The following is a 56,890-nucleotide window of genomic DNA, read 5'->3' as shown; positions in this document are numbered from 1 at the left end:
CCGGAAGAAACTGCCGCCGGCGGCTCCGCCAACAAGTCGCTTAACGAAACGCATGAACGCGTTCTCTTCTCCGAGAAGTTCGCCTGCCCGGTATCGGGCTTCACCATTCCCGAGATCGAGCCGCGGCTTTTTTCCTTCAACAATCCAGCCGGCGCCTGCCCGACCTGCGACGGTCTCGGAGCGCAGCAGAAGATCGACGCCAACCTGATCGTGCCGGAGCCTGAGCGCACGCTGCGCGATGGCGCCATTGCGCCGTGGGCGAAGTCGACCTCTCCCTATTACAATCAGACGCTCGAAGCTCTCGGTAAGCACTATGGCTTCAAGCTCGGCGCCCGTTGGAACGATCTTTCGGACCAGGCGAAGGATGTCATCCTGAATGGTACCGACGAAAAGATCGAGTTCCACTATGCCGATGGCGCGCGGTCCTATACCACGCACAAGAATTTCGAGGGCATCATCACCAATCTCGAGCGTCGCTGGAAGGAGACGGATTCCGCCTGGGCGCGAGAGGAAATCGAGCGCTATATGTCGGCAGCCCCCTGCCCGTCTTGTGGCGGTTTCCGCCTGAAGCCGGAGGCGCTTGCCGTCAAGATCAATACGCTGCATATCGGCCAGGTGACCGACATGTCGATCCGCGTCGCCCGAGACTGGTTCGAGGTCCTGCCGCAGTCGCTGAGCGCCAAGCAGAACGAGATTGCCGTTCGCATTCTCAAGGAGATCCGCGACCGCCTGCGCTTCCTCAATGACGTAGGCCTGGATTATCTCAGCCTGTCGCGAAACTCCGGCACCTTGTCGGGCGGCGAGAGCCAGCGCATCCGGTTGGCGTCGCAGATCGGTTCCGGCTTGACCGGCGTATTGTATGTCCTCGACGAGCCATCGATCGGTTTGCATCAGCGCGACAACGCCCGGCTGCTTGATACGCTGAAGCACCTTCGCGATATCGGCAACACCGTGATCGTGGTCGAGCATGACGAGGACGCGATCTTGACCGCCGACGATGTCGTCGACATCGGTCCCGCCGCCGGCATTCATGGTGGCCAGGTGATCGCCCATGGCACGCCACAGGAGATCATGGCGAACCCTAAGTCGCTGACCGGCAAATATCTGTCCGGTGAACTCGGCGTTCCGGTTCCCGACGAGCGCCGTAAGCCCAAGAAGGGCAAGGAAATCAAGGTCGTCGGCGCCCGCGGCAACAATCTGAAGAATGTCACCGCCTCCATCCCGCTCGGCGTCTTTACGGCGGTCACTGGCGTATCAGGGGGCGGTAAGTCCACGTTCCTGATCGAGACGCTGTATAAATCGGCTGCCCGGCGCGTCATGGGCGCCCGCGAAATCCCGGCTGATCACGATCGCATCGACGGCTTCGAACACATCGACAAGGTCATCGATATCGACCAGTCGCCGATCGGCCGCACGCCGCGTTCCAACCCAGCGACCTACACGGGCGCGTTTACCCCGATCCGTGACTGGTTTGCCGGTCTGCCGGAAGCGAAGGCGCGCGGCTACCAACCGGGACGCTTCTCGTTCAACGTCAAGGGCGGACGCTGCGAAGCCTGCCAAGGCGACGGCGTCATTAAGATCGAGATGCACTTCCTGCCTGATGTGTACGTCACCTGCGACGTCTGCCATGGCAAGCGCTACAACAGGGAGACGCTCGACGTTACGTTCAAGCACAAGTCGATTGCCGACGTGCTCGACATGACCGTCGAGGAAGGCGTCGATTTCTTCGCTGCCGTCCCGGCTGTGCGCGACAAGTTGCAGGCCCTGAAGGATGTCGGCCTCGGCTACATCAAGGTCGGACAGCAGGCGAATACGCTGTCCGGTGGCGAGGCGCAGCGCGTCAAGCTGGCAAAGGAACTGTCGAAGCGATCGACGGGCCGCACCCTCTACATCCTCGACGAGCCTACGACCGGCCTGCATTTCCACGACGTCGCCAAGCTCCTGGAGATGCTGCAGGAGCTGGTCAACCAGGGGAATTCGGTCGTCGTCATCGAGCACAATCTCGAAGTCATCAAGACGGCGGACTGGATTCTCGATTTCGGTCCGGAAGGTGGCGATGGCGGCGGGGAGATCGTCGCCGTCGGCACGCCGGAAGCGATCGTCAAGGAGAAGCGGTCCTATACCGGGCAGTTCCTGAAGGAGCTGCTTGAGCGGCGTCCCACACGAAAAACTGTTGTGGCAGCCGAGTGATGCTGAGAGCGGCGTCGCTCGATGACCTGCAGGCGGTCGAGGCGCTGACCGCCGAAGCCTATGCTCCATACCCGCTTCTCCTTGGCCGCCCGCCGATTCCCGTTACCGAAGACTACACACCGCGCATCGGTCGCGGTGAGGTCTGGTTGCGGGAGGTGCAAGGAGAGCTTGCCGGCCTGGCCGTCGTTGAACGGCACCCAGACCATGTGATGCTCTTCAGCATTGCTGTCTCCCCGAAATTTCAGGGCGCCCAGTACGGCCTTGCCATTCTGAGATGGGTGGAAGAGACGGCGCGGGAATGGGGGCTTCCGGAAGTTCGTCTCTACACGAATGCTCGCATGGAACGGAATATTGCGCTCTACCGGGCGTTTGGCTTTCAGGAAACGGGTCGCCGCGAGAATCGGCATAGGCCAGGATGGGTGATTGTCGATATGGCAAAGCAAGTCGGCGGACTGAGATAATCAGAGGAGGAAGGAATGACGAAATCCGGCAACATTCGCGTCGGCATCGGCGGCTGGACCTTCGAGGCATGGCGGGACCACTTCTACCCTGGGGATCTGAAGCAGAAGGACGAACTGAACTATGCAAGCCGCAAGCTAAAGGTCATTGAGATCAACGGCACCTATTACAGTTCGCAGAAGCCGGAAACCTTCGCCAAATGGGCCGCGGATGTGCCTGAGGGCTTCATCTTTTCGCTCAAGGCCAGCCGTTTTGTCACCAATCGTCGTGTGCTCGCGGAGGCTGGCGAGTCGATGGAGCGCTTTCTCACTCAGGGCCTGACGGAGCTCGGCCCCCACCTGGGCCCAATCCTCTGGCAGTTCGCCCCGACGAAGAAGTTCGATCCGGATGATTTCGAAGCCTTCCTCAAGCTGCTGCCGAACAAGCAGGATGGCTTGCCTCTGAAGCACGTCGTCGAGGTACGCCATGACTCGTTCAAGGTGCCGGAATTCGTGGCGTTGCTTTCGAAATACGGCGTTGCGCCTGTCTGCGCGGAACACTTCGATTACCCGATGATCGCGGATGTAACTGCCGACTTCGTCTATGCGCGCCTTCAGAAAGGTTCGGACGATATCAGGACCTGCTACTCGCCGGGCGACTTGAAAGACTGGGCTACGCGCCTCGAAACCTGGGCGGATGGCAAGGTACCCGGCGATCTGCCTCTCATCGATGGCGATCGCAAGGTTGCAACCGAACCGCGGGATGTCTTTGCCTTCATGATCCATGAAGGCAAGGTCAATGCGCCCTTTGGGGCGATGGCGCTACAGGAAGCGGTGTTGCGATAGGCTTGTCGTCAGAGCGGACGAACCTCAGTCGCCAGCTCTTCCGCGGTCAGTCCTTTGCCAGCGCGCATGCCGGCCTCTCCATGCATGTAGACGCCGGCCGCGGCCGCCTCGAACGCAGGAACGCCCTGGGCCATCAGCGCTCCAATGACGCCTGCGAGAACATCGCCGGAGCCGGCGGTTGCGAGCCAAACCGGTGCGTTGGTGTTGATGCAGGCTCTGCCGTCAGGCGAGGCGATGACGGTATCGGCGCCCTTGTAGACGATGGCGGCATTCGCCCGTGCCGCGGCAGCCTGCGCTTTTTCGACCTTTCCCATGGCTGTGTCAGCGGCGATATCGGGAAACAGCCGGCCGAACTCCCCCTCATGTGGCGTTAGCACCAGCCGCGGCTCGCCGGAGAACTGTGAAAATAGTTCATCCGGGGCATCCTTAAACGACGAAAGCCCGTCTGCGTCGAGCACGAGATGGCGGTCGGAAAGTGCGGCGACGAAGCGCCGCGCCTTGTCGCCGACTCCGAAGCCTGGGCCGAGAACGAACGTCTGCAGCCGCTCGTCGTGCAGCCAGTTGCCGAGCGCGGCCTCCTCTTCGATCGGATGCAGCATGATCGCCGTAAGGTGCGCCGCATTCTCTGCGACTGCATCTCCCGGCGCGGCGATTGTCACGAGTCCTGCCCCGGCCTTCAGCCCCGCCATCGCCGACATTCGGGCGGCGCCGGTCTTGCCTGTTTCGCCGGAGAAGACGACGAGGTGACCGCGTTTGTATTTATGTGTTTCCAGTCCGCTTGAAGGCAGCACCTGGCGCCAACATTCCGGCTGGTTCTCGGCGATTTGCAGTTTTTTCTCGGCGCGAACGATACGGGCGGGTATGCCAATGTCGAAGACTTCCAGTTCGCCGCACAGTTCGCGCCCGGGCATCAGGAGATGGCCGGGTTTCCGCGTCATGAAAGTAACGGTCCGAACGGCCGTAAAGGCCGCCCCTCGGACGGTTCCCGTACGACCGTCCACGCCCGATGGCAGGTCGACGGCAATTACCGGCACCTGCGCCTGCTTCACTCGCTCAATCACGTCAGCGACGCTCTTCGGAACATCGCGGGCAAGGCCAGCACCGAACAAGGCATCGATGATTACGTCGCCATTCCGTGGCTGATACGTCTCAAGCGGCTGTACTGCGTTCGGAAAACTGTCCCTGGCCCGGGCGGCATCGCCGTTGAGCTTCTCCGGTTCGCCCATCTGGAATACGACGACGGCAACGCCGCTATCAGCTAGCAAGCATGCGGCAACATAGCCGTCGCCGCCGTTGTTGCCCGGACCACAAAGAACGACGGCGCGAAGAACCGCGGGAAAATCACGCAACAAACTGGCGGCGACGGCGGCACCTGCTCGTTGCATAAGGGCATAGCTATCGATGCCGGACGCGGCGGCTGCCGTATCGACTGCTGTCATTTCTTCCGGCGTGAGGAGTAGATTGGAGATTCCCGCGGTCATCGCCGCATTCAAACAGAAATCGCCTAAATAACAACCTGTCGAATGATCGGCGAAAAGATCGAAAAATGTGCAAACGCACAAAGGTTAGGCGAATGGCGAGTTTTGTCATCGACTATTAGCGCGGGGGAATATTCCGAAAAATGAGCCGGATTTGCCGATTGCATGTCGATTGTCGAAGAATTTCAGCCCAAAACCAGTGAAAATCTGCCCGATTATGGGTTCCTGCGCCTGATCTGCGTCAATTTCTGAAAAATCCGCTTCCCAACTGGCACGATAACTGCATCATGACGGAAAGCAGGTCTGAGCCTGCCATTAACGGGAGAAGCGGAGAGTCATTTTCTCATGAAAAAGATCGAAGCGATCATCAAGCCCTTCAAGCTCGACGAAGTGAAGGAAGCCCTTCAGGAAGTTGGCCTGCAGGGTATTACAGTTACGGAAGCGAAGGGCTTCGGTCGCCAGAAAGGCCATACGGAACTCTACCGGGGCGCGGAGTATGTCGTCGATTTCCTGCCGAAGGTGAAGGTGGAGGTTGTCCTCGCGGACGAAAACGCGGAGGCCGTCATTGACGCGATCCGCAAGGCCGCCCAGACCGGCCGCATCGGCGACGGCAAGATTTTCGTCTCCAACGTCGAAGAGGTTATCCGCATCCGTACCGGCGAAACCGGCATCGATGCCATCTAATCTTTATCGCCTTCGGGTGAACCAAAGTATCGTCATCTCAAATAAAGGAACTATTTAATGGCGACCGCAAGCGAAATTCTTAAGCAAATCAAGGAAAACGACGTCAAGTTCGTAGACCTTCGCTTCACCGACCCGAAGGGCAAGCTGCAGCACCTCACGATGGATGTGGTCTGTGTCGACGAGGACATGTTCGCTGACGGCGTCATGTTCGACGGCTCTTCGATCGTCGGCTGGAAGGCCATTAACGAATCCGACATGGTGTTGATGCCAGACCCCGAAACGGTTCACATGGACCCGTTCTTCGCGCAGTCCACCATGGTCATTCTGTGCGATATTCTCGATCCGGTCTCCGGCGAAGCCTACAATCGCGATCCGCGCGGCACCGCCAAGAAGGCTGAAGCCTACCTCAAGGCATCCGGCATCGGCGACACGGTCTTCGTTGGTCCAGAAGCTGAATTCTTCGTCTTCGACGACGTCCGCTACAAGGCAGATCCCTACAACACCGGCTTCAAGCTCGATTCCACGGAACTGCCGTCCAACGACGACACCGAATATGAAACCGGCAACCTCGGCCACCGTCCGCGTGTCAAGGGCGGCTATTTCCCGGTTCCGCCGATCGACAGCTGCCAGGACATGCGTTCGGAAATGCTGACGGTTCTGTCGGAAATGGGCGTGGTCGTCGAAAAGCACCACCACGAAGTGGCGGCTGCCCAGCACGAGCTCGGCATCAAGTTCGACACGCTCGTCCGCAACGCCGACAAGATGCAGATCTACAAGTACGTCGTGCACCAGGTCGCCAACGCTTACGGCAAGACGGCAACCTTCATGCCGAAGCCGATCTTCGGCGACAACGGCTCGGGCATGCACGTGCACCAGTCGATCTGGAAGGGCGGCAAGCCGACCTTCGCCGGCGACGAATACGCAGGCCTGTCCGAAACCTGCCTCTACTACATCGGCGGCATCATCAAGCACGCAAAGGCGCTGAACGCCTTCACCAACCCGTCGACGAACTCCTACAAGCGTCTCGTTCCGGGCTATGAAGCTCCGGTCCTGCTCGCCTACTCGGCCCGCAACCGTTCGGCATCGTGCCGCATTCCGTTCGGCACCAACCCGAAGGCCAAGCGCGTCGAAGTCCGCTTCCCCGATCCGATGGCAAACCCATACCTCGCTTTTGCCGCCATGCTGATGGCCGGTCTCGATGGCATCAAGAACAAGATCCATCCTGGCAAGGCCATGGACAAGGACCTTTATGACCTGCCGCCGAAGGAACTGAAGAAAATCCCGACGGTTTGCGGCTCGCTGCGCGAAGCGCTGGAAAGCCTCGACAAGGACCGCAAGTTCCTAACCGCCGGCGGTGTATTCGACGACGACCAGATCGATAGCTTCATCGAGGTGAAGATGGCAGAAGTCATGCGCTTCGACATGACGCCGCATCCGGTCGAATACGACATGTACTATTCCTCCTAAGAAGAGAGAAAGCCCCGGTTCGCCGGGGCTTTCGCCTGACCGGATGTCACAGTTATTTGATAGCGGATGTGACACTCATGTGACGAGATCCCGCAAAAATCTTGATTTGAGCGGGGCCAATCACCAAATCAGGTGATGAAAGGAAGTCGTACCATGAAAGAAAGAGTAGCAAAGTTCAGTATCGGTGAAGTGGTTCGGCACAAGGTATTTCCGTTTCGCGGCGTGATCTTCGATGTCGATCCGGAATTCGCGAATACGGAAGAATGGTGGAACTCCATTCCCGCCGAAGTGCGCCCCAGCAAGGATCAACCCTTCTACCATCTGCTGGCCGAGAATGATGAAAACGAATACGTTGCCTACGTATCCGAGCAGAACCTGATCAACGATGAAAGCGGCGTACCGCTCCGTAACGAACAGGTCTATCAGATTTTCGATATGGCACCGACGGGGCAGTTCAAACCCAAGATGAACTTGGCCCACTAACGTCCGCTAATATCATTCAAAACCCCGCTCCTCCCGCGGGGTTTTTCTTTGCTTGGGTCGTGTAACAGAAAACCCGGCGCAAGGCCGGGTTCTTTGCGAATCCGATGGCTCAGAATTACTGAGCCTTGGCAGCCTTCTGGGCCTCTTCAAGCTTCTTGCGGGCTTCGTCAGCCTTCTTCTGCATGCTGTCCTGCAGGCTCTTCTGGCTCTCAGCAAGCTTGGAAGCGGAAACCGGTTCGCCATCAAAGGCGCCGGTGAAGCCTTCGAGCGAGATCTTTATCGGGTTCGGCGCGCGGCGGAAGTTGATCGAGGTGAGAACCAGATCGGTGCCCTTCTTCAGGCTGGCGACCATGGCGTCAGTCAGCGGGATCTGGGCGACACAACGGTCGGGCATGCACATCAGGTAGTCGATCTTCTGGGCCTTGCCGCCGTCGATCTGCATCGCGACACCTGGCGGGATCAGACGAGCCGGCGGAACCGAAACCTGAAGGCTCTTGTTGTTGATCTTGCCGGAAACGCTGATGAGGCCAACGCCCGTGACGAGCTGGCCGCCGCCTGCGAGAACAACGTTCTGAACGACGCAGACATCATTGTCTTCCTGCTTGCTACAGGTCTTGTACCAGCCGAGACGCGGGGCGCCGGCAGCAGTAGCCGGGTCGGCGGAGGCCGCTGCATCCTGCGCGAAGGACGATACGGGAGCTGCTGCAGCACCGAGCATCACTGCCAGAACGGACAGGGCTGCCCGCGTTTTGTTTTCAGCCTTGAACATCATAACGAATTCCGTCTCCTGAAATCCCTTAGGGACGACAACGTGCCATCCTCACCAACAGGGTTGTTCGCAATCCACCTCTTAGAACAATGAGGCAAATGCATGACCCCCCGACTTCGGGTTCCCCTGTTACATTGCGTCGGGCCAGATATCCAGTATTTCTTTGACCTTTTCGGGGTCATCCGAAAGAATTCGGCGCGGATGGTGAACTGCGGTGGCTGCATGATAGTCTTGCGCCGAATCGTGCCGTTCCCTGAAAGGACCTCAACGATGCTTCGGATCGTTCTTCCCGTCATTTTTACACTCGTTGGCAGCGCGGCTCTCGCTGAGCCGGTGCATGGCATCGCGATGCATGGCGTGCCGGCCCTGCCCGCCGATTTCAAGCACCTTCCTTACGTCAATCCCGATGTGAAAAAGGGTGGGAAGATCAGTTATGGCGTCGTCGGGACCTTCGACAGCCTCAATCCCTTTATCTTGAAAAGCATGCGCACGACGGCGCGCGGCATGTGGGATCCGGAGTACGGAAATCTCGTTTTCGAGACGCTGATGCTGCGCTCGCGCGACGAACCCTTCGCCCTCTACGGCCTGCTGGCAGAGTCCGTCGAATGGGACGAAGACCGGACGTTTATCCAGTTCAATCTCAATCCAGCCGCCAAATGGTCGGACGGGCAGCCGGTGACGCCCGATGATGTGATTTTCACTCTCAATCTGCTCAAGGAAAAGGGGCGCGTTCCCTTCAGCACGCGATTGAATGCGGTCGAGAAGATGGAGAAGGTGGGCGACCACAGCGTTCGTTTCACCTTCAACGACAAGGCTGATCGCGAATTCCCGATGATTTTGGCCGGCTCCACGCCGATCCTGCCGAAACATGCCATCGATCCAGAGACATTCGATCGTTCGACGCTCACACCTCCCGTGGGATCTGGTCCTTACAAGATCAAGTCTTTGAAGCCCGGCGAGAGCATCACCTTCGAACGCGATCCCAATTACTGGGGCAAGGACATTCCGGCCAAGGTTGGGCTCGACAACTACGATCAGATAACGGTGCAGTATTTCCTGCAGGACACCACCCTGTTCGAGTCTTTCAAGAAGGGTGACATCGATATCTATCCGGACGGAAGTCCCGGCCATTGGGCAAGTGCTTACAATTTCCCGGCAGTGACCTCAGGCAACGTCCTCAAGGATACGTTCGAACCCAAGCTGCCGAGCGGCATGTTCGGCTTCGTCTTCAACACCCGGCGGCCGGTCTTTGCCAACGCGAAGCTTCGCGAGGGGCTGTCGCTGGTCTTCGATTTCGAATGGGCGAACAAGAACCTCTTCTCGAACGCTTATATCCGCACTGCGAGTTTCTGGCAGAACTCGGATCTGTCGAGTTTCGGGGTGCCGGCGGACGAACGCGAGCTGAAGCTTCTCGGCCCGATCAAGGATCGAATCGATCCAGCGATCCTGGATGGCACCTACAAGCTCCCAGTCACCGACGGATCGGGCCGCGATCGCAATGTCCTGAAGCAGGCAGCCGCGCTCCTCAAGGAAGCAGGGTATACGATCAAGAATGGCAAGATGAGCGACACCGACGGACGTCTGCTTGCTTTCGAGATCATGACGCAGAACACCGACCAGGAGAAGCTCGCAGTCTCCTATCAGCGTTCACTGCAACTGCTCGGCATTGTCGCGACCATCCGCACGGTGGACGATTCCCAATATCAGAGCCGCACGAGCAGCTTCGACTATGACGTGATCATCAAGTCCTATACGTCGTCCCTCTCGCCGGGCATCGAACAGCTCGGACGTTGGTCTTCCGCGGCCAAGGAGCGCGAAGGCACAGACAATTTCGCCGGAGTTTCCGACCCTGACATCGATACGCTGATCCAGCACATCCTTATGGCCCGGTCGGCTGAAGACTTTACCGCGGCGGTGCGTTCTCATGATCGGATGTTGCTGTCGGGGCACTATGTCCTGCCGCTTTACCATGTTGATCAGCAGTGGGTTGCGCGCAGCAAGCGCATCGCTCATCCGGACTCCGTGCCGCTCTATGGCTACCAGTTGCCGGCATGGTGGGATCAGAGCGTCCAATAGCAGGTTCCTTTTTTCTGCCTGGTTGAAGTCGCCCGCCGCAGGGACTAGATGGCGGGAAGGTTTCGATTTGAGAAAGAAGGAAAAGCCCATGGAACGCATTACCATCGACGTTGTCTCCGACGTCGTCTGCCCGTGGTGCTATCTCGGTAAGGCCCGGCTCGAGCTTGCGATCGCTGAAGTTCAGGACGATGTCGGCGTGGATATCAACTGGCGCCCCTACCGCCTCAACCCCGATTATCCGCCTGATGGCGTCGACCAGAAGAAGGCGCTGGAGGAGAAGCTTGGCGGTGCCGAGCGCGTTGCCCAAGGACACAAGATGCTGACTGAGCTTGGTCGTGAAGTCGGCATCAAGTTCGATTTTGACGCGATCAAGATCGGCCCGAATACGCTGGATGCGCATCGCCTGATCCATTGGGCAATGGTTGAGGACCGCGACAAGGCGGACAAGGTCGTCAACGGCCTGTTCAAGGCGAACTTCGAGGAAGGCCGCAATGTCGGCGATCATGCCGTGCTGCTCGACGTTGCCGAGAAGGCAGGCCTTGACCGCACGGTCACTGCGTCGCTGCTCGCCTCCGATGCCGATAAGGTCCTGGTGGTCGAAGAGATCGAGGCGGCGCAGAAGATGGGCGTGAACGGTGTGCCGTTCTTTATCTTCGATCAGCAATACGCCGTCAGCGGCGCTCAGACGCCGGACGTTCTGGCAGGCGCGCTTCGCGACATCGCCAAGGCGAAGGCGGAAGCGCGCGCCGGCATGAACTGAGCCCTTACCCCTTCGCCATTTCCGCAAGCTGCGTCATGATAACGGCTGCGCCCTGCAGCCGCTTTTCCGGCGTCGGCAGATCGCGTGTGAGGAAGACGCTCTGGTCCGGCCGAATCTTTGCCATGGTCCCCTGCTTGGCGATGTAGCCAACCAGGTTCGCTGGATGCGGAAACTCCTTATTGCGGAACTGGATGACCACCCCCTTGGGACCTGCATCCAGCTTCTCCACGTTGGCGACCCGGCAGAGCGATTTCACATACACGATCTTTAGAAGGTGCTGGACCTCGATCGGCATGGGGCCGAAGCGATCGATCATTTCTGCGCCGAAGGCATCGATTTCCTTCAGTTCCGTGATCTCGCCGAGGCGGCGATAGAGTGCCATGCGCAGATGCAGGTCCGGCACGTAACCGTCGGGGATCATCACCGACGTGCCCACAGAGATCTGCGGCGACCAGCCGGTATCCTGGATTTCGTCGACGCCCTTCACCTCGGCCACCGCCTCTTCCAGCATCTGCTGGTAGAGCTCGAAGCCGACCTCCTTAATGTGGCCGGACTGCTCTTCGCCGAGCAGGTTTCCTGCGCCGCGGATGTCGAGATCGTGGCTGGCCAACTGGAAGCCGGCGCCGAGCGTGTCGAGCGACTGCAGCACCTTGAGGCGCCGTTCCGCCGTCGCCGTCAGCACCTTGTTGACCGGCAGCGTGAAGAGCGCAAAGGCGCGCACCTTCGAACGTCCGACGCGACCACGCAGCTGGTAGAGCTGCGCCAGGCCGAACATGTCGGCGCGGTGCACGATCAGCGTATTGGCCGTTGGCACGTCGAGTCCCGATTCCACGATCGTCGTCGACAACAGCACGTCATAGCGGCCCTCGTAGAAGGCGTTCATGATGTCCTCAAGCTCGCCGGCGGGCATCTGGCCGTGCGCGACCGCGACCTTCAGCTCCGGTACATCCGACCGCAGGAAGGCATGCACATCCTCCAGATCGGCAAGCCGCGGGCAGACATAGAAGCTTTGGCCACCGCGATAGTGCTCGCGCATCAGCGTTTCGCGGATGACAAGCGAATCGAAGGGCGAAATGAAGGTGCGAACCGCCATGCGGTCGACCGGCGGCGTCGTGATCAGCGACAGCTCGCGCACCCCAGTCATCGCGAGCTGCAGCGTGCGCGGGATCGGTGTCGCCGAGAGCGTCAGCACATGGACATCGCTTTTCAGCTCCTTCAAGCGTTCCTTGTGCTTGACGCCGAAATGCTGCTCTTCGTCGATGATCAGCAGCCCGAGATTGGCAAACTTGATCCCGGCACCAAGAAGCGCATGGGTGCCGACGACGATATCCGTCTTGCCCTCTGCTACTTCCTTCTTCGTTAACGCCAATTCCTTCGACCCGACGAGGCGTGAGGCTTGCTGGATGCGAACCGGCAGGCCGCGGAACCGCTCGGCGAAGGTCTTGAAGTGCTGGCGCGCTAGCAGTGTGGTCGGCACGACGACGGCAACCTGTATGCCGTTCATCGCCGCAACGAAGGCAGCACGAAGCGCCACCTCAGTCTTGCCGAAACCGACGTCGCCGCAAACGAGGCGATCCATCGGCCGACCGGCTCCAAGGTCGGAGCGCACAGCCTCGATGGCATTATCCTGATCCTCCGTCTCGTCGTAAGGGAAGCGCGCGGCAAACTCGTCGTAAAGCCCTTCCGGCGTCGTTAGCACGGGCGCATGCCGCGTCAGTCGCTCAGCTGCGATACGGATCAGCCCATCCGCCATATCGAGCAGCCGCTTCTTGAGCTTGGCCTTGCGCATCTGCCATGCGCCGCCGCCGAGCTTGTCGAGTTGCGCTTCCGTCCCCTCTCCGCCATAGCGCGACAGAAGGTCGATGTTCTCGACCGGCAGGAACAGCTTCGCGTCGTCTGCGTATTGCAGTTCGAGGCAGGCATGCGGTGCGCCCGCCGCTTCGATCGTTCTCAGGCCGACAAACCGACCGATACCGTGCTGTGCGTGGACGACGACCGAACCTTCGTCGAGCCCGGCAACTTCGGAGATGAAATCGGCGGCGCGCTTGCGTCGCTTCGAACGCCGCACCATGCGGTCGCCGAGAATGTCCTGTTCGCCGATGACGACGAGATTGCCGACTTCAAATCCGGATTCGAGGCTGAGCACGCCGGCAGCCGCCTCGCCTTTGGCAAGGCCATCCATCTCCTTCAGCGCGCCGACCGGCTTCACGCGCTCGAGCCCGTGTTCGCTCAGCACCTGCAGCAGACGCTCCAGCGAACCTTCCGACCAGGCGGAAATCAGGACCTTCGCGCCAGCCGAGCGCTTGTCGGCAATATGCTTCACGACAGCGTCGAACACATTGATCCGCTCGGCATTGCCGCCACCCTCGGCATTCGAGCGTGCCCAGCGCTCGCCTTGCCGCGCGTCGAGATTGATCACACGCCGCGCCTCTCCCTCATGCTCGTTAAAGGGCGAGATTCGCATCGCGTTGAACGCGTCGAGCGTGCTGGCGAACGTCTTTCCGTCCAGGTAGAGTTGGCTGGGCGTCACGGGCTTGTAGGGTGTCCCTTGCGCCATCTGTCCCTTGCTGGGCTGCCCGGAACTGAGGCGGGCGTCATAGTAGTCGAAGACGAGCTTGGACCGTTCCTCGGCGGCCTGGCGCACAGTATGATCGGTGACCATCCGGAAGTCTTTGAGATAGTCGAATACCGTCTCCAGCTTCTCGTAGAAAAGCGGCAGCCAATGCTCCATGCCTGGGTAGCGTCGGCCCTCCGATATGGCGAGATAAAGCGCATCGTCGCGTGTCGCCGCGCCGAAGGAAGAGAGGTAATTCTTCCGGAAACGGCTGATCGTATCGGGCGTCAGTGTGACCTCGCTCATCGGGTTGAGGTCGAGGGAGCGCACCTGCCCTGTGGTGCGCTGACTTGCCGGGTCAAAGCTTCGGATGCTTTCCAGCGTGTCGCCGAAGAAATCGAGGCGAACAGGCTCCTCGGAGCCCGGCACGAAGACGTCGAGAATACCGCCGCGCACCGCATATTCGCCGACCTCGCGAACCGTTGCGACGCGGTCGAAGCCGTTGCGTTCAAGGCGCCCGGCAACATCGTCCATGCGCACCGTATTTCCGGGGCGAGCTGAGAAGGCAAGGCTTTCGATAATCTCTTGTGGGGCGACTTTCTGCAGCATTGCATTGACTGTCACCAGCACGATCGCGGCATGTGGCTTCTTGTGATGCGCGATCAGGCCGCCCAGCGCCGCGAGACGGCGTGCCGACGTATCGGCGCTCGGGGAAACGCGGTCGTAAGGAAGACAGTCCCAGGCCGGCAAGGTCAGAACCGGGATCTCCGGCACAACGAAGCCCAGCATCTGCTCAAGGTCCACCATCCGCTGGCCGTCGGAAAGCACGTAAGCGACCGGCTCTCCGGCGCGCGCCAGGTCGGCCAGCAACAAAGCTTCCATACCTGTCGGCACATTGCCGATTGTCAGCGGCTCGGCGACGGCTGACAGCTTCCTTACGTCAAAACCTGAGGTCATTAGGCATTCCTGGGCAGGGCGTCGGCTGGATATTCGAAATCGGGCTTGTAAGCGGCAAGGCGCGCAAACATCGGCGTCTGGAAACGCTCAGGCACCGGCCATGTTCCCATGATCCAGCGCACGAGATCGTTGTCCTCTTCGGCCATGATGGTTTCGAACTCGTCGAGTTCGGTCTCGGACAGGGTGGCGATCTCCTTCTCGGCGAACTGCCCGAAGACCAGATCCATTTCGCGGATGCCGCGATGCCAGCAGCGAAAGAGGATTCGGCGGCGGCGCGGATCAAGATCGGCGCTCGAGAGTGACACACCCGTCATGGCTTTACCTTCCTGTTGATGCGCCTCTATAGACCCTCGAAAGCAGCTTGTCAGCCTTGCCAAGGCCGCATTGTTCATCGCATTTTGCGGCAATGCGCCCAGCCATTCTCGATCCGCTGTTTTCGCCCGTTTCCGCCCTGCCCGGCGTCGGCCCAAAGATCGCCGAATTGCTGGTGAAGCTGCTTGGGCGCGAGACGCCCGAAGATACGCGCGTCGTCGATCTGCTGTTTCATGCGCCGCACTCGCTGATCGACCGTCGAAACCAACCGGGTATCGCCCGCGCCCCGCAAGGTGCAATCGTCACCGTCACGGCGCGGGTCGATCGTCACCAGGCGCCGCCGCGCGGCAAGAGCAACATTCCGTATCGCGTCACGCTGCACGACGAAACCGGCGAACTGACCCTTGTCTTCTTTCGCGGCCAGGCGGCTTGGCTGGAAAAGCAGCTGCCGTTGGACGAGGAGGTAACCGTCAGCGGCAAGATCGACTGGTTCAACGGTCGCGCGTCGATGGTCCATCCCGACTACATTGTGAAGGCCAGCGAAGCTGAGAACCTGCCCCTCGTCGAGCCGATCTATCCGCTCACAGCTGGTCTTTCGCCGAAGACATTGCGCAAGATCATCGAAGCGGCGCTGCCGCGCGCGCCGGAAATGCCGGAATGGATCGACTTCGCTCTTGCGCAGAAGCAGGGTCTGCCCTCGATATCAGACGCTTTCCATGGACTACACGAACCGCGCGATCCCTCGGATATCGATGCACAAGCCCCTGCCCGCCGCCGGCTTGCCTATGACGAGTTTCTCGCGGGCCAACTATCGCTGAGCCTCGTTCGCCAACGATTGCGCAAGGTTGCCGGCCAGCCCGTACACGCCACCGGTCAAGTCAGCAGGCAGATCCTGCAGGCTCTGCCGTTTTCGCCGACGAACAGCCAGAATGCGGCGGTCGCCGACATCCTGAAGGATATGGCCGGCGAGGACCGCATGCTCCGCCTTCTTCAAGGCGACGTTGGCTCCGGTAAGACCCTGGTTGCCCTCATGTCGATGGCAGCCGTGATTGAAAGTGGCGGTCAGGCCGTCCTCATGGCGCCGACGGAAATTCTAGCCCGCCAGCACCATGCGACGATCTCCAAATTTGCCGCTTCCGCAGGCCTCGGAATCGAGGTTCTTACCGGCCGCACCAAGGGCCGCGAACGTGAAGATATTCTCGAGAGGATCGCATCCGGAGAGGCGCAGATCGTCATCGGCACCCACGCCCTCTTCCAGGACAGCGTCAACTACCGCAACCTCATGTTGGCTGTCGTCGACGAGCAGCACCGCTTCGGCGTCCACCAGCGCCTGCGGCTGACTGCGAAGGGCATCACACCTCATATGCTCGTCATGACCGCGACGCCGATACCGCGCACACTGGTGTTGGCTGCCTTCGGCGACATGGACGTCTCCAAGCTGACGGAGAAGCCGGCCGGACGGAAGCCGATCCAGACGATCACAGTGCCGACCGAACGTATCGGCGAGATCGTCGGGCGCCTTAAGAGCGCCTTGGCGGAGGGCAAGAAAGCTTATTGGATATGCCCGCTTGTAGAGGAGTCCGAGGAGAGCGACCTGATGTCGGTCGAGGAGCGTCATGCAACGCTCGTTTCGTCGCTCGGCGGCGCCATCGGCCTGATCCACGGCCGCATGAGCGGCCCGGAGAAGGATGCCGTAATGATGGCGTTCAAGAACAGCGAAATCCGCCTCCTAGTCGCAACAACAGTGGTGGAAGTCGGCGTCGATGTTCCCGATGCGACGATCATGGTGATCGAGCATGCCGAGCGCTTCGGCTTGGCGCAGCTTCACCAGCTTCGCGGACGCGTAGGGCGCGGTGACGAGGCTTCGACCTGCATCCTGCTCTACAAGGGGCCACTGGGCGAAACTGGTCATGCGCGCCTGTCGATCATGCGTGAAACGGAAGACGGTTTTCGCATCGCTGAGGAAGACCTGAAACTGCGCGGCGAAGGCGAATTGCTCGGCACGCGCCAGTCGGGAACCCCAGGCTTTCGCATCGCGAGCCTCGAGGCACATGCCGACCTGCTGGAAATCGCCCGCCGCGATGCGGCCTACCTGATCGAGCGCGACCCCGATCTCACCAGCGAGCGTGGCAAGGCAGTACGCTCCCTGCTCTACCTTTTCCGCCGCGACGAGGCGATCCGCTTCCTGCATGCAGGGTGAGCCGAGCCCGGCCCACAGCGCGCCGAAGCCGTCTTACAGCGTCCGGAACATCACGAGAGCGTCAACGTAGCCTTTTGTCGGGTGCTCGAAGGCGCCGGGCAAGCGGCCGACCGTCTCAAAGCCCAATGTTTCCCAGAGACGAACGGCGCGTTCGTTGGCGCTGACGACGAAGTTGAACTGCATCGCCCGGAAACCACGCTCGCGGGCGCGGACGAGCGAGTGCTCGTGCATCTGTCGCGCCACGCCCTTGCCTGCCGCGGCAGCAGCGGTCATGTAGCCACAATTGCAGACATGTGCACCACCGCCCGCCTGGTTGGCGCGGAGGTAATAAGTACCGAGGATCTCGCCACTTTCGTCTTCGGCGACGAAGGTCTCTTTGTCCGGCCCCAGCCAGTAAGTGAGGGCATCGGTCTGGCTCATGTCGCGATCGAGCGTGTAGGTCTCCCCCGCGCGGATCGTCGGCTCGATGATGGTCCATATGGAGGAACGGTCTTCCGCGGTGGCTGGTCTGATCAGCATTGCGTATGTCATCCTTCAACCGCCATCGCATGGCAACATGGCGGAACCAACAGACGTGATCTCGCGTACGGGCCAAGCAGGAGCGGAAGTTACATTTCGATCGGCGCCGGCAGCGGCTTGCGTGTCCGCTCCTGTTTTTTCATGCGCCCGGCAAGCTCTTCGGGCGTGACGAGACCACCGGAGATCAGGAGCTTCGCCGCGTCCTCCGGTGACATGTCGAGCGGCACAATCTTTTCGCGCGGCGTGAAGATCAGAAATCCGGCCGTCGGCACCGGGGTCGGCGGCAGGAACACGCAGACCATGTCCTGACCCATCGCCTTGAACTTTGTCGCGATCTCGCCTTTGGCATCCGTCGAAATGAAAACGAGCGCCCAGAGGCCGGGGCTGGGATATTCGATGAGGCCGACCTTCTTGAAGGAGTTCGTCTTGTCCTTCAGCACCGTCTCGAAAATCTGCTTCACGCTCTGATAGATGCTCCGCACCAGCGGCACGCGGCGAACAAGCGATTCGCTGAACTGAACGATGCTCTGGCCGATGAGGTTCTTGCCGAGGAATCCGATAAGCGTGATCGCGACGAGTGCTATCAGCAGGCCGGACCCTGGCACCGCAAAGTTAAGGTAGTTATCCGGGTCATAGCGCGCCGGTAGGTAGGGTTTGACCCAGCTATCCGCCCACCGCACGACCGACCACGTCAGCCAAAGCGTAATCGCGACCGGCGCACAAATAATCAGCCCCGCCAGGAAGTCGTTCCTAAGGCGAGTGGCTATAGGCAATCGGGGCAGTTTTTCCTTCATCGCGTACTGATAACTCCGTTGAGCAGGCCGGCTATCAGAAATCAGCTCCCCCGTGCTTTCCTATCAGAAAGCTGCCAGAAACTACCAAGCCATACAAGCCTCCTGGAGGCGAACAAGCGGTCACTCCACCGTGACCGACTTCGCCAGATTGCGCGGCTGATCGACGTCCGTGCCCATGAAAACGGCCGTATGGTAGGCAAGCAGCTGGATCGGCAGGGAGAAGATCATCGGCGCGATGATCTCGTTGACATCGGGAAGCACGATCGTCGCCATAGTCGGCAACTTCGATGCCGCCGCGCCCGCCTCGTCGGTAATGAAGATGATGCGTCCGCCGCGTGCGGCAACTTCCTGCATGTTCGAGACAGTCTTGTCGAAGAAGCGGTCAAACGGCGCAATCACGATAACAGGCATGTTTTCGTCGATCAGCGCAATCGGTCCGTGCTTGAGTTCGCCTGCGGCGTAACCTTCAGCATGGATATAGGAGATTTCCTTGAGCTTAAGCGCCCCTTCCATCGCAAGCGGGAAGCTCGTGCCGCGACCGAGATAGAGGACATCCCGGCACTTCGAAAGTTCGCGCGACAGGCTCTCCATCTGCGGCTGGATGAGGTTCAGCACGCGGCTCATGATGCGCGGCATTTCGGCGAGATGGCGGACCAGCTCCCTTTCCTGCTCTGCGCCGATCGTTCCCCTCGCCTTGCCTGCGCCGAGTGCGAGCGCGGCAAGGACGGCCAACTGGCAGGTGAAGGCTTTGGTGGAGGCAACGCCGATCTCCGGGCCTGCCATGATCGGGAAGACTGCATCCGACTCACGGGCAATGGTCGATTCCTTGACGTTGACCACTGCGCCAATCTTCAGCCCGCTCTCCTTGCAGTAACGAAGCGACGCCAGCGTGTCCGCCGTCTCGCCTGACTGCGAGATGAAAAGCGCAGCCTGCGAAGGCGACAGAGGCATCTCGCGATAACGAAACTCGGAGGCGACGTCGATCTCGACGGGCAGACGGGCGTAACGCTCGAACCAGTATTTGCCTACAAGCCCCGCGAGATATGCGGTTCCGCACGCGGAGATCGCCAGGCCGGTGGTCGCCTTGAAATCGATCGCATTGATGCTGTCGCTGATCGTGTTGCTGGAAAAATCTACGTAGTGGCTGAGGGCATGCGAGATGACCTCGGGCTGCTCATAGATTTCCTTTTCCATGAAGTGGCGGTGATTGCCCTTGTCCACCACATAGGCGGTCGTCTGTGATATCTGACGGGGGCGCTTTACCTCGTTACCTGCGAAGTCGAGGATTGTCGCGCCGTTTCGCGTAAGCACGGCCCAATCGCCATCGACGAGATAGGTGATCTCGTTGGTGAAGGGGGAAAGCGCAATCGCATCCGAGCCGAGGAACATTTCGCCGGAGCCATAACCCACGGCAAGCGGCGGGCCGGACCGTGCCGCCATGAGCGTGCCCGGATCGCTTTGGAGCATGATCGCAAGAGCATATGCGCCTGTTACCCGGTTCAGCATCTTTAGCATCGCGGCGCGCGGCTCGAGGCCGTCACGGAGATACTTCGCAATAAGATGGGCGACGACTTCCGTGTCGGTCTGCGTCCCGAAGACGGCCCCTTCGGCGATCAGCTCTTCACGCAGTTCGGAGAAGTTCTCGATGATGCCGTTATGGACGACCGCGACGCCCTCGACGAAATGCGGGTGAGCGTTGGTCTCGTTGGGAATGCCATGCGTAGCCCAGCGCGTGTGCGCAATGCCGATCGTTCCCGGCAGAGGGTCACCGTCCAGGCGCTTCTCGAGATTGAAGAGTTTACCCTCGGCGCGACGACGAGCCATCTCGCCGTTATGTATCGTCGCAACGCCCGCAGAGTCATAGCCGCGGTACTCGAGCCGCTTCAGCGCATCCACGAGACGCCCCGCAACCGGGCTGCTGCCAACGATTCCAACAATACCGCACATAAACACCCCCAAAGCCTTCTGTTCAGAGGCCACTCGTAACGATTCCGTCTTTTTTCTCAATGGCCTCGGCGGTCACTTTCGGTTTCCACGCGTTACGCGGAAGCCTATGGTTTGGCCTTCTTTGCAGCCTTAATCGCGAATGCGCGTTCGCGGAGCACGGCAGCCCTGCCCGGCTTCAGCTCCTGGTGCGCCCGGCCAAGGGCCAGCGCATCGGCAGGAACATCCGCAGTGATGACACTGCCAGCGGCTATGTAGGCACCGTCGCCAATGCTGACGGGCGCCACAAGCGAGGAGTTTGATCCAATGAAGGTGTTCGCGCCGATCAGCGTCTGATGTTTGTTTACGCCATCATAGTTGCAGGTGATCGTGCCTGCACCGATATTCGCGCCAGCTCCGACCTTCGCGTCGCCGATGTAGGTCAGGTGATTGACCTTGGCGCCCTCACCGATCTTCCCATTCTTGACTTCGCAGAAGTTGCCGACCTTCGAGCCGTTGGCGAGGTCGGCGCCGGGCCGCAAGCGGGCGAAGGGACCAACGATTGCGCCGGCACTGACATGCGCGCCTTCGATATGTGAGAAGGCATGAATGATTGCGCCGCCGTCGATCGTCGCGCCGGGACCGAATACCACATTCGGCTCGATCAGCGCGTCCTGCCCGATGGTTGTATCGTAGGAAAGAAACACAGTCTCCGGCGCGATCATCGTCACGCCTGATATCATCATCTCGTCGCGTCGGCGTTCTTGCCAGAGCCGCTCAATCACGGCGAGCTCCGCGCGATTGTTGCAGCCAGTCATCTCAATTTCAGGAGCATCGACAGCCGTAACGCGGCCCCCAATGGAGTGAGCGATTTCCACCAAGTCGGTCAGATAGTATTCGCCCTTGGCATTGGCGTTGCCGATGCGAGACAGGAGCTCGAGCGCCTTACGGCCGTTGATCGCCATCAGGCCGCTGTTGCACCATTTCACGGCACGCTCGGCATCGGCGGCATCTCGTTCCTCACGGATGGCGATCAGTTCGCCGTCCTTGACGAGCAGCCGGCCGTAGCCGGTCGGCTTGTCGGTGTGGAAACCGATGACTACGACATCGCTGCCCTCGGCAAGGCCCTGACGTGCTGCCTTGAGTGGCCCTTCGGTCTGCAACGGCACATCGCCGTAGGTCACGATGATATCGTCATATCCGCGAGCAATAGCATCGTGCGCTGCCAACACCGCATGACCGGTGCCGAGCCGCTCCTTTTGCAGATAGGTCTCGATTTTGACACCTTCGACCTGGGCCGCCTTCGCCACTTCGTCGGCATCACGCCCAACGACCAGCGCGACCGATGAGATGTCGCTTTTTGCCACGGCATCCAAGACATGGGCGATCATCGGGCGGTTCGCGATTGGATGCAGCACTTTCGATTTCGACGACTTCATTCGCGTGCTGTCACCCGCAGCGAGAATGATGGCGAGGCAAGTGCGTTCCATGATGTGCTCCGAGAATCCGTTATGTGCGGCCTTTGCTGCCTCATAGCAGCAAGACAAAGGCAGGACAAAGATCAAAAATGGATCAGGCGGATTCTCTGCTCATCGCCGCATAGGCCTCGCGGACGTGATCCCGGCCGTCGACAATCACGGCCTCCATCGCTTTTCGAGCGCCATCGATGTCGCCGGCAACGATCGCCTCCACGATGCGCATATGCGTGTCCGCAATATCTGAGAAGCCGTTCTGCGAGGGGGGCGTACTGATACGAAACATCCCAACCAACGCAGCTTCGATCAAGCTCCCTAGTGTTCGCATGAACGGGTTGTGAGAGGCATCGGCTATGGCGAGGTGGAAATGCAGATCGGCCAAGGCGAGGCTTTCGCTGGTATGACCCGGGGCTGCCATCTCCGTCGCTAGCGCGCGCAGATTTTCAATATCCTCCTTGCTCGCCCGCTCCGCTACGAGACCCGCGGCAAATGGCTCGAAGGCCATCCGAATGTCGTAAAGCTGCAACAGGAATTCTTCCGTCACGCCACAGTCGAAATGCCAAGCTATGATCTCGCTGTCGAACATGTTCCAGAAGTTTTTCTTCGTCACGCGTGTTCCGACACGGGCCTTGGCGATGATCATGCCTTTTGCGGCAAGCGTCTTCATCGTTTCCCGAAGGACCGTCCGCGAGACCTTGAAGTGTTGCGCGAGTTCGGCATCGCCCGGCAGAATGCTTCCGACAGGATAGGTTCCGGCAACAATCGCCCTGCCAAGGCCATCCACGACCTGGGCGTGGCTCGTTCGCGATTTGCGCGCTGTTCTTCCGGTCTCAAGCAATCTGTTACGCAACGAATACCTCCCCGTTCAGGCATACCTCTTATTCATACTGGAAAGGAAGAGAATAACCTTCTGCATTAGAATAAATGCAAAAAGCAATAGGCCGATCAAGATCTTCGTCCACCAGCTCGACAGCGTCCCGTCGAAGGTGATGTAGGTCTGAATGAGGCCTTGTATCAGGATACCGATGAAGGTACCCGCTACGAATCCCGCCCCTCCGGTCAACAGCGTCCCCCCAATGACAACTGCTGCGATCGCATCCAGCTCAACGCCGACTGCTGCCAGAGAATAACCGGCTGACGTATAGAGCGAAAAAACGATTCCGGATAGGCCAGCAAGAAAACCGGATAATGCGTAGATCTGTATCGTGGTGCGGCCCACGGCGACGCCCATGAGTTGCGCTGTTTGCGAACCGCCGCCTAGTGCGTAGACATTGGTCCCGAAGCGGGTGCGGTGCGCCAGGAATATGCCGCCGACAAAGACCAGAAGCATGATGCCGCCGATCAGCGTCAAACGCCCCCCACCTGGCAGCTTGTAATAGAGGCTCGTCAACGTGGTGTAATAGTCGTGATTGATCGGAATGCTGTCGATCGACAGAACGAAAGCCATGCCACGCGCAAGAAACATGCCTGCGAGCGTCACGATAAAGGCCGGCATTTCCAGATAGTGAATGATAGCACCCATTACGGCGCCGAACACGGTCGTGATGATCAGGACCAATGCGAACGCGACGAGCGGATGGATGGTCGTGTTCTGGAGGACGACTGCCAGGAACACACCGGTAAACGCAATGACAGAGCCAATCGACAGGTCGATGCCGCCGGAGATAATGACAAAGGTCATGCCGACTGCTGCAATCCCGAGAAAGGCGTTGTCGGTCAAAAGATTGCCGATTACGCGGGTCGACAGAATATTGGGATACTGCAGCGTGCAGATCGCATAAGAGAGAACGAAGATCACGACCGTTGCCAGAAGCGGCAGATATTTCGAGTTCATTGAACCTCCCCTTCCGTGACGCGGCTCGATCGCCGGCTCAGGACCACGGCGGCCGATTGGACCGCAGGCGACTGAATGACGAGGATCACGATGACGATCACCGCCTTGATGATCAGGTTGAACTCAGGCGGGAAGCCCGAGAGAAGAATGCCAGTATTGACCGCCTGAATGATCATTGCACCGATCAGAGAACCCAGAATGCTGAAACGCCCTCCAAGCAACGAGTTGCCTCCGACCACGACCGCCAGGATCGCGTCGAGTTCAAGCCAGAGACCGGCATTGTTCGCATCTGCGCCCTTGATATCGGCTGCGACAATGATCCCGGCAATCGAGGCGCAAAGGCCGCTCAACATATAAACGGCCATCAGCAGCACAGGCGTGCGCACACCCGACAACGTGCTTGCACGTCGATTGATACCGGTTGCTTCAATCAGCATGCCAAGCGCTGTGCGTCTCACGAGGAGGATCACCAGGGCCCCCACGACCAGCCAGATGATAACGGGCATGGGTAGGAAAGCAAATGCGCCGCTGCCGAGTGCGATCAGCCCTTCATCGTTGAAGGTCATGATTACACCCTCGGTGACGAGCTGCGCGATCCCGCGTCCAGCGACCATCAGCACAAGCGTGGCGATGATCGGCTGGATGTTGAGCAACGCGACCAGGAATCCGTTCCATACACCGCAAAGCAGTCCGACGCCGATCGTTACCAGCAGCGTCGAAGCAAGCGAATGGCCGGACACGATGGATGATGCGGCAACCGCGCCGCAGATCGCGATCACGGCACCGACCGAGAGGTCAATCCCCTTCGTAGCGATCACGAGGGTCATGCCGATTGCCAACAAAGCGACCGGCGCGCCGCGGTTCAGTACGTCGATCAGGCTGCCGTAAAGCCGGCCATTCTGAATAACAACATTAAAAAACTGAGGGAACATAATGAAATTCAATAGGAGAATGACCGCAAGCGCGATAATTTGCGGCGCAAGCCGGGTCAACAAGGCATTGAGTGACGACTTCATGCGTCCTCCGTCTCTTTCTGGGCTGCGGCGATTGCGTCGACGATGCGCGCGGTGCTGACATTGTCACCTGTCAGCTCAGCGACATGTTCGCGGTCACGAAGCACCAAAATACGTGAGCTATAGGCGATAAGCTCTTCCAATTCCGAAGAAATCACGATCAGCGACATGCCATTCGCGCACAGTTCTTCGATCAAGCGGATGATCTCGGCATGCGCTCCGACGTCGATGCCGCGGGTCGGCTCGTCGAGAATGAGAAAGTCGGGATTGGTGGCCAACCAGCGTGCAAGGATCGCTTTCTGCTGATTGCCGCCTGACAGCAGACGGATGGGCTTTTCCCTGTCCGTCGTACGGATGTCGAGTGCGCTGATGTAGCGGTCGGCCAAGGCGTTCTGATCGGCGCGAGAAATCGGTCGGGCCCAGCCTCTACGCGCCTGCAGCGCCAACGCAATGTTCTCGCGAATGGACAGGTCGCCGATGATCCCGTCCGTCTTACGATCCTCCGGACAAAAGCCGAAGCCGTTGCGGATCGCAGCACGCGGGTTCGACAGACTAACCTGCCTACCGTCGACCTTAGCGGTTCCGCTGTCGGCATGCTCGATCCCGAACAGCAATTCGGCGGTCTCCGTGCGTCCCGACCCGAGCAAGCCGGCAACGCCCACCACCTCGCCGACACGGACCTCGAGATCGAACGGCTTCACCTTGCCGCGCTTGCCATAACCCTCGAAGCTGTATTTCACGGGACCGGCAGCAACGGAGTGCGCCCGGGCGGTGGCCTCGGCCTTTGCCAGTTCACGGCCGAGCATCATTGAAATCAGGCTCTGGCGAGACAGCTCGGATGTCTCACGGGTGCCGACGAGCTTGCCGTTTCGAAGGACCGTGATGCGGTCACTGACCTCGTAAACCTGTTCGAGAAAATGTGTAATGAAGACAATTCCAAGGCCGCGGTCTTTCAAGTCACGCATGATGCGAAAGAGCATCGCGACTTCTTGCGTGTCGAGGCTTGCGGTTGGCTCGTCGAGGATGAGAACTTTGCCGGATAAATCGACAGCCCGCGCGATCGCCACGACCTGCTGCACGGCGACCGAAAACCGATCGAGTTGCGCGGTCACATCGATGTCCATCCCATACTGATCAAGCAGCAACCGTGCCTGTCGGTTCATCGCACGCACATCGATCATGCCGAAACGCTTCGGCTGGCGGCCAAGATAGAGGTTCTCAGCGACGCTCAGATTGGAGAGGAGATTGACCTCCTGATACACAGTCCCGATGCCCAGTTTCTGAGCCGCGAGCGTATCGGACGGACTGATTTCAGCGCCGTCGAGAACGAGCCGGCCTTGGTCGCGGTGGTAGGCACCGGTGATGCATTTGATCAGCGTCGACTTTCCTGCGCCGTTTTCGCCGAGAAGCGCATGCACCTCGCCCTTACGCAGCGAGAAGTCGACCTTATCGAGCGCAATGGCACCCGGGAAGAATTTCGAAATACCGGAAGCGGCTAGAACGGTCTCAAAATCGTGAATCATGAGTGCGGCTTTTCCTGATACAGGCCTTGCGGTGCCGCGGCATTGAAGGACATGAGGTCCTGATTGGCAGGCGGCAGTTCCGCACCGGTCCATGATGGACCGGTGCGGTTCGAGCGTCAAAAATCAGTAGCCGAGGTTCTTCTTCGACTCGTAGACCTTCGTCGGGTCGTCAGCCGGCGTGTAGAGCTTGGATTCCGTCTGGATCCACTTCGCCGGAGCCTTCTTGTCCTTCAGGTATGCGTCGAGGACGTCGAATGCGGGACCAGCCATGTTCGGCGTGAGTTCCACGGTCGCATTTGCTTCGCCGGCTGCCATGGCCTTGAAGATATCTGGCACGGCGTCGATCGAGACGACCAGAATGTCCTTGCCCGGCTTCAGACCGGCTTCCTTGATCGCCTGGATGCCGCCCACGGCCATGTCGTCGTTGTGAGCGTAGAGGGCGCAGATATCCTTGCCGCCGTTTTCGGCCTTCAGGAAGCTTTCCATGACTTCCTTGCCCTTGGTGCGGGTGAAGTCACCGGTCTGGCTGCGAGCGATCTTGAAGTTTGCCTTGCCGGCGATGGCTTCTTCGAAGCCCTTCTTACGAGCGATGGCGGGGGAAGAGCCGGTCGTTCCCTGGAGTTCGACGATCTTGCAAGCCTTGTCGCCGACGGTCTTTACCAGCCAGTCGCCGGCAACCTTGCCCTCATGAACCTGATCCGAAGTGACAGCGGTCAGGTAGAGGTCTTCAGGCGCCTTGATCGTCCGGTCGAGCAGTATTACGGGGATTTCAGCTTCCTTTGCTTCCTTCAGAACAGCGTCCCAGCCGGTCTCGACGACGGGCGCCAGGAAGATAGCGTTGACGCCCTGGGCGATGAAGGAGCGGATCGCCTTGATCTGGTTTTCCTGCTTCTGCTGAGCGTCAGCAAATTTCAGGTCAACGCCACGCTTCTTGGCTTCTTCCTTCGTGACGGTGGTTTCAGCAGCGCGCCAACCCGATTCAGAACCGATCTGCGAAAAGCCGACGACCAGTTCCGCAGCCGATGCAGAACCGAACATGCAGGCAGCCAGAATCGTAGCACTCAAGAGTGCAGTCTTCAATTTCATTATATCCTCCCAAAGCCGCCTCCACGCGGCACACCGAGAAAAAATCATATAGTATTACTTTTGTAAATGCACTTTCTGGTATGCGGTGCAAATAAAAAAAGGCGCTCAAAACGAGCGCCTTTTCGCACGTGCTAATTGCCTGACGAAATCACTTCGGCAGCTTGTCGTCGACGCCTTCGACGTAGAAGTTCATGCCGAGCAGCGTGCCGTCGTCAGCCTTTTCGCCAGCCTTCAGCCACGGGGTGCCGTCCTGCTTGTTGATCGGGCCGGTGAAGGGGTGAAGCTCGCCCGACTTGATCTTGGCTTCGGTATCCTGAGCCATCTTCTTCACGTCGTCAGGCATGTTGGTGTAGTCGGCCATCTTGAGGATGCCGTCTTTCAGGCCGTCCCAGCTCTGCTCGGACTTCCAGGTGCCGTCGAGCAGCGCGTGAACGCGCTTGGAGTAGTAGTTACCCCAGGTGTCGACGATCGCCGTCAGCTGAGCCTTCGGGCCGGCTGCGATCATGTCGGAGGCTTGGCCGAACGCATGAATGCCGCGTTCCTCGGCAACCTGCATCGGAGCGGTGGTATCCGTGTGCTGCGTCAGCACGTCGACGCCCTGGTCGACCATGGCCTTTGCTGCATCGGCTTCCTTGCCCGGGTCGAACCAGGTGTTCACCCAGATGACCTTCAGCTTGAAGTCCGGATCGATGGAGCGGGCACCCTGTTCGAAGGCGTTGATGCCCATGACCACTTCCGGGATCGGGAATGAGGCGATGTAAGCAGCACCGTGGTTCTTCGACGTCTTGGCTGCGATCTGGCCGAGGATGTAGCGCCCTTCGTAGAAGCGCGAGTTATAGGTCGCGAGGTTCGGGCCGGACTTGTAGCCGGTGCCGTGTTCGAACTTCACGTTCGGGAACTTGGCGGCGACCTTCACGGTGGCATCCATGAAGCCGAAGGACGTCGTGAAGATCAGCTTGCAGCCCGAACGCGCCAGACGCTCGATCGCACGCTCGGCGTCGGGGCCTTCCGGTACGTTTTCGAGGTAGGGCGTGTCGATCTTATCGCCGAATTCCTTCTGGATCTGCTGGCGACCGAGATCGTGAGCCTGGGAATAACCACCGTCCGTGTGTGACCCAACGTAGACGAAGCAGACCTTGGTCTTGTCAGCGGCCTGCGCGGACGAACCGACGCTCAGGACCGCGGCAGCTGATGCGGCAAATGCAAATGCGAGTTTTTTCATGATAACCCCTGTTAGTTTGTAATTTCCGGAAGCGCGTCTCATTCTTCTGTTTAGCGCTCCGGCACGAACGGTTTTCCCAGCGACGCAGGCGTGTTGATCAACGTCGTACGGCGATTATGAGAAATGATGACAAGGACCACAATAGTGGCAGCATAAGGGAGCATCGACAGAAATTGGGCCGGAATTCCAACGCCAAAAGCCTGTGCATGAAGCTGCAGGATCGTGACCGCGCCGAAGAGGTAGCCACCCGCAAAAACCCGCCATGGACGCCAGGATGCGAAGACGACGAGGGCGAGTGTGATCCAGCCACGGCCGGAAGACATGTTCTCCACCCATTGCGGCGTATAAACGAGGGAAAGCTGCGCTCCGGCGAGCCCCGCGCAGGCACCACCGAACATCACGGCGAGGTAGCGCGTGCGGATGACCCTGATGCCGAGAGCGTGCGCTGAACCGTGACTGTCGCCGATCGCGCGCAGCTTCAGGCCGGTGCGGCTGCGGAACAGGAACCAGCTCACGCCGAAGAGCAAAGCCAGCGACAGGTAGAATGTCAGATCCTGCCTGAACAGGACGGATCCGATGAGCGGAATGTCGGAGAGGTAGGGAATGACGATCGGCGCGAGGCGAACGCCCGGTACGCCAACATAGCCCTCACCCAGCATTCCCGACACCCCAAGGCCGAGGATCGTCAACGCCAGGCCAGTCGCCACCTGGTTTGCGACCAGCGTGAGGGTAAGGAAACCGAACAGCAGTGAAAACAGTGCGCCGGCGACAATGCCGCCCAGCAGCCCGATATAGGGAGACCCCGAAATCTGAGCGCTGGCGAAGGCAGCGACGGCCCCCATGATCATCATGCCCTCGACGCCGAGGTTTAGAACACCGGATCGTTCGGCGACGAGTTCGCCCAAGGCTGCAATAACGAGAGGTGTGGACGCTGTGATGACGGTCAGCAGAATAGCTTCGAAGATGCTCACGCGACGCCTCCCCGGACCCGCAACCAGACGATACGGATCTTGTAGTAGATGAGCGTGTCGCAGGAGAGCACGAAGAAGAGCAGCAAGCCCTGGAAGACGCGGGTGACCTTGTCGGATACGCCGAGCGAAAGCTGCGCCGCCTCGCCGCCGAGGTAAGTCAGCGCGAGCACAAGGCCGGATGCGATGATGCCGAGTGGGTTCAGGCGTCCGAGAAACGCGACAATGATCGCCGTGAAGCCGTAGCCTGGAGAAATCGCAGGCTGCAGGTGTCCGATCGATCCCGATACTTCGGAGATGCCGGCAAGTCCTGCAAGTGCCCCCGAGAACAGAAAGCTGAACCAGATCATCTTCTTGGACGAAAAGCCGGCGAAGCGCCCTGCCCGCTCGGACTGGCCGAGCACCACGATCTCGAATCCTCTCAGCGTGTATTTCAGCATGAACCAGACGAGAAGCGCTGCAACAATCGCGAACACGAATGCCCAATGGGCGCGGCCGGACTCTTCCCAGATCGCCGGCAGTGTGGCTTCGGGTGGAAACGGCACGCTTTCGGGAAAGTTGAAGCCTTGCGGATTGCGCCAGGCGCCGCGGATCAGCCAATCCAGAAACAGCTGCGCAATATAGACAAGCATTAGGCTCGTCAGGATTTCGTTGGTATTGAAATGCGCCTTCAGCAGCGCTGGAATGGCCGCAAACAACGCACCGCCGATCGCACCCATGACAAGCATCAAGGGCAGCACGAGAGGCGAATGCCATTCTGTAAATACGATCGGCAGGATCGAGCCAGTAATCGCGCCGATCGTAAATTGACCCTCGGCGCCGATATTCCAGTTATTGGAACGATAGCAGACCGCCAACCCGACGCCGATCATGATCAGGGGCGCTGCCTTAACGGCAAGCTCATGCAGCGACCAGACTTCCAGCAAGGGTTCGAGGAAGAAGGCATCCAGCGCTTCGACGGGGTTCTTGCCCAAAATGGCGAACATGATCCCGCCGGCAATCAGCGTCAGCACCAATGCCAGTAACGGTGAGACGAAACCATAGAGCTTCGACGCTTGCGGCCGCTTCTCGAGCTCAATGCGCATTGGCCGTCTCCGACGCGGTCTTGCCTTCGTGCAGGCCGCCCATCAGAAGGCCAATCTTCTCTCGAGACAGTTCTCCCGCCGGGAAGGGTTGCGAAAGTCGCCCCTCAGAAATCACGGCAATCTCCGTTGCGACTTCAAATATTTCGTCAAGATCCTGGCTGATGACGACGACTGCCGAGCCGTTGCGCGCCAGATCGACGAGGGCCTGACGAATGCGACTCGCGGCTCCCGCGTCGACGCCCCACGTCGGCTGATTAACAACGAGAACCGCCGGTTGTCGGTCGAGTTCACGCCCAACGATGAACTTTTGCAGGTTTCCGCCAGAAAGCGATCCTGCCGCAGGGTCCTCTCCGCTCTTGCGCACGTCCATCGCGTCGGCAATCCGCTTTGTCGCGGTCTTGACGGCACCGCGACGGATCACCTTGAGAAAAGAACCACCGAGGAAGCCCCTGCGGTCGGATTGGCTTCGCGCCAGCACAAGGTTGTCGGAAAGCTTCATGGCTGAGACGGCCGCATGGCCATGGCGTTCTTCCGGCACGAACCCGGCGCCAAGCAGACGCCGTGCCGTGATACCCTGGGTGCCCACCGCCTTCTTGCGGATGGTGATCGCATCCGGCGAGCTCACGGGATACTCTCCAGAGAGCGCATCGAAAAGTTCGCCCTGGCCGTTGCCGGCGACACCCGCAATCGCCAGGATCTCGCCCGACCGAACCGTCAGGGATACGTCCTTGAGGGGCATGGCAAAGGGCGTGCGGGCGGAGACGGAAAGATTGCTGACGGAAAGCTGCACGTCGCCCTTGTTGCCACGATCGGGATGAGTGACGGTTGCGACGTCGCTGCCAACCATCATGCGGGCAAGCGAGGCAGGCGTTTCCTGGCGTGGATCACAGGCGCCGGTGACGCTTCCGTTGCGCAACACGGTCGCCCGGTCGCAGATGCGCTGAACCTCCTCGAGCCGATGACTGATGTAGAGGACCGATTTGCCCTCCGCCTTCAGCTTGAAGAGTGTTTCGAAAAGCTTGTCGGCCTCCTGCGGCGTCAGCACCGAAGTCGGCTCATCGAGGATAATGAGTTTGGGGTTTTGCAGCAGCGCACGCACGATCTCGATGCGCTGGCGTTCGCCGACGGAAAGATCGGCGACGTGGGCATGAGGGTCGAGCGGCAATCCATAGGCGCGCGAGAGCGCCCTTGCTTCTTCCGCAATCCTGCCGATCGGAATGCTGTCATCAAGGGAAAGCGCGATGTTTTCAGCAACCGTCAACGCCTCGAAGAGCGAGAAGTGTTGAAAGACCATGCCGATGCCGAGCTTGCGGGCATCACCCGGCGAACCGATCGAAACCGGCTGGCCCTCCCACAGGATATGGCCCTCGGTCGGTTCGAGTACGCCGAACAGCATCTTGACGAGCGTCGATTTGCCGGCGCCGTTTTCACCAAGGAGAGCATGGATTTCGCCGTGGGCGATATCGAGGTCGATGTGGTTGCAGGCAGCAAAGCTGCCGAAGAGTTTCGTCAGTTGCTGGACAGACAATAACGCGCCGGAACCCGGCACATCAGATAACGACACGTTCCCCTCATTTCTCTCTGCCGACCCTGCCCATTCGGGTCATTATGGGATCAGCAGCGTAGTTCCGGTAGTTCTTCTGGACTCCAGATCCATGTGAGCCCGTCCGACTTCACGCAATGGATAGGTTTGGTTGATATTGATACGCACTTTGTTGCTCAAAACAACATCAAATAACGCGTTTGCACAATTGGTTAGCTCTTCGCGTGTTGCGATGTAGGCGAAAAGCGTGGGCCGTGTTGCAAAGAGCGATCCCTTCTGCGCGAGCATGGCAAGGGTGAAGTTCTCGATCGGTCCTGAGGATTGGCCGAACGAGACGAACATGCCGAACCGTCGCAGGCAGTCGAGCGATTGCGGAAACGTGTCGCGGCCAATCGAGTCGTAGGCGATGTGGACCCCTGCCCCACCGGTGATCTCGCGCACGCGCTCTACAAAATTCTCGGTGTTATAGTTGATAACGTAGTCGTAGCCATGCTCGAGTGCCAAACGCACCTTGCTATCTGACCCCGCGGTGCCGATCACCGTTGCCCCGAGCGCCTTGGCCCATTGGCCTGCGATGAGGCCGACGCCACCGGCGGCGGCGTGAAACAGGATCGTCGTATCCGGGCCAACCTTGTATGTCCGGTTGAGCAGGTATTCCGCAGTCATTCCCTTCAACATCATCGAGGCTGCAGTTTCCAGGGGAATTCCATCCGGCACCTTGACGAGGTGCTTGGTCTCGACGTTCCGCTCGACGCTGTATGCGCCATCCGCACCGGCATAGGCGACCCGATCGCCAATTTTGAAATCCTCTACATCAGGCCCGACAGCGATGACAGTGCCAGCCGCTTCCTTGCCCGTCACGAAAGGCGTATGCGGCGCCTTGTAGAGACCTGTCCGGAAGTAGACGTCTATGAAGTTAAGGCCGATGGCTGCATGCTTGATCTGCACTTCGCCTGCGCCGGGCGGCGGCAGGTCGATATCGACATATTCAAGAACCTCGGGTCCACCGGTCCTGCTGAATGAGACCGCCTGCGTCTTTGCCATCGTCTTCTCCTAGGCTCTACGTCCAAGCGCCGGGAAGAACTGCAGCACGGCGCCGACGCAGTAGAGGTAGATACCGCTAAGGATAAAGAGGACAAGCGCCCACTGCGGGATCACGAAATGCGTCAGAAGCGCATACATTCCGAGCGCCGACCATAGGAAGAAAACACCGAGGTTGAGCGGACGCAGGCGCTGGACGCGGACAGGATGGAGAAAATTGATCGGCAGGAAGGTCAGGATGACGGAAACGATGACGACGACAAGTGCTGTGATCGCGCTGGCATCGATGACGAAAAGCGTAAAGACGATCATGTTCCAGACTACTGGGAAGCCGGAGAAGAAGTACTCGTCCGTCTTCATTCCGGTATCCGCGTAGTAGATTGCACTCGATACGACGATCATGCCTGCCGCCACGAAGGACCATGGTTCGCCGATCATGCCACTCTGGTAGAGGGCAAAGGCCGGCAATAGAACGTAGGTGACATAGTCAATGATATTGTCGAGCGTATCGCCCGACCAGTTTGGCAGCACCTCCTTGACGCTCACCTTGCGGGCAATCGGTCCGTCGATACCGTCAACTAGAAGCGCAAGGCCGAGCCACCAGAACATGTCGATGAACCGGTGCTCGGCAGCAGCGACCACGCCGAGGAACGCGAGAAAAGATCCGGATGCCGTCAGAATATGGACGGAAAATGCGCGCATCTCCGCGTAAGGTACGCGCTTGTAATTGAAAATCTTCATGTTTCCCCGAGCAGCCTATGGCGTCCGCGCATGGCAGACGCGGTTTTTGGCTTAATATGCATCCTTTGCTTCGCTTCGCCAGCGCAAAAGCGACGAAGCGACGCAAGGGGCAGGAATCCTGACGATGACACGCATATTTCGTGCAAGTCGCATGAGAAAGAATGGATTACCTTTAATCCCGACACTATTTGTAATATCTCGCTGGCATCGATAACATTGTGCGATGAATACGGGATCCGATACCGAAATGAACGCCCCTGCAAAAACCGAAGACTTCGCCTCCCCGATTCCGGCCGGAGTCTATGCCGAAACCGTGCTTAGCGTGACGCATTATACGGACCGCTTGTTCCGGTTCACGATGACGCGCCCGCAGGGTTTCCGTTTCCGGTCCGGCGAATTCGCGATGATCGGGCTGATGGTCGAAGGCAAGCCGATTTTCCGCGCCTATTCGATCGCAAGCCCCGCTTGGGCGGAGGAGCTGGAGTTTTTCTCGATCAAGGTCCCGGATGGTCCGCTGACCTCGCATCTGCAGGCGATCAAGCCAGGCGACCAGGTTCTGATGCGCAAGAAGCCGACGGGCACGCTGGTGCTTGACGCGCTGACGCCCGGCCGTCGTCTCTATATGTTTTCGACCGGCACCGGTATCGCCCCCTTCGCGAGCCTGATCCGCGATCCAGAAACCTACGAGAAGTACGAGGAAGTCATCCTCACGCACACGACCCGCGACGTAGCGGAACTGAAGTACGGCTTCGATCTCGTCGAGGAAATCAAGAACGACGAACTTCTGCAGGAGATAGTCGGCGACAAGCTGCGCCACTACGCGACGGTCACCCGCGAAGACTTCGCCTATCGCGGCCGCATCACGGATTTGATCTCGGCGGGCAAGCTTTTCACCGATCTCGGCGTTCCGCCGCTCGATCCATCAATCGATCGCGGTATGATCTGCGGGTCCTCGGCGATGCTGAAAGATACCAAGGAACTGCTGGAAAAGGCTGGCCTCAACGAGGGCGCAAACAGCAAGCCGGCGGAGTTCGTTATCGAGCGGGCATTCGTCGGCTAAATCAGCCAAGATAGAAGCGTTCACGGCCCCGAAATGGGGCCGTTTTCAATTGTGGCCACTGAGATACTCGATGAGGGCGCCCATCGTCCGGTTGGCGTCCTGGGATCTGCCCTGCTGAATGGCCCGTATGACCTCGACGTGCAGAGAGATGGATTGATCCATCCTGTCGGGACTGCTGGATGCAGACCAGAGCCGACGGGAATGGGTCTGAACCGGTCCGAGCGCCGATGTTATGAAACTGTTCGGGCAGGCTTCTTCCAGGATTTCGTCAAAGGTCTTGTCCGCGGCGAAGAATGCTGCCAAGTCGCCGGTCGTGGCGGACATTTCCATCGTCTGGGCACATTCACCCAGTTCCCTGCGCTGCTCTGATGTCGCAAAGTCGGCTGCCAGGGCGGCAGCGATCGGCTCGAGCTCGCGGCGAACCTGCATGACGTTCTCATGGTCCGTCGGCTTGATTTCGGCCACCTGCAGCCCGACACGCGGCTTCACCACGATGAGCCCTTGCCACGCCAGCTTCTGGATCGCTTCGCGCACCGGCGTGCGTCCGTGACCGGCAAGGTCGATCAGATGCTTCTCGGTAACCAAGGCGCCCGGCTGCAACGTCAGCGTCACGATCGCATGTTCCAGGGTGAGATAGGCACGGTGGCTGAGTGAGTTCTGCATCCGCGTATTCGGCTCCAGAAAGTGTATGCGTGTTGCGAAGCGACTGTAACGTTAATGATATATCAGCGTTCTTTCGAACGGCAAGCCGCGGGAGCGCCTGGATCTTCCGGCGATGCGTCTTCTCAATCACGGTGAAATGGCAAATGGCCTTGCAGCGAGTGGTGACGCAAGAGCGCTGGCCAGCGCCGAGCGCCTAACCCTATGAGGCATGCAGAGCAGCGGCCCGGCCGAAACCAGGCGCCTCCGCTCACTCGTGCCTCAACGCGTCGATCGGGTTGAGCTGCGCCGCACTGCGAGCGGGGAAGTAACCGAAGACCATCCCTATCGCGGCGGAGAACGCGAACGCCACAGCGATCATCGTGGGGCTGACCACGAACGGCACCTTCAGCACGGTCACTGCTCCATAACCAAGGCTGACCCCCAGCAAAATCCCTGCGATCCCACCAAACACGGAGAGTGCCACCGCCTCGACAAGGAACTGCAGCAGCACCTGGTTTTCCAGTGCGCCGATCGCCAGGCGTATGCCGATCTCGCGGGTGCGCTCGGTCACTGACACCAGCATGATGTTCATGATCCCGATCCCGCCGACAAGCAGGCTGATCGCGGCGACCGCTCCGAGCAAGCTGGTCAACAGTGTCGTGGTACCGGTCATTGCGTCAGCAATCTGCGTCATGTCATTGACGCTGAAGTCATCGTCACGTCCCGGTACGATCTTGCGCCGCTCCCGAAGCAGGTTTTCGGTTTCGGTCTGAACTTTCGATGTCGACACCCCGTCGCGCGCCGAGATCACGATCATCTGGACATTGGCGTTCGCTTTGCCGCCGACCCGGCGTTGATAGACCTTAACGGGCATGACGACGACATCGTCCTGATCGTTGCCCATGCCGGACTGGCCGCGCTTGGCAAGGACGCCGATGATGCTGCACGAAACCTTGCCGACGCGAATCTGCTGTCCCGTGGGATCGGCGGCGCCGAAGAGTTGCGAGCGTACCGTTTCTCCGAGGATGCAGCGCGGGCGTCCGCGTTCTTCCGCCGCGTCAAAGGTGCGGCCGATCGCCATGTCCCAGTCCTGCGCGATGAAGTAGTCGTTGTTCGTCCCCATCACGGTCGTCGAGTGGCTCTGCCCGCCGTAGATGACGGTCGCGGTCGTCTGATTGAGCGGCGCCGCGGCGCGCAGGCCATTGACCTGATCGCGAATGGCGTCGACGTCCTTGATCGTGAAGCGGCGTGCTTCCGAGCTTGGGCGACCAGGACCGAACTGACCCGGGCGCGCAAACAGCATGTTGGTGCCGAGCCGTGAAAGCTCGGCCGAAACCTGGGCGGTCGTACCGTTGCCGATCGTCACCAACGCGATGACGGCCGCCACCCCGATGACCACGCCGAGCACCGTGAGGAAGGAACGAAGCATGTTCCGGCTGATCGCACGCAGCGCAAGTTTCAGCGTCTCAAAGAACATGATCCGCCCTCCCGCGATGCTCGACCTCGGTCTCGAGCTTGCCGTCTATGAAACGCAGCAGGCGCTGAGCGTAGGCAGCAATATCGGGCTCGTGCGTGACCATGACGATCGTGATGCCCTGTTCGCGGTTCAGTCGCGTCATCAGGTCCATGATCTCGACGCTGGTCTTCGTGTCCAGATTGCCGGTTGGCTCATCCGCGAGAAGCAGCGAGGGCTCGGTCACGATCGCCCGGGCAATCGCGACACGTTGCTGCTGGCCGCCGGACAGTTCCTGCGTCTTGTGATGCTCACGCCCGGAAAGCCCCACAAGCCCGAGCGCCTCCTTGGCCTTGCGGTGGCGCTCGCTTGCATGCATGCCGCGATAGATCAGCGGCAACTCGACATTCTCCAACGCCGAGGTGCGCGGCAGCAGGTTGAACCCCTGGAATACGAAGCCGAGCATATGACGGCGCAGCAATGTCAGTTGGCTGCGGTCGAAGCCCTGTGTTGAGACGCCTTGGAAAATGTAGTCGCCGTCGGTGGGCACATCGAGACAACCAAGAATGTTCATGGCCGTCGACTTGCCCGAGCCGGAAGGTCCCATGATGGCGACGAATTCGTGTTCGCGGATCGACAGATCCACCCGGTCGAGGGCGCGGATGGCCGCCTCTCCCTGACCATAGATCTTCGAGACCTGCTTGAATTCGATAAGTGCCGGGCTCTGCATCGTGAGCCTCGCCTACTTCGCCTGCGTAGCGTCGGTAATCACCGCATCGCTTTCCTTCAGGTCACCGGAAACGATCTGAGTGAATTGCCCGTCGGAAGACCCCACCTGGATGATCACTGGTGCCGGCTTGCCTGCTTTCAGCAGCCATACGCGCCGCTTTGCTCCGGTCAGGGCTTCGCCTTGGTTGCCGCTCCGTGGCCCCATGCGCGGTGGTCGGAGCAGGCCGAAGATGCCGCGGCCGCGGGGAGACTCTGCAGCCGGGGGGGCATAGCGAAGGGCCGAATTTGGGATCATCAGGGTATTCTCGACTGCCTCAACGGTGACATCAGCCGTCGCGGTCATGCCAGGACGCAGCAACAGGTCAGCATTGTCGACCGACAGGATCGCCTTGTAGGTCACGACGTTGTTCGTGGTCTCGGATGCAAATCGAATCTGCTTGATCTCGGCCGGAAAGGTCCGGTTGGGATAGGCATCAACCGTGAACGTCGCCTTCTGGCCGACGGCAATCTGACCGACATCGGCCTCGTCGACATCGACCTGCAGTTCCATCTTCCGCAGATCGCCGGCGATGACGAACAGCACCGGCGCGGACAAGGACGCTGCGACCGTTGCGCCGGGATCGACCGAACGCGTGAGAATCACACCGTTGATCGGCGAGACGATCTTCGCCTTGGCGAGGTTGACTTCGGCCAGCCGCAGATCGGCCTCCGCAGAGAGCACGGCAGCGACGTTGATGTCCTTTGCGGCAACCGCGGAATCGAACTTGTAGCGCGCATCTTCGAGGCTCTGCTGCGTAGAAACGTTGCTCTGAACGAGGTTGCGGGCTCGCTGGAACGAGCTCTGGGCCGACTCGAGGTCGGCGGTCGCCTTCACGACATTCGCTTTGGCCGAATCGAGTTTCGCCCGCGAACTCTTGACGTCCGCCTCAAGCTTGTTCGTATCGAGAGCGGCAAGAACCTCGCCGGCCTTGACCTCGCTGTTATAGTCGACGTTCACCTCGCGAACCGTTCCCGACAGCTCGCTTGATATATCCACTTGCTCTGTCGGCTGCACGGATCCGGTTGCCGTAACCAGCACGGTCAGGTCGCCGCGTTTGATAGGTTGAGTGGCGTAGCTGTATTGGTTGCCTTCTTGCCGCGCATAGAAATAACCCACCCCGCCGGCCGCAAGAATCAGCAGAAGCAATACCAATAGGCGACCACGCCAACGGCCCTTCGACTGTTTGCGTGAAGCCGCAAGGACGGTCGCCAGGTCGGCGCTCGCCTTGGTCGGCTTGGTTTCGTGCATAGTCTTGACGTCGTTCATTCCGGCCTCGATCAACATGCTGCCAACGCAGCCGCCAGCAAGATGATCATGTCGAAGCTGAACGGCAGATTAGCATCGGCCCGGATTGGCACGAAATGACGGTCGAATGAAATGAAATCTTGGTAATGAAAGTTCAGTTTCCGTAGGCTGAAATGGGACCGAGAGGATTCGCTTTGTATTGGCCGTCGCTCTTAAGCTGGCCTTCGACCTCTTCGATCTGCAGCCGCTGAAACTGCAGAACCGTCGTGGAGAGCTGCAGCCCCTCGCCGGACTGACCGAGTGATGGCCACACCGCAACGGCGACAAAAGCGAATCAACTCGATTTGCTGCAGTCCTTATGCGTTTGATAGAACCATCAATGAACCGGTAGACGCCGCTTGGCGGCCATGAGCAGATCGAGTTCCGTGGCCGATGGCCCGAACTTCTCATAGAGCCGCTTTGCCTCGGTTTCCTCTAGTCTATACTTCCTGGCAAACTCACCGAGGCTGTAAGGTCGCCCGCGCAACACTTTTCGGGTGGTCGTTGTGGGTGTGGTCACGCTGGTCATCGCAGTCTCCTTGTCTGTACAAGGAGCTAGCTAGAGCGTCATGTGACTTTGTGAAGGTATCGACCAGCCTCGGAAAGGATTGATTCGATTAAATCTTTTTCGGTGGAACCTTCTGATCCGTCGCGCATTTATATGCTGAGATTGTGAGCCGAGCCAAGCGGACTCGGCGGCGCGAAAGTATACCCGGATTTTTCCGCTTTCTCCGGGTCGTCAACACTATATTCGAACTTTCGTCCGCCCGGTTCATGACCTCGTTTCCCCCAACTTTTACAAAGCGCCTTCGGGCGCTTTTCTTTTTGGCCGTTTCCAGGGGGCCGCCTTTTCAGGCCCAGTCGCAAGAAATGTGCCTAATGCACAGGGAACGGTGATTTTTTGGTTGACCGCAATGGGGCACCTGCATATGTTCCGCGCACTTCCAGCCGGACGCACCGCTCGGCTTCAGGGAGAGCGTAGCTCAGCCGGTAGAGCAACTGACTTTTAATCAGTAGGTCTCGGGTTCGAACCCCGACGCTCTCACCATGAAATCAAAGACTTAGTATAGTTTGGGACGGCGACTGCCTTGCGTCCTCGCACCACGTTCGTGTCTAATAGCTGCACGGGCGGCCGTTACTAGGTCTGAACCCATCTGCACAGGCTGGATTTACAGAGCGATCGCGTAGATAGGCCGATGACGACCCGATTGATGAGGTCTGATCAGGGTTTGTGGTGCAGGCTGAGGTGATTGTGGAAAGGCCGATCAGCGCCACGGCCGCCAGAAATGTGAGAAATATGTGCGTCCGCGCTCCTCCGGGAGGGCCATTGCTCACCGCCGCGCGCGCAATCTAGCGTGTCATCGCAAGCCCGGGCGAGAATTACGGCGCCCTTTGCCAGGCACAGTTCACGAATCCGCTACCGCCGGCGAGTTCCAGATCCTCTGCGGCATCGCTATGCGGCGTGAGGCACGATGAAGCGAAACTCACCTGATTTTATCCGACAGGTCGCAGATTTTCGTCCTGTAGGTAGTGGGTTGAACTCCACTCCGTGATGTCATCACTCTACTGGCGTGCTGAAACGCTATTCACTACCCCGGTGCCGCGATGCCTGGATGTGCGGAGATCTTTCCTGCGGGCAAATGCTGCTGCCTTGCCCGCAGATCCGGTGTCCTCGTCCTCGCCCCATTAGCAATGTGACGCCTATCAATGCGACGTCGCCTTCCTGCTGGCCAACAACAGAATGTAGTCATCCGCTGCATCCGCTATTGCCATCGCCACTTCCGCCGGCGCCCACCCCTTTAGTTGCGCATCGCGGATGATCTGATGGAGCGCGGGTTCAACATCGGCGCGGCAATCGAGCAGGCGTTGATCATGAGTAGTGTCATTACGAACCGATTGAAGATTAATCATAGCTAGAACCCCTCTCATGTGAGGAAGCTACCATGACATAGATTGCAGGTTGAGCAAGCAAATGCTTAAGGAAACGCGCGATTTCGTTGAGAATGAGCTTTTTCGATGACACAAGGGGGGTCGGCAAAGCGATTCACGGTATAATCAGCCATCTGAAACCATCACGGAAGTGTGATGGATTTTGCGGGCGCCATCCGACGAGAGAGCTCCGGACTCGTCTTCCGGAACAAAACTGATCGCATATTGGTATTATTCCTACGCGACTGATATACCGGAAAGTACGACGATTGGTATGCATTTCCGACGTTGTCGTCAAAACGTGATGACCCCGTGATATGGTGTTTTGTTCGCGACTTGCCAGCTGGTGAATTTGTGCCTGCCTGGCGGAACCATTCAGCATCTCTCAAGGCGCACTCGACACCACGTCGAGTGTTTTGCAAAAGGACGTCCAGTGGTTGTGGCTGGGTTAAGGGGGGCCGTCGAAGATTGTTCGGAAAGTGTGTTTGAAGGGATGTGAGGTCGATCGCACGGACTTTGCCGCCGTTGTCCTCGTTTTAGGGCGAACACATTTGCGTTGCGCAACCAAACGGATCGCCTATCTTTTCTCTCGGGGGAATTGAGTCTGACTGCCGGCATTGGACATTTGCGCAGCCTTTGCGTTTGACCTGCCTTACGCTGCCAAAAGCATACCTCTTCTGCCATGCACTGCCCCGGCCGTTACAAAGGCCTCAATTTCCGCCTCGAGCGTTGACTTCGTAGTTTCTCTGGAAGGAAAATCATATGGAAGACGCAGGCGTAGGTTGGGTAGCAGCTATCATTATCGGCGGCATTGCCGGGTGGCTGGCGGAAAAGTTCATGAACAGCAACATGGGCCTGTTGATGAACATCATTCTTGGCATTGTGGGCGCGATCGTTGCGAACGCCATCCTCTCTGGGCTGGGCATCGCGCTTGCCGGCTGGCTCGGGTATTTGATTGCTGGCTTCGTCGGCGCGTGCCTGCTCATTGCCGTTGGGCGAGTCATTCGTCGCTAGTTAAAAACCAAAAGCCGGGCGCCAACACGCCCGGCCCTTGCCTGGTCAAACGCCGTTCGATCTATCGACGGCTCATCAATCCGAAAAGGTAAGCGACGCCGGCTGTCACGGCGAGCGCGAAGATAGGTTCCTCCCTTACCTTGTCGCGCAGCCGCTCCGTCATGACCGATGCCTCGTCGGCGACGGCGGTCTTGGCGCCGTGTCCAAGCGCCACAACGCTTTCGGACAGGCGTGCAAGGTCTTCGCGCAATGCGGCGACCTGTGCGGAAAGATCGTCTGCCGCGATCTCCGCCTTCACACGCGCGGTTGCGGACTGGGCGGAGGCGGTTTTCATATCGGCCATGGTCTGCTCCTCTTTTTCCGGATGCTCTTCAACGAATTAGTGCTGGGAAAGGTTCCGATGTCCGGTCTCTTTTGCGGCGCCAGGCGCCCAGTATGACTGCACATATAGCGCAGATGTTTTCGTGCGATAACCCTTCATTTCCTGCTGGCTTTGTTCTAAGGAACGTCAAAAGCTTTGCCCGCGAACGGGCGAATATAATGCGAGGTTTGCGTTTCGATGTTCGATCTTCTGCGAAGAGCTGCTCACACCTGGGTTGCCAAGCTCCTCATGCTGCTACTTGTCGCCTCTTTTGGTATTTGGGGCGTGTCGCGCTCACTGATATCGGGCGGCACGAGCACGACGGTTGTCAGCGTCGGAGACCAGCACGTCGACGTCAACGAGTTTCGCCTGGCCTACCAGCGGCAGGTCGCAAATCTCAGCCAGCAGTTCGGCATGCGCCTGACACCCGAGCAGGCCCGGGCCTTCGGTGTGGAGCAGCAGGTTCTGGCACAGTTGGTCGCCGGCGCATCGCTCGATCAGTTGGCGGAAGACATGAACCTTGGCCTGTCGCAGGATCGGCTTGCGCAGCTGATCGGCGACGATCCAGCCTTCAAGGCGGTGAATGGCCAGTTCGACCGTACCCTCTTTACGTCGCGCCTGCGCAATGCCGGCATCCGCGAAGATGATTACATCAAGGAGCGCAGCAAGGTCGCCGTTCGGAGCCAGATCGTCGATGCAGTATCGAACGGCTTCACGGCGCCGAAAACGCTCGTCGATGCGCTCAAGCTTTACCGCCAGGAAAGTCGCGGTATCGATTACCTGCTGCTGACCAACGCCAATATCGAGCCGATCAAGGCGCCTGCCGAGGATGTCCTCGCCAAGTGGTTCGAAGGCGCCAAGACGCGCTTCCGCGCGCCGGAATACCGCAAGATCGCGTTCCTGAAGCTGCAACCGGAAGACATCGCCGATGCCGCCTCCGTTACGGACGACCAGATCCGCGAGGATTTCGAAAAGCGAAAGGAGAGCTTCCGCACGCCAGAGGCCCGTACGATCGAGCAGTTGACCTTCCAGAACAAGGATCTTGCCAATGCCGCGCTGGCCGCGCTGAAGACCGGCACGACGTTCGATCAACTGGTGACCGATCAGGGCAAGACGGCAGCGGACGTGTTCCTGGGCGAGTTCTCCAAGGACAAGGTGCCGGATCAGGCGATCGCGGATGCGGCCTTCGCCGTCTCGAAGGATGGCGGAACGACGCCCGTTGTCGATGGCACCTTCGGCCCGGTCATCGTCCGTGTCAGCAACATCAAGCCCGAGAGCGTCAAGACCCTTGACGAGGTCAAGGAAGAGATCCGCAAGCAATTGGCCGTTTCCAACGCCTCGCAGGAACTCATCAACGTTCACGATCAGATCGAGGATCTGCGCGGGTCGGGCTCGACGCTGGAACAGATTGCAGAGCAGCTCAAGCTCAAGGCGGTCGTGATCGACGCCGTCGATGCGACCGGTCTCGATAGGGACGGCAACGAGGTCAAGGATATTCCGGCCAAGCAGCAGGTTCTTGGGGCTGCCTTCAAGACTGAGGCTGGGGCAGACGCTCCTTCCCTCTCGATCGGCACCGACGGCTATCTTTGGTTCGACGTCCGCGACATCACGCCGGAGCGTGATCGGCCGCTCAGCGAAGTGAAGGATAAGGCAATCGCCGACTGGACCGCCGAACAGCAGAAGCTCGAACTCGCCAAAAAAGCCGAAGAGCTGAAGCAGCAGGCGCAGAAGGGAACGTCGCTGGCCGATATCGCTGCACCGCTCGGCATTACGGTCGAAAGCAAGAGTGGTATCACCCGCGGCACCGACGACGCCGTTCTCGGCAGGGCCGGTGTCATTGCCGCGTTCTCCGGCCCGATCGACACCATTGCCAGCGCCGTTGGTGGCGACCCGACGACGCAGATTCTGCTCAAGGTCACTGAAGTCAACACGGAACCGACGGGTGACGTTCTCAACAACCAGGACCAACAGATCACGTCAACTGCAAACGCTGCCGGCGACGACATTCTCGATCAGATGGTCAACTTGCTGCAGACGCAGTACGGCGCATCGGTCAATCAACCTCTCGCCGAACAGGCGGCAGTCCGCTAAGGGGAACATTAAGCGCATGACCGATCTGAAGCCGCTTTTGGCGAAGGCTGCAAGCCGCGAGCCTCTGACACGTGAGGAGGCCCGCGAGGCCTTCGACATACTGATGTCCGGTCAGGCAACCCCTTCGCAGATCGGGGGCTTCCTGATGGCATTGCGCGTCCGCGGTGAGACGGTCGACGAGATTGTCGGCGCTGTGACGACGATGCGCTCCAAGATGCTGACCGTCGATGCCCCGGCGGATGCAATCGACATCGTCGGGACCGGCGGTGACGCAAGCGGGACCTACAATATCTCGACGCTGGCTGCCCTTATCGTGGCCGGTGCGGGTGTCCCTGTTGCAAAGCATGGCAATCGGGCACTGAGCTCGAAATCGGGCGCCGCCGACAGCCTCGCTGCCCTCGGCGTCAAGCTGGATGTAACGCCCGAGGTGATCTCGCGCTGCATTCGCGAAGCTGGCGTGGGCTTCATGTTTGCCCAGCAGCATCACTCTGCGATGCGTCACGTTGGACCCACGCGTGTCGAACTTGGCACGCGCACCATCTTCAATCTGCTTGGCCCTCTCTCCAATCCGGCCGGTGTCCGCCGCCAGTTGCTTGGCGTTTACGCGCCGCAGTGGGTCGTTCCGATTGCCGAGGTCATGCGCGATCTCGGCTCGGAAAGCGTGTGGGTTGTCCACGGCAACGGCCTCGACGAAATCACCACGACGGGACAGACGAGCGTCGCGGCACTCGAGGGCGGCAAGATCCGCACCTTCGAACTGTCGCCCGCGGATTTCGGCGTAGAACCTTGCCGGCTGGAAGCCATCAAGGGTGGCGACGGCGTGGTGAATGCGGCGGCGCTGCGCGACGTCCTGAGCGGCGCAAAGAACGCGTACCGCGATATCGCGCTCGCCAACGCAGCGGCCTCGCTGGTGATCTCCGGCAAGGCTGAGATGCTGAAGGATGGCATGCGGCTTGCTGCGCAATCGCTGGATAGCGGTGCGACGGCGGCAGCCCTCGATAAACTCGTCGCCGTGTCGAACGACATCGACTAGGATAGAGCCATGACCGACATCCTGAAGAAAATCGAACTATACAAGCGGGAAGAGATCGCCGCCGCAAAGACGAAAGTGTCGCTGGCCGACCTGAAGGCGATGCAGGCGGATCAATCGGCGCCGCGCGGCTTCCACCGCTCGCTCGTTGCAAAACGTGAGGCCGGCCAGTACGGTCTGATCGCCGAGATCAAGAAGGCCAGTCCTTCCAAAGGACTGATCAGACCCGACTTCGACCCGCCGTCGCTGGCCAAGGCCTATGAACTCGGAGGCGCGGCATGTCTTTCGGTGTTGACGGACACGCCAAGTTTCCAGGGCGCGCCGGAATTTCTGATGGCGGCACGTGCCGCCTGTTCGCTGCCGGCGCTGCGCAAGGACTTCATGTTCGAGACCTATCAGGTGCAAGAAGCCCGCGCCTGGGGTGCCGATTGCATTCTCCTGATCATGGCGTCGCTTTCCGATGACGATGCAAACCGTCTCGAGGACGAGGCCTTCGGCCTCGGCATGGATGTACTGGTGGAAGTTCACGATGCCGAGGAAATGGAGCGCGCGCTGAAGCTCTCCTCCCCGCTCGTTGGCATCAACAATCGCAATCTGCGGACATTCGAAGTCAGCCTCGAAGTCAGCGAAAAGCTGGCGCCGATGGTTCCAGAGGATCGCCTATTGGTTGGCGAAAGCGGCATATTCACGAACGCGGATTGCAAGCGCCTACAGGCGGTAGGCATCAACACGTTCCTGGTTGGCGAGAGCCTGATGCGCAAAGAAGATGTTACGGCGGCGACGCGCGCGCTCCTATTCGCCGAAGCCGCTCAGGCGGCCGAGTGATATGAGCGGCCAATCCGGTCTCACGCACATTGATGCCTCCGGCGAGGCGCATATGGTCGATGTCGGCGATAAGGCCGAAACCACAAGGATCGCGACCGCCGAGGGGCACGTGCGGATGGCGACGGCAACGCTCGATCTCATTCGCGCGGGCAACGCGAAAAAGGGCGACGTGATCGGCACGGCGCGCCTTGCCGGCATCATGGCGGCCAAGCAGACGAGCAACCTCATCCCGCTCTGCCACCCCCTGATGTTGACGAAAGTCTCGGTCGACATCACGGAGGATGCCGATCTCCCTGGCTTGCGCGTCACCGCAACGGCAAAGCTGACGGGCAAGACGGGCGTCGAAATGGAAGCCCTGACAGCCGTTTCCGTCGCCTGCCTGACGATCTACGACATGGCCAAGGCCGCCGATAAGGCCATGGAAATCGGAGGCATCCGGCTACTCGAAAAATCTGGCGGCAAGTCTGGAGACTTTCGTCATCCGGAGTACGGCAAATGAGCTTGCTGCCGGTTGCTGAGGCGCAGGATCGCCTGCTGTCGCGTGCTGAGCCAATCGAGACCCTTGAAACAGTCCCCTTGCCGGAGGCCGACGGTCGTGTGCTCGCGACCGATGTTGCAGCCCGGTTGACCCAGCCGCCTTTCGACGCGTCAGCGATGGATGGGTACGCCTTGCGCGGTGACGACGCCCCTCAGCCCGGCAGTCAGTTGAAGCTCATAGGGATGTCGTCCGCCGGGCACGGGTTTGAGGGCGTTGTCGGCAAGGGCGAGACCGTCCGTATATTCACCGGCGCCCCGGTTCCGTCCGGTGCGGATAGCGTCTTGCTGCAGGAGGATGCGGAAAAAATCGAGGGTGGCATCCGCACGACCTTTGCAGTTCGTCCCGGCCAGCACGTCCGGCCTCGCGGCCAGGACTTTCTCGAAGGCGAAGCGGTGCTGAAGGCCGGCACTGTATTGGACTTCTCTCGCCTGACCGTGGCGGCCGGAATGAACCACGCGACCCTTGAGGTCCGGCGCAAGCCGGTGGTTGCGTTGCTTGCGACCGGCGACGAATTGTTGCCACCTGGAAGCTCGCCCGCTCCCGCGCAGATCATTGCGTCTAGCACCTTTGGCATCGCTGCCATGGCCCGCAAGGCGGGCGCCGAGGTTCTTGACCTCGGAATCGTCCCCGACGACAAAGCCGCGATTTCGGCGGCGGTCGAGCGCGCAAGGCGGGCCGAGGTCGATGTCATCGTGACGCTCGGCGGAGCGTCGGTGGGCGACCATGATCTGGTGCAGGCAACGCTGCTCGCATCGGGCATGAAGCTCGATTTCTGGCGGATTGCCATGCGCCCGGGCAAACCCTTGATGGTCGGCAGCCTCGGCGAAACCCATGTCATTGGCCTGCCTGGTAATCCGGTGTCGAGCCTAGTCTGCGGGATCCTGTTCCTTGAACCGTTGATCCGGAAACTGGCCTCGCTGCCACCAGTCAGACGCGAGGCGACCGTAGAGGCGGCTGCGACGCTTCGTGCCAACGACCAGCGGCAGGACTACGTCCGAGCCACGCTGTCGCGATCGTCATCCGGCGCGCTGGCGACAAAGCCGTTCACCAAGCAGGACTCGTCCATGATGAAGATCTTCGCCGAGTCCGACTGCTTGATCGTTCGTCCACCGCATGCACCGGAACTGCCCGCCGGAAGTCCCTGCCCGGTGATAATGCTGAGGCCTGATCTTCTGGGCTGAGTCGTCGAGCCTGCCCTGATTGTTTCCTGGGAACAGAAAGCAGGATTGAGATGACGAAGGAGGCTGTCAAAGACACACAGGCCATGCTTTCGCGCATGACGCCTGCGCTCATGGATGGCGAGTTCGTATTCTGCGTGACCTCAGACGAGGATGTGGCACAGCTTGCTGTTCCCGATGCTCTTGCATGGTTTCGCGAGCACGAAGGGACCTCCCTGATCCTCTCGAGAGGCCGAGCTGCGGAACTCGGCTTTAATTGCGATGCGCCGATGCGGCGTATCGTTCTTGAAGTCTTTTCGTCGCTGGAAGGTGTCGGCCTGACGGCCGCGGTTGCTTCTGCGTTGGCAGCCCGCTCAATCCCGTGCAACATGGTAGCGGCCTACCATCACGATCATGTCTTCGTTCCAGTCGCCATGGCGGATTTGGCGCTCGAGATCTTGCTTAAACTACAAGAAACGTCGTCGGCCTAAACGCCGTCTTTGATCAGCGGGCGTCCGCCAGAGTGAACACCCCGCCGATCGCCCCCTGCCCGGTCGAACCGTCGCCGAAATCGGGGACAGCGTATTCAGCGACTAGGTTTAGGGCTGCGAGTGGCAGCGACTGCCTGCGTGGATCTCCGATGAGCACATCGACGCCTGCCTTGCGACTGGCCGCAAGGAACGGCAAAACCCTCCCGGCAAGCTGGGGATTGTAGAAGACGTCCCCAGCGAGGATGACATCGACATCCGGCGGTGGGCCGGCAAGCACGTCAGCGCTCGTCACTTCGATCGCGACGCCGTTCGCTGCCGCGTTGAGGCCGATCGCCGCGATAGCGTTCGTGTCGATCTCGGCTGCGATCACGAGGGATGCTCCGCATTTTCGGGCCACGATCCCGACGATGCCGGACCCTGCGCCGAGATCGAGGACGCGGCGGCCACTAACGATGTCCGGATAATTCAGAATATGCCGAGCGAGCAGCGTTCCACCAGCCCAGTTGTAGGCCCAGTACGGCGGCGCATCCTCCGCGTCGCTGGTTCTGAGGCGCGACAGCCCACTGCCGGGATGAGCCGTGTAGAGAACTATCTCCTGCAGGCCGGGTGCGGGTTTCAGGTGAAGGTTTTCGACGATAAAGGCGCGGACATCCCGCGGAAATAAAGCATCGCGATTTGGTTCAGCCTCAGGATGGCGGTGTCCGCTCATTCCGCTCGGCCGGATCAATAATTCTTCATCGCCAGATGCGGTATGCCGCCATCAGGGAATTCGTCGCCGAAGGCGGCAAATCCGAAGCGTTCGTAGAGTGCTATTTTATCGCTTTGTGCCGTCAGATAAAACCGGTTCTCACGGGCAGATCGGTGCTCGTTCATCGCATAGGTCAACATCGCGCTTGCGACACCATGTCCGCGCCATGCCTTGCCGACGGCGACGCGGCCTATCTTCACATGCTCGTTCGCATGGATGATCCGGAGCGTCCCGCAGACCTCACCGCCTGCAACCGCGACGACATGATGCGCAGTAAGATCAAGCGCATCGAATTCTTCATCGGCGGGTACATTCTGTTCGGCTACAAAGACCGCGCGCCGGAGCTTGAACGCCTCATTGCAAAGGGTACTGAAAACAGGAACCGTTAAAACGATGGTATCTGCCATTGTCCTCTCCGCGGGTTCAAGCGGCGACGCAAGGCTGCGCCGCCGGTGGGATCATTATGCCTTCTTTTTCGAGAACTTGGGCTTAGGGCCGCTGCCGCCCTTGCCCTCGAACTTCGGCTTGCCCGGCTTCTTGCCCCAAGGCTTCGAGTCGCGTCGCTCGTCGCTCCCGCCCTCGCCGCGGGCTTCCTTGCGGAAATTGCCTTTGGGGCGCTCATCCGTGAATTCACGACGCTCGCCAAAGGCCTTCTTGCCGGCATAGGGTTTTGCGGCGGCAGGTTTGCTGAAATCAGGCGTGCCGTTCAGCGGCGTCACGCGGATGCCGCGCTCCATCGTCTTGTTTGGACCGATCGACTGCAGGAAGCTGTCGGCGCTGGCCGCGGAAATCTCGACGTAGGTTTCCTCGGGCTGCATCTTGATCGCGCCGATCTCGCGCTTGGTCAGATTGCCGTTCCGACAAAGCATCGGGATCAACCATCGCGGCTCTGCATTCTGCTTGCGACCGACCGAAATCGAAAACCAGACGCTCGCGCCGAAGTCGTCGCGCGGACCTTTCTGATAAGGCTCCCGTAAACTCTCGGCATGCTCGCGGCGCTTGCCGCCACGGCTGTCCTGGACCGAGACCTCGATCAGATCCTCCGGCGCGGACTGGTTCGAACGATAGAGGTTGACGAAGGCAGCAGCGAGCTTTTCGGCGCCATGCGTATCGAGAAGCCGCTTGACCAGGTCCTGGGCTTCCTCGCTCGAGGCTTCATCAAAGATGGGGTCGGCAAGCAGACGGACTTCGTCACGTGCTGTGACCTCCTCTGCTGACGGTGGACGAGCCCAGGCGGCCGAGATGCCGGCGTTGTCGAGAAGACGCTCTGCCTTGCGGCGGAGGTTCAGCGGCACGATCAGCGCGCTGACGCCCTTGCGGCCGGCGCGACCGGTGCGGCCGCTGCGATGAAGCAGGGTTTCGGGATTGGTCGGCAGGTCGGCATGAATAACAAGGTCAAGACCCGGCAGGTCGATACCGCGGGCGGCGACATCCGTTGCGATGCAGACCCGGGCGCGTCCATCCCGCATTGCCTGCAGCGCATGGCTGCGCTCGTTCTGCGTCAGCTCGCCCGACAAGGCGACGACGTTGAAGTTGCGATTGTGAAAGCGGGCCGTCAGATGGTTCACCGCCGCGCGCGTCGAACAGAATACGATGGCGTTGGTCGCTTCGTAGTAGCGCAGGACATTGATGATCGCGTTCTCGCGGTCGCTCGGCGACACGACAAGAGCCCGGTATTCGATGTCGCCGTGCTGCTTTTCCTCGGTGGCCGTTGCGATCCGGACAGCGTTCTTCTGATAGCTCTTCGCGAGTTTCGCGATGGCTGCCGGAACCGTCGCCGAGAACATCAGCGTGCGACGGTCATCGGGGGAGGAATCCAGAATGAACTCCAGATCTTCGCGGAAGCCGAGATCGAGCATTTCATCGGCTTCATCAAGTACAACAGCCTTGAGGCCGGAAATGTCGAGCGCATTGCGCCTGATATGATCGCAGAGGCGACCGGGAGTGCCGACAACGATATGGGAGCCACGCTCCAGCGCACGGCGCTCGCTGCGGATGTCCATGCCGCCGACGCAGCTGACAATCAGCGCGCCCGTCGCTTCATAAAGCCATTCGAGTTCGCGCTTGACCTGCAGCGCGAGTTCGCGCGTCGGTGCGATCACAAGAGCCAGCGGTTCGGCTGCAGGGCCAAAGCGTTCCGCGTCCTGGAGCAGCGTCGGCGCCAGCGCGAGGCCGAAGGCTACGGTCTTGCCGGAGCCGGTCTGGGCCGAAACGAGGGCGTCCGACGCGGCGAGCGCCGGGTCGAGCATGGACTTTTGAACCGGCGTCAGCTCGGTGTAACCGCGCTTCACCAACGCCTTGGCGATCGCCGGAACGACGCCGTTAAAATCTGTCATGTTGTCTATCTTTCGGAAGTCTCACGCGCATGTTGCGCCCTGGCCGGCAATTGCCGGTGGAGAAGTTGGCCGTTCCTACTTGGTCAGGCGGCAAATGTCAAAGCGGATGTCCCTGCCATAGCCACACGTCGATGCCTTCGCTTCTGCCACGAATGCGTGCTTTTGCAGGGCCCTCGAGCTGGCCGGCGCGAAGCGGCGCGCTATCGGCGCCTGCCGCCTTCATCAGTGCGGCGCTCAACGCCAGTTCGACACCACACTCTGCCGCGACCTCCATCAGGCGGCTGGCGACATTCACGGTGTCACCGGTTGCGGTAATCTGCTGGCGGCTGCCGGTTCCTAGGCGCGAGGCAACGACCGGACCGCAATGAGCTCCAACCTTGAAACCAGTCTTTCGGCCGCTCAGCGCGGGATGTATTGCAAGCCAGGGACGCATTCGCCCGCACAGGCGAACGGCGCACGCGGCGGCTCGCGCGGCATCGTCATCGGCCGGTTGCGGCAAGCCGAAAAGAATCATCGCTCCATCGCCCATGAAGCTGGTGACCGCGCCGCCGTGCGAGCGCGCCTCTTCGTCGACCAGTTCAAAAAAGTCGCTGAGAACTTCGCGGACATTCGTCGCGCCGATTGCTTCGCTCAAGCCGGTGAAGCCGGAGAGGTCGATGAAGACGACTGCGGCGTCTTGCCGGACCGGCTTTGCGAGAAAGTTGGGATCGCGGGCGAGCCACTCTCCCAGGCCCGGGGCCTCGATGCGCTGCAGGAGGTCGCTTTGCGCCGCAAAGTGTGCGGCCTGGCGACGATCCATCCAGATCTCGGCGGCGCCGAAAAGCAGCACGGGCGGCAGCGCCGCTGCGATTGGCAATGCCGCACTGAACCAATAGCCGTGCGCGAAGGCGACAACGTTCAGGGCGGCCCATGCAAGCGCCGCCGACGCAATGATAGCGTAGCCGATGGCGCTGCGTCGCCACGCAAGCAGGCTGATCAACAGCACCGGCAGACCCACCGCGATCAGCGAATCGAGCAGGCGCACATTGCGGTCCCTGATGATGCCGTCGCCAGCAATCAGATGCGTCGCTGCCGTCGCCATCACCTCGACGCCCGGCAATACCGGATCGAATGGGGTTGGGAAGACGTCGCCACCGCCCGTCACCGTGGAGCCGATCACGACGATCTTGTCCTCTATTGCCTTGGCGGGGAGGTTGCCGGCCAGCACATCCGCCGCGCTGAATGTCGGAATGGTGCCGCGTGGACCATAGAAGGTGATCGGCAGGCGCTGCCCGTTGTCGGTCGGCAGATGCCGATCGCCGAGCGCAAGCCCGCCAGGCGAGAATGCCGGATTGATACCCAGTGCCAGTGACGCCACCCGCAACGGAAATGAGGCATCGACTCGTGCGCCGCCACGCGAGATCAGCGGAATGAAACGCGGTGTGCCTGACTCGTCGGTGGCGACGTTGACGACGCCAATAGCAGCAACGTCGGAAAAGCGACTTAGAGGCAACAGCATCTGGCTGGCTGCCGGTATCGCTGCCAGCGGATCATTGGCGTCGTGATCGACCGCCTGTGTGTCTTTCGGGAAGACGCCTGCGGCGGCGATCACGCTGGGGCTCTGATGGAGCGCCACGGCAAGCGCCGCATCTCCCTCTTCTGGTCCGGGATCAACCAGCAAAAGATCAAGTGCGATGACCTTCGGCTTGAAGGCGCCGACGGCGGCAACCACGCGGGCAAGCGTTGCCCGATTGAGAGGATAGCCGTTGTCGACGGCAGTCTGGTCGTCAATCGCAACAATGCTGGTAACCGGCGGAGGCTCCTTTGCGCCGATCACCGTGCTTCGCACGTCAGTAAGGGAAGCTTCGAGGCGGTCGAGGAAACTCATGCTTCCCGAAAGATGCATATAGCCGAGGAGGCCGCCCCAGAGCGCGGATAGCAGCAGAGCAATCGTGACCAGGAGCCGTCTGCCCTGCATCGGCGTTATTGGCCGAGGCGGGCGAGCAGGGCCGCGCTACGGGCCGGCGGCCAGCGGCGGACGGTGAGCGGTGCGCTGCCCGGCGCGACATCAACACCCTCGCCTTCATTCAGCACGACGCGTGCTGCTGCTCCTGCCGAAGGACGGCCGACCGCTACGCGTCCGCGTACGACTAAGACAGAGGTCGTGCCGTTCTTGACATCGACAACCCAACGTGTGCCGCGGACGGCGGCAATTGCCTGTGGTGTGACGACCTCGAATCCGTCCGGGTGCCGCGCCCGGTCGACATCGACGAGCACGGCCTTGTTGCGCAACGAGACCGTGTCCGGTCGCCCGTCGTGATTGCGGTCGACGACGTTGAAGCGAGCCCCCGCCTCGGCGGTGATCGTCACGCCATCCGCGCACCGCATGATCTGTCGCGCCGTTCCCGCCACGCGCGCCATCGTGCATCCGTTCGCTTGCGCAAGTGCCGGATCTGAGCTGAATAGACAGGCAGCGCTTGCCCACGCGGCCAGCGCCAGGAGCATTCTGGAGTTCACAAGCATATTCGTCCCCTACCTGAATGCATGGCCGGACAGCCCGGGCGTGCGACGGCATCATACGCTGATAGCTGCAGCACGCATGTCAAAACGTCAACGCCTATCCGACATTGTCTATGTCTTAAGCGGTCTTTCGATTGCCGGTCCAGTATAGCGCGCCCTCGGGCGAATAAGGTGGCCGCTCTCGATCTGCTCCATGGCATGAGCGAGCCACCCGACGGTTCGCGCGAGCGCGAAAATCACGAGGGGCGCATCATCGGGAAGATCGAAGGCGGCGCTCATGGCTGTCAGCGCGAAATCGATGTTGACGCCTTCCCCGACGATCTCTTGTCCCGCGGTCGCCAGTTCGGCGTAGCTCGGCGGCAAGTCGAACTGAGCCATCAGCGCCTTTGCCCTGATGTCTCCATCCGGATACAGAGGATGGCCGAACGCCGGCAGCGGTCTTCCCTGTGTCAACGCCTGCCGTATTGCTTGACTGGCATCGAGCGCGTCGACCTCTGCGATCAACGAGGCGACGCCATGCCAGGCGCCACCGTGGAGCGGTCCGCTCAAAGTCGATAGGCCCGACAGGACCGCGGCCGATAGCGTTGCGCCTGAAGAAGCAGCCACTCGCGAGGCAAAGGTCGACGCGTTGAGCTCGTGATCGGCAAGGAGCACAAGCGCGCGCCTGATGCAATCGGCGGCTTCTGGCCTGGACCAGCTGGTGGCGAGGCGCAGATGCAATGGTGAAGCTGCCGCATCTGGAGCAAGGACACTGGCCACGATCGAAAGAATACTTTCTGCTTCGGCTTGCAGTACGATTGGCGCTCTGCCGAGAGTCGGTAAGTCGCGGGTCACGCGCTGTGCGAGCAAAACAAATGCCCGCTCTAACGACGGTGCAGTTTCAGAAGACTCGCTTGCTGCGGCTGTAATCGGTCCGGACTTCCACAGAAGTGCCGCGGTCTCCTCGAGCGTCGCATGTTCCGCCCATGTCGCCACATCACGGCCGCGATAGTAGAGTCGGCCATCCAGAATGGTGGAAATGGCAGATGGCAACACGGGATCGCCCCATTGGATGGCGTCTGCCGCAACTGTCTCGGTCTTTCGTCGGCCAGCGTGACGTGCGGCAAGCCGCATGACGTCGACCGCATTGTAAAGACTTCGCCGTGGATCGCTGGCATCTGCTTTGGCCCGGATACGGCCGCGACTCACATTGGCGTACAGCGTTTGTGGCTTGGTTCCGAGTTTCTCGAGCGCCTGCTCGGCTGTCAGCCAAAGCATTTTGTCCTCTTTACATTGATCATTTGCATCAAGATTGACGTCAATCAATCTAAGCTTGATCCTGTTGCACGTAAAGGAGAAAACACCATGAAAAACGGTTTGGAAGATGTTATCGCAGCGGAAACGCAGCTCTCCGATGTCGACGGCGAAGCGGGCCGCCTGATCATCCGTGGCGTGTCGCTCGATCATCTCGTATCGACAGCAACCTATGAAAGTGTTGCCGCGCTGTTGCTCGACGGCCTGACGGAACGGCATTTTGGTCCTGCAGAACTCGGCGATTGGTTGGGTGAAATGCGGGTGCGCATATTTGCCCATGTGGCGGCCCTCCAATCGGACCTGCTGGCCTTGCCGCCAGTGGACGCGATGCGCGCTCTCATCGCTCGCCTGCCAGATGGCGAGGACTTCGAAGCGGCGCTTCGATTGCTGGCAGCGCCCGCAGTTTTCCTGCCGGCGATACTCCGTCTGCAGGCCGGCAACGAACCCGTGGCCCCGGACGCTTCGCTACCCCAGGCAGCCGACATCCTGCGCATGCTCACAGGCAGGATGCCGAGTGCGGAGCAGAAGGCTGCTCTCGACGCCTATCTTGTGACCATTTCCGACCATGGCTTGAACGCCTCGACCTTCGCTTCGCGCGTCATCGCCTCGACGCGGGCCGGCCTCACTTCATCAGTGCTCGCGGCGATAAGTGCGCTTAAAGGACCTTTGCATGGCGGCGCGCCGGGGCCTGTGCTCGATATGTTCGATGAGATCGGAGCCAGCGAGAATGCACGCGGGTGGCTCGGTGGAGCATTGGATCGCGGCGAACGCCTGATGGGCTTCGGTCACCGCATTTACCGGGTGCGTGATCCGCGCGCCGATGCATTGAAGAAGGCGCTGCGACCGCTCGTCTTGGCTGGGCAGGTCGATCGCCAGCGCGTGGAGCTCTCGGAAGCCGTCGAACGTGCGGCGCTTGCTGTCCTGAGGGAGCGCAAGCCAGACCGGCCGCTGGACGTCAACGTCGAGTTCTACACCGCCTTATTGCTCGATGCGCTGGGCTTTCCGCGCGAATCATTCACCGGCGTATTCGCGATCGGCCGGACCGTGGGGTGGATCGCGCATGCGCGCGAGCAGGCGCTGGAAGGCAGATTGATCCGTCCTCGGTCGATCTATGTCGGGCCGGTGCCGCAGGCGGCGTGAGCATCGACAATAAGAAGAACCGGCGGTCCCAGCCGCCGGCATATCGTTTATAGTGGGTCTCGGTGCGGGGAAGCCTCTAACCGCTGAGATAGGCCGCAAATTGCTAAGTGTCTCTCGGCAATTAAAAAGCAACGGTGTTAGGCGTCAATCACCGTTGCTCGATAGTCTCTCATTTTGGCATTGAGGATTATGATCATCCTTCGCATGACCGCGACGAGAGCGACCTTTCCGGGCTTTCCTTTCGCTTTCA

At 60.0% G+C, this 56,890-nt stretch carries 51 protein-coding genes, 1 tRNA gene and 1 pseudogene (1 of these 53 cut by a window edge); 19 read left to right on the top strand and 34 right to left on the bottom strand.

The window, feature by feature from the left end; all coding sequences use genetic code 11:
* The 3 genes in view from uvrA to IB248_RS26605 are tightly spaced (at most 15 nt apart) and all read left to right on the top strand, a layout consistent with a single transcriptional unit that may run on beyond the window.
* A protein-coding gene (uvrA, locus tag IB248_RS26615) for an excinuclease ABC subunit UvrA (protein WP_113470455.1) crosses the window boundary here: on the top strand, positions 1-2,190 show its 3' portion. It extends 735 nt beyond the left edge of the window; the window shows 2,190 of its 2,925 coding nt (coding positions 736-2,925); the start codon falls outside the window, past its left edge; it ends in the stop codon at positions 2,188-2,190.
* Complete coding sequence (locus IB248_RS26610) at positions 2,187-2,651, top strand: GNAT family N-acetyltransferase (protein ID WP_192241910.1); 465 nt, start codon at positions 2,187-2,189, stop codon at positions 2,649-2,651. The genes uvrA and IB248_RS26610 overlap by 4 nt, the downstream gene beginning before the upstream one ends.
* Positions 2,652-2,666: 15 nt before the next feature.
* Positions 2,667-3,473 carry a DUF72 domain-containing protein gene (locus IB248_RS26605; RefSeq protein WP_192241909.1) on the top strand — a complete coding sequence of 269 codons (807 nt, stop codon included), beginning with the start codon at positions 2,667-2,669 and terminating at the stop codon, positions 3,471-3,473.
* 8 nt (positions 3,474-3,481) lie between these two features.
* Here the strand turns inward: IB248_RS26605 and IB248_RS26600 are convergent, their stop codons facing one another.
* Positions 3,482-4,954 (bottom strand): bifunctional ADP-dependent NAD(P)H-hydrate dehydratase/NAD(P)H-hydrate epimerase, encoded by a 1,473-nt coding sequence (locus IB248_RS26600; RefSeq protein WP_018855035.1) that lies wholly within the window; start codon positions 4,952-4,954, stop codon positions 3,482-3,484.
* A 342-nt stretch (positions 4,955-5,296) separates the two neighbouring features.
* Here IB248_RS26600 and IB248_RS26595 point away from each other — a divergent pair, with 342 nt between their 5' ends.
* The 3 genes from IB248_RS26595 (at position 5,297) to hspQ (ending at position 7,585) form a co-directional block, all read left to right on the top strand.
* Complete coding sequence (locus tag IB248_RS26595; RefSeq protein ID WP_003539626.1) at positions 5,297-5,635, top strand: P-II family nitrogen regulator; 339 nt, start codon at positions 5,297-5,299, stop codon at positions 5,633-5,635.
* 57 nt (positions 5,636-5,692) lie between these two features.
* A complete protein-coding gene (gene glnA, locus IB248_RS26590; RefSeq protein WP_018855034.1) occupies positions 5,693-7,102 on the top strand; it encodes a type I glutamate--ammonia ligase in 1,410 nt (469 codons plus the stop codon).
* 153 nt (positions 7,103-7,255) lie between these two features.
* On the top strand, positions 7,256-7,585 hold the full coding sequence (gene hspQ, locus IB248_RS26585) for a heat shock protein HspQ (protein WP_025660985.1): 330 nt from the start codon (positions 7,256-7,258) through the stop codon (positions 7,583-7,585).
* A gap of 115 nt (positions 7,586-7,700) precedes the next feature.
* Here hspQ and IB248_RS26580 read toward each other — a convergent pair whose 3' ends face one another.
* Positions 7,701-8,357 (bottom strand): invasion associated locus B family protein, encoded by a 657-nt coding sequence (locus IB248_RS26580; protein WP_018855032.1) that lies wholly within the window; start codon positions 8,355-8,357, stop codon positions 7,701-7,703.
* A 267-nt stretch (positions 8,358-8,624) separates the two neighbouring features.
* On the opposite strand from IB248_RS26580, the gene IB248_RS26575 reads away from it, so the two are divergent.
* Both IB248_RS26575 and IB248_RS26570 read left to right on the top strand, forming a co-directional pair.
* Positions 8,625-10,430 carry an extracellular solute-binding protein gene (locus IB248_RS26575; RefSeq protein WP_192241908.1) on the top strand — a complete coding sequence of 602 codons (1,806 nt, stop codon included), beginning with the start codon at positions 8,625-8,627 and terminating at the stop codon, positions 10,428-10,430.
* Positions 10,431-10,518: 88 nt separating this feature from the next.
* On the top strand, positions 10,519-11,190 hold the full coding sequence (locus IB248_RS26570; RefSeq protein ID WP_192241907.1) for a DsbA family oxidoreductase: 672 nt from the start codon (positions 10,519-10,521) through the stop codon (positions 11,188-11,190).
* 4 nt (positions 11,191-11,194) lie between these two features.
* Here the strand turns inward: IB248_RS26570 and mfd are convergent, their stop codons facing one another.
* On the bottom strand, positions 11,195-14,701 hold the full coding sequence (mfd, locus tag IB248_RS26565; protein ID WP_192241906.1) for a transcription-repair coupling factor: 3,507 nt from the start codon (positions 14,699-14,701) through the stop codon (positions 11,195-11,197).
* Positions 14,701-15,015: a succinate dehydrogenase assembly factor 2 gene (locus IB248_RS26560; protein WP_018855028.1), complete on the bottom strand. Its 315-nt coding sequence runs from the start codon at positions 15,013-15,015 to the stop codon at positions 14,701-14,703. Before IB248_RS26560 ends, mfd begins: the two co-directional genes overlap by 1 nt.
* A gap of 92 nt (positions 15,016-15,107) precedes the next feature.
* Here IB248_RS26560 and recG point away from each other — a divergent pair, with 92 nt between their 5' ends.
* Entirely contained in the window at positions 15,108-17,213 is a 2,106-nt protein-coding gene (gene recG, locus IB248_RS26555) for an ATP-dependent DNA helicase RecG (protein ID WP_113470411.1), read from the top strand.
* 33 nt (positions 17,214-17,246) lie between these two features.
* Here recG and IB248_RS26550 read toward each other — a convergent pair whose 3' ends face one another.
* The 15 genes from IB248_RS26550 to pcsA all read right to left on the bottom strand — a co-directional run bounded on the left by IB248_RS26550 (position 17,247) and on the right by pcsA (position 33,980).
* Positions 17,247-17,732, bottom strand: coding sequence for a GNAT family N-acetyltransferase (locus IB248_RS26550; RefSeq protein WP_018855026.1), 486 nt, complete (start codon positions 17,730-17,732; stop codon positions 17,247-17,249).
* Between the two features lie 89 nt (positions 17,733-17,821).
* Entirely contained in the window at positions 17,822-18,526 is a 705-nt protein-coding gene (locus tag IB248_RS26545; RefSeq protein WP_018855025.1) for a DUF502 domain-containing protein, read from the bottom strand.
* 120 nt (positions 18,527-18,646) lie between these two features.
* The gene (gene glmS / locus IB248_RS26540; RefSeq protein WP_169683838.1) at positions 18,647-20,473 is read right to left on the bottom strand and encodes a glutamine--fructose-6-phosphate transaminase (isomerizing); all 1,827 of its coding nucleotides are present in this window, start codon (positions 20,471-20,473) and stop codon (positions 18,647-18,649) included.
* Positions 20,474-20,577: 104 nt separating this feature from the next.
* Positions 20,578-21,939 carry a bifunctional UDP-N-acetylglucosamine diphosphorylase/glucosamine-1-phosphate N-acetyltransferase GlmU gene (gene glmU, locus IB248_RS26535; protein ID WP_018855023.1) on the bottom strand — a complete coding sequence of 454 codons (1,362 nt, stop codon included), beginning with the start codon at positions 21,937-21,939 and terminating at the stop codon, positions 20,578-20,580.
* An 82-nt stretch (positions 21,940-22,021) separates the two neighbouring features.
* Entirely contained in the window at positions 22,022-22,774 is a 753-nt protein-coding gene (locus tag IB248_RS26530) for a FadR/GntR family transcriptional regulator (RefSeq protein ID WP_025660978.1), read from the bottom strand.
* 15 nt (positions 22,775-22,789) lie between these two features.
* Entirely contained in the window at positions 22,790-23,758 is a 969-nt protein-coding gene (gene yjfF / locus IB248_RS26525; RefSeq protein ID WP_018855021.1) for a galactofuranose ABC transporter, permease protein YjfF, read from the bottom strand.
* The gene (locus tag IB248_RS26520; protein WP_192241905.1) at positions 23,755-24,774 is read right to left on the bottom strand and encodes an ABC transporter permease; all 1,020 of its coding nucleotides are present in this window, start codon (positions 24,772-24,774) and stop codon (positions 23,755-23,757) included. Before IB248_RS26520 ends, yjfF begins: the two co-directional genes overlap by 4 nt.
* On the bottom strand, positions 24,771-26,294 hold the full coding sequence (gene ytfR / locus IB248_RS26515; protein ID WP_169683837.1) for a galactofuranose ABC transporter, ATP-binding protein YtfR: 1,524 nt from the start codon (positions 26,292-26,294) through the stop codon (positions 24,771-24,773). The genes IB248_RS26520 and ytfR overlap by 4 nt, the downstream gene beginning before the upstream one ends.
* Before the next feature lie 123 nt (positions 26,295-26,417).
* The gene (gene ytfQ / locus IB248_RS26510) at positions 26,418-27,380 is read right to left on the bottom strand and encodes a galactofuranose ABC transporter, galactofuranose-binding protein YtfQ (RefSeq protein ID WP_018855018.1); all 963 of its coding nucleotides are present in this window, start codon (positions 27,378-27,380) and stop codon (positions 26,418-26,420) included.
* A gap of 148 nt (positions 27,381-27,528) precedes the next feature.
* Complete coding sequence (locus tag IB248_RS26505; RefSeq protein WP_018855017.1) at positions 27,529-28,602, bottom strand: BMP family ABC transporter substrate-binding protein; 1,074 nt, start codon at positions 28,600-28,602, stop codon at positions 27,529-27,531.
* 50 nt (positions 28,603-28,652) lie between these two features.
* Positions 28,653-29,573: an ABC transporter permease gene (locus tag IB248_RS26500; protein ID WP_018855016.1), complete on the bottom strand. Its 921-nt coding sequence runs from the start codon at positions 29,571-29,573 to the stop codon at positions 28,653-28,655.
* Positions 29,570-30,655, bottom strand: coding sequence for an ABC transporter permease (locus IB248_RS26495; protein WP_025660975.1), 1,086 nt, complete (start codon positions 30,653-30,655; stop codon positions 29,570-29,572). Before IB248_RS26495 ends, IB248_RS26500 begins: the two co-directional genes overlap by 4 nt.
* Entirely contained in the window at positions 30,645-32,219 is a 1,575-nt protein-coding gene (locus IB248_RS26490) for an ABC transporter ATP-binding protein (protein ID WP_026371498.1), read from the bottom strand. The genes IB248_RS26495 and IB248_RS26490 overlap by 11 nt, the downstream gene beginning before the upstream one ends.
* Before the next feature lie 42 nt (positions 32,220-32,261).
* Positions 32,262-33,242, bottom strand: coding sequence for a quinone oxidoreductase (locus tag IB248_RS26485; RefSeq protein ID WP_192241904.1), 981 nt, complete (start codon positions 33,240-33,242; stop codon positions 32,262-32,264).
* 9 nt (positions 33,243-33,251) lie between these two features.
* The gene (pcsA, locus tag IB248_RS26480) at positions 33,252-33,980 is read right to left on the bottom strand and encodes a phosphatidylcholine synthase (RefSeq protein WP_018855012.1); all 729 of its coding nucleotides are present in this window, start codon (positions 33,978-33,980) and stop codon (positions 33,252-33,254) included.
* Positions 33,981-34,227: 247 nt separating this feature from the next.
* Here pcsA and IB248_RS26475 point away from each other — a divergent pair, with 247 nt between their 5' ends.
* A complete protein-coding gene (locus IB248_RS26475; RefSeq protein WP_025660972.1) occupies positions 34,228-35,040 on the top strand; it encodes a ferredoxin--NADP reductase in 813 nt (270 codons plus the stop codon).
* Positions 35,041-35,085: 45 nt separating this feature from the next.
* Here IB248_RS26475 and IB248_RS26470 read toward each other — a convergent pair whose 3' ends face one another.
* From IB248_RS26470 to IB248_RS26450, 5 genes are all read right to left on the bottom strand, one after another.
* On the bottom strand, positions 35,086-35,703 hold the full coding sequence (locus tag IB248_RS26470) for a GntR family transcriptional regulator (RefSeq protein ID WP_169683835.1): 618 nt from the start codon (positions 35,701-35,703) through the stop codon (positions 35,086-35,088).
* A 247-nt stretch (positions 35,704-35,950) separates the two neighbouring features.
* Positions 35,951-37,159, bottom strand: coding sequence for an ABC transporter permease (locus tag IB248_RS26465; RefSeq protein ID WP_018855009.1), 1,209 nt, complete (start codon positions 37,157-37,159; stop codon positions 35,951-35,953).
* Positions 37,149-37,865 (bottom strand): ABC transporter ATP-binding protein, encoded by a 717-nt coding sequence (locus IB248_RS26460; RefSeq protein ID WP_018855008.1) that lies wholly within the window; start codon positions 37,863-37,865, stop codon positions 37,149-37,151. Before IB248_RS26460 ends, IB248_RS26465 begins: the two co-directional genes overlap by 11 nt.
* A 12-nt stretch (positions 37,866-37,877) precedes the next feature.
* Positions 37,878-39,170, bottom strand: coding sequence for an efflux RND transporter periplasmic adaptor subunit (locus IB248_RS26455; protein ID WP_192241903.1), 1,293 nt, complete (start codon positions 39,168-39,170; stop codon positions 37,878-37,880).
* A gap of 355 nt (positions 39,171-39,525) precedes the next feature.
* On the bottom strand, positions 39,526-39,717 hold the full coding sequence (locus IB248_RS26450) for a hypothetical protein (RefSeq protein ID WP_018855005.1): 192 nt from the start codon (positions 39,715-39,717) through the stop codon (positions 39,526-39,528).
* A gap of 443 nt (positions 39,718-40,160) precedes the next feature.
* On the opposite strand from IB248_RS26450, the gene IB248_RS26445 reads away from it, so the two are divergent.
* A tRNA-Lys gene (locus tag IB248_RS26445) sits at positions 40,161-40,236 on the top strand.
* Positions 40,237-40,301: 65 nt separating this feature from the next.
* Here the strand turns inward: IB248_RS26445 and IB248_RS32415 are convergent.
* Complete coding sequence (locus IB248_RS32415; protein ID WP_169683850.1) at positions 40,302-40,487, bottom strand: hypothetical protein; 186 nt, start codon at positions 40,485-40,487, stop codon at positions 40,302-40,304.
* Between the two features lie 405 nt (positions 40,488-40,892).
* Positions 40,893-41,099, bottom strand: a complete 207-nt coding sequence (locus IB248_RS26440; RefSeq protein WP_018855004.1) for a hypothetical protein — start codon at positions 41,097-41,099, stop codon at positions 40,893-40,895.
* Positions 41,100-41,879: 780 nt separating this feature from the next.
* On the opposite strand from IB248_RS26440, the gene IB248_RS26435 reads away from it, so the two are divergent.
* On the top strand, positions 41,880-42,131 hold the full coding sequence (locus tag IB248_RS26435; RefSeq protein WP_025660968.1) for a GlsB/YeaQ/YmgE family stress response membrane protein: 252 nt from the start codon (positions 41,880-41,882) through the stop codon (positions 42,129-42,131).
* Between the two features lie 61 nt (positions 42,132-42,192).
* On the opposite strand, the gene IB248_RS26430 is transcribed toward IB248_RS26435, so the two are convergent.
* Positions 42,193-42,474 carry a hypothetical protein gene (locus IB248_RS26430; protein ID WP_007793703.1) on the bottom strand — a complete coding sequence of 94 codons (282 nt, stop codon included), beginning with the start codon at positions 42,472-42,474 and terminating at the stop codon, positions 42,193-42,195.
* A gap of 216 nt (positions 42,475-42,690) precedes the next feature.
* Here IB248_RS26430 and IB248_RS26425 point away from each other — a divergent pair, with 216 nt between their 5' ends.
* The 6 genes from IB248_RS26425 to IB248_RS26400 are packed head-to-tail and all read left to right on the top strand — an operon-like array spanning position 42,691 to position 48,624.
* Positions 42,691-44,583, top strand: a complete 1,893-nt coding sequence (locus IB248_RS26425) for a peptidylprolyl isomerase (RefSeq protein ID WP_192241902.1) — start codon at positions 42,691-42,693, stop codon at positions 44,581-44,583.
* 16 nt (positions 44,584-44,599) lie between these two features.
* Complete coding sequence (gene trpD, locus IB248_RS26420) at positions 44,600-45,616, top strand: anthranilate phosphoribosyltransferase (RefSeq protein WP_018855001.1); 1,017 nt, start codon at positions 44,600-44,602, stop codon at positions 45,614-45,616.
* Positions 45,617-45,625: 9 nt separating this feature from the next.
* Positions 45,626-46,438 (top strand): indole-3-glycerol phosphate synthase TrpC, encoded by an 813-nt coding sequence (gene trpC, locus IB248_RS26415; RefSeq protein WP_113470420.1) that lies wholly within the window; start codon positions 45,626-45,628, stop codon positions 46,436-46,438.
* Position 46,439: 1 nt separating this feature from the next.
* On the top strand, positions 46,440-46,937 hold the full coding sequence (gene moaC / locus IB248_RS26410) for a cyclic pyranopterin monophosphate synthase MoaC (RefSeq protein WP_018854999.1): 498 nt from the start codon (positions 46,440-46,442) through the stop codon (positions 46,935-46,937).
* A complete protein-coding gene (gene glp, locus IB248_RS26405; protein WP_192241901.1) occupies positions 46,934-48,157 on the top strand; it encodes a gephyrin-like molybdotransferase Glp in 1,224 nt (407 codons plus the stop codon). The genes moaC and glp overlap by 4 nt, the downstream gene beginning before the upstream one ends.
* A gap of 50 nt (positions 48,158-48,207) precedes the next feature.
* Entirely contained in the window at positions 48,208-48,624 is a 417-nt protein-coding gene (locus IB248_RS26400; RefSeq protein ID WP_018854997.1) for an ACT domain-containing protein, read from the top strand.
* A gap of 13 nt (positions 48,625-48,637) precedes the next feature.
* On the opposite strand, the gene IB248_RS26395 is transcribed toward IB248_RS26400, so the two are convergent.
* From IB248_RS26395 to IB248_RS26370, 6 genes are all read right to left on the bottom strand, one after another.
* Positions 48,638-49,333 carry a 50S ribosomal protein L11 methyltransferase gene (locus IB248_RS26395; protein ID WP_192241900.1) on the bottom strand — a complete coding sequence of 232 codons (696 nt, stop codon included), beginning with the start codon at positions 49,331-49,333 and terminating at the stop codon, positions 48,638-48,640.
* 14 nt (positions 49,334-49,347) lie between these two features.
* Positions 49,348-49,779, bottom strand: a complete 432-nt coding sequence (locus tag IB248_RS26390) for a GNAT family N-acetyltransferase (protein ID WP_062370917.1) — start codon at positions 49,777-49,779, stop codon at positions 49,348-49,350.
* Between the two features lie 54 nt (positions 49,780-49,833).
* Positions 49,834-51,708, bottom strand: coding sequence for a DEAD/DEAH box helicase (locus IB248_RS26385; protein ID WP_192241899.1), 1,875 nt, complete (start codon positions 51,706-51,708; stop codon positions 49,834-49,836).
* A gap of 97 nt (positions 51,709-51,805) precedes the next feature.
* Positions 51,806-53,665, bottom strand: coding sequence for an adenylate/guanylate cyclase domain-containing protein (locus IB248_RS26380; RefSeq protein ID WP_192241898.1), 1,860 nt, complete (start codon positions 53,663-53,665; stop codon positions 51,806-51,808).
* Positions 53,666-53,670: 5 nt separating this feature from the next.
* Positions 53,671-54,192 carry a FecR family protein gene (locus tag IB248_RS26375; RefSeq protein WP_246733829.1) on the bottom strand — a complete coding sequence of 174 codons (522 nt, stop codon included), beginning with the start codon at positions 54,190-54,192 and terminating at the stop codon, positions 53,671-53,673.
* A gap of 126 nt (positions 54,193-54,318) precedes the next feature.
* Positions 54,319-55,464 carry a citrate synthase gene (locus tag IB248_RS26370; protein WP_169683831.1) on the bottom strand — a complete coding sequence of 382 codons (1,146 nt, stop codon included), beginning with the start codon at positions 55,462-55,464 and terminating at the stop codon, positions 54,319-54,321.
* 87 nt (positions 55,465-55,551) lie between these two features.
* Between IB248_RS26370 and IB248_RS26365 the strand changes: the two genes are divergently transcribed.
* Positions 55,552-56,640: a citrate synthase/methylcitrate synthase gene (locus tag IB248_RS26365; protein WP_169683830.1), complete on the top strand. Its 1,089-nt coding sequence runs from the start codon at positions 55,552-55,554 to the stop codon at positions 56,638-56,640.
* Between the two features lie 137 nt (positions 56,641-56,777).
* On the opposite strand, the pseudogene IB248_RS26360 reads toward IB248_RS26365, so the two are convergent.
* Positions 56,778-56,890: pseudogene (locus tag IB248_RS26360) on the bottom strand (IS110 family transposase); the annotation flags it as partial.

It is taken from the genome of Rhizobium sp. RHZ01 (genome assembly GCF_014851595.1).
Taxonomy (GTDB): Bacteria; Pseudomonadota; Alphaproteobacteria; order Rhizobiales; family Rhizobiaceae; genus Rhizobium; species Rhizobium altiplani.
Note: the sequence above shows the minus strand (reverse complement) of the source record. Positions and strands in the feature narration are given on the sequence as shown.

Excerpts from the sequence above, each read along its gene's own strand:
- glmS (WP_169683838.1), bottom strand. The coding sequence starts at position 20,473 with ATGTGCGGTATTGTTGGAATCGTTGGCAGCAGCCCGGTTGCGGGGCGT.
- yjfF (WP_018855021.1), bottom strand. The coding sequence starts at position 23,758 with ATGAACTCGAAATATCTGCCGCTTCTGGCAACGGTCGTGATCTTCGTT.
- IB248_RS26505 (WP_018855017.1), bottom strand. The coding sequence starts at position 28,602 with ATGAAAAAACTCGCATTTGCATTTGCCGCATCAGCTGCCGCGGTCCTG.
- recG (WP_113470411.1), top strand. The coding sequence starts at position 15,108 with ATGCGCCCAGCCATTCTCGATCCGCTGTTTTCGCCCGTTTCCGCCCTG.
- glmU (WP_018855023.1), bottom strand. The coding sequence starts at position 21,939 with ATGGAACGCACTTGCCTCGCCATCATTCTCGCTGCGGGTGACAGCACG.
- IB248_RS26580 (WP_018855032.1), bottom strand. The coding sequence starts at position 8,357 with ATGATGTTCAAGGCTGAAAACAAAACGCGGGCAGCCCTGTCCGTTCTG.
- mfd (WP_192241906.1), bottom strand. The coding sequence starts at position 14,701 with ATGACCTCAGGTTTTGACGTAAGGAAGCTGTCAGCCGTCGCCGAGCCG.
- trpD (WP_018855001.1), top strand. The coding sequence starts at position 44,600 with ATGACCGATCTGAAGCCGCTTTTGGCGAAGGCTGCAAGCCGCGAGCCT.
- trpC (WP_113470420.1), top strand. The coding sequence starts at position 45,626 with ATGACCGACATCCTGAAGAAAATCGAACTATACAAGCGGGAAGAGATC.
- IB248_RS26600 (WP_018855035.1), bottom strand. The coding sequence starts at position 4,954 with ATGACCGCGGGAATCTCCAATCTACTCCTCACGCCGGAAGAAATGACA.
- IB248_RS26545 (WP_018855025.1), bottom strand. The coding sequence starts at position 18,526 with ATGAAGGAAAAACTGCCCCGATTGCCTATAGCCACTCGCCTTAGGAAC.
- glnA (WP_018855034.1), top strand. The coding sequence starts at position 5,693 with ATGGCGACCGCAAGCGAAATTCTTAAGCAAATCAAGGAAAACGACGTC.
- moaC (WP_018854999.1), top strand. The coding sequence starts at position 46,440 with ATGAGCGGCCAATCCGGTCTCACGCACATTGATGCCTCCGGCGAGGCG.
- IB248_RS26460 (WP_018855008.1), bottom strand. The coding sequence starts at position 37,865 with ATGCAGAGCCCGGCACTTATCGAATTCAAGCAGGTCTCGAAGATCTAT.
- IB248_RS26375 (WP_246733829.1), bottom strand. The coding sequence starts at position 54,192 with ATGCTCCTGGCGCTGGCCGCGTGGGCAAGCGCTGCCTGTCTATTCAGC.
- IB248_RS26365 (WP_169683830.1), top strand. The coding sequence starts at position 55,552 with ATGAAAAACGGTTTGGAAGATGTTATCGCAGCGGAAACGCAGCTCTCC.
- IB248_RS26560 (WP_018855028.1), bottom strand. The coding sequence starts at position 15,015 with ATGACGGGTGTGTCACTCTCGAGCGCCGATCTTGATCCGCGCCGCCGC.
- IB248_RS26495 (WP_025660975.1), bottom strand. The coding sequence starts at position 30,655 with ATGCGCATTGAGCTCGAGAAGCGGCCGCAAGCGTCGAAGCTCTATGGT.
- IB248_RS26455 (WP_192241903.1), bottom strand. The coding sequence starts at position 39,170 with ATGAACGACGTCAAGACTATGCACGAAACCAAGCCGACCAAGGCGAGC.
- IB248_RS26595 (WP_003539626.1), top strand. The coding sequence starts at position 5,297 with ATGAAAAAGATCGAAGCGATCATCAAGCCCTTCAAGCTCGACGAAGTG.
- IB248_RS26435 (WP_025660968.1), top strand. The coding sequence starts at position 41,880 with ATGGAAGACGCAGGCGTAGGTTGGGTAGCAGCTATCATTATCGGCGGC.
- IB248_RS26380 (WP_192241898.1), bottom strand. The coding sequence starts at position 53,665 with ATGCAGGGCAGACGGCTCCTGGTCACGATTGCTCTGCTGCTATCCGCG.
- IB248_RS26440 (WP_018855004.1), bottom strand. The coding sequence starts at position 41,099 with ATGATTAATCTTCAATCGGTTCGTAATGACACTACTCATGATCAACGC.
- IB248_RS26485 (WP_192241904.1), bottom strand. The coding sequence starts at position 33,242 with ATGGCAAAGACGCAGGCGGTCTCATTCAGCAGGACCGGTGGACCCGAG.
- glp (WP_192241901.1), top strand. The coding sequence starts at position 46,934 with ATGAGCTTGCTGCCGGTTGCTGAGGCGCAGGATCGCCTGCTGTCGCGT.
- IB248_RS26570 (WP_192241907.1), top strand. The coding sequence starts at position 10,519 with ATGGAACGCATTACCATCGACGTTGTCTCCGACGTCGTCTGCCCGTGG.
- IB248_RS26400 (WP_018854997.1), top strand. The coding sequence starts at position 48,208 with ATGACGAAGGAGGCTGTCAAAGACACACAGGCCATGCTTTCGCGCATG.
- IB248_RS26605 (WP_192241909.1), top strand. The coding sequence starts at position 2,667 with ATGACGAAATCCGGCAACATTCGCGTCGGCATCGGCGGCTGGACCTTC.
- IB248_RS26425 (WP_192241902.1), top strand. The coding sequence starts at position 42,691 with ATGTTCGATCTTCTGCGAAGAGCTGCTCACACCTGGGTTGCCAAGCTC.
- ytfR (WP_169683837.1), bottom strand. The coding sequence starts at position 26,294 with ATGATTCACGATTTTGAGACCGTTCTAGCCGCTTCCGGTATTTCGAAA.
- IB248_RS26575 (WP_192241908.1), top strand. The coding sequence starts at position 8,625 with ATGCTTCGGATCGTTCTTCCCGTCATTTTTACACTCGTTGGCAGCGCG.
- hspQ (WP_025660985.1), top strand. The coding sequence starts at position 7,256 with ATGAAAGAAAGAGTAGCAAAGTTCAGTATCGGTGAAGTGGTTCGGCAC.
- IB248_RS26450 (WP_018855005.1), bottom strand. The coding sequence starts at position 39,717 with ATGACCAGCGTGACCACACCCACAACGACCACCCGAAAAGTGTTGCGC.
- pcsA (WP_018855012.1), bottom strand. The coding sequence starts at position 33,980 with ATGAAGATTTTCAATTACAAGCGCGTACCTTACGCGGAGATGCGCGCA.
- IB248_RS26385 (WP_192241899.1), bottom strand. The coding sequence starts at position 51,708 with ATGACAGATTTTAACGGCGTCGTTCCGGCGATCGCCAAGGCGTTGGTG.
- IB248_RS26465 (WP_018855009.1), bottom strand. The coding sequence starts at position 37,159 with ATGTTCTTTGAGACGCTGAAACTTGCGCTGCGTGCGATCAGCCGGAAC.
- IB248_RS26475 (WP_025660972.1), top strand. The coding sequence starts at position 34,228 with ATGAACGCCCCTGCAAAAACCGAAGACTTCGCCTCCCCGATTCCGGCC.
- IB248_RS26390 (WP_062370917.1), bottom strand. The coding sequence starts at position 49,779 with ATGGCAGATACCATCGTTTTAACGGTTCCTGTTTTCAGTACCCTTTGC.
- IB248_RS26470 (WP_169683835.1), bottom strand. The coding sequence starts at position 35,703 with ATGCAGAACTCACTCAGCCACCGTGCCTATCTCACCCTGGAACATGCG.
- IB248_RS26395 (WP_192241900.1), bottom strand. The coding sequence starts at position 49,333 with ATGAGCGGACACCGCCATCCTGAGGCTGAACCAAATCGCGATGCTTTA.
- IB248_RS26520 (WP_192241905.1), bottom strand. The coding sequence starts at position 24,774 with ATGAAGTCGTCACTCAATGCCTTGTTGACCCGGCTTGCGCCGCAAATT.
- ytfQ (WP_018855018.1), bottom strand. The coding sequence starts at position 27,380 with ATGAAATTGAAGACTGCACTCTTGAGTGCTACGATTCTGGCTGCCTGC.
- IB248_RS26430 (WP_007793703.1), bottom strand. The coding sequence starts at position 42,474 with ATGGCCGATATGAAAACCGCCTCCGCCCAGTCCGCAACCGCGCGTGTG.
- IB248_RS26550 (WP_018855026.1), bottom strand. The coding sequence starts at position 17,732 with ATGCTGATCAGACCAGCCACCGCGGAAGACCGTTCCTCCATATGGACC.
- IB248_RS26370 (WP_169683831.1), bottom strand. The coding sequence starts at position 55,464 with ATGCTTTGGCTGACAGCCGAGCAGGCGCTCGAGAAACTCGGAACCAAG.